Consider the following 57,671-nt stretch of genomic DNA (forward strand, 5'->3'; position numbering starts at 1 on the left):
CGCCCCCGCGGGGTTCCCCTGTGGGCACCGCCGGTCCGCCCGCCGGGGGGTGTTTTGCGGGGGGGGGGGGCCGCGGGGGGGGGGTGCCCGCCCGGGACGGGCACCCACCCACGAGCTGTGGAACTCAGGCGGTCTCGGAGGGAGAGTCGTCCGGCGCTTCGGCGCGCGGGGTCGCTGGCGTGGTGCCCTCGGTCCGGTCGGCCGCCCGCCGGCGCCGGGTCGGCGGCCAGTCGGGGGACTGGCGCAGACGGCTCGCCCGGCGGTTTCGCTGACGGTTGTTCATAGGGCCTGTGGTTCCTTCCTGATGGGTCGATGGATGACTACGCTGCCGTCTCGCTTTTCTGTGAGCGGCTGGTGCCATCGTGCCCGGGGACGGGAGGAGGCCGCGGAGCGGAAACTGAGGGAAAACTGAGGCATGGGGGCGTGAAGGAGTACGTGCGTGTGAAGCGGCACATCGCAACGTACAGATGAAGGGGGTGCCGTCGCGGGGCCCGGACCACTGCTTCCGGTGCGGAGAGGGGAAGGGCGATGGAGGGGTATGTGCTGGGCCCGGTAAGAGCCGAAGGGGACGGCGGCGGAAGGGTCTGCGCAGGTTCGAAGGCAGCCGGGCTGTTTGCGCTTCTGGCGACATCAACGGGCTGCCGATGCACCAGGAAGGAGATCGCCGAAGTCCTCTGGGAGGGCAAGGAGAACACCCGCGGCCTGGTGGACCGTGCTGTCTCCGACCTGCGGAAGCGACTGGGCCCGGAGGCTGTGCCCCATGGTGGCAAGTCGGGTTACTGCACGCTCCGCGCGCCGGAGGGCGGCGTCGACCTGCTCCGCTTCCGCGACCGGGTGGCGAGGGCCGAAGGGCTGAACCATCCGGAGGGGTTCGAGTTGCTCGGCGCGGCCCTGGAGGAGTGGGACGGCGGTGATCCGCTGCGCGGGCTGACCGAGAGCGGCTTCCAACTGCGCCGGGAGGCGCTGCGGGCCGAGTTGATGGCCGCGGTGCACGCCCGGATGGACGCCGCCTACAAATCGAGGGAGGAGAAGTGGCTCCGTGAGGAGACGGAGAAGTGGTTCGAGCGCGCACCGGAACTGCCCCAGGTCTTCCGGTTCTACCTGCTCGCCCACGACGACCTGGCGGAGCGCCGACGTGAACGGCTCATCGAGGAGTGGACGAGGCGCAACGGAAAGCCGGACACCGACTTGCGGAGCGCCTTCGACCAGGTCCGGGGAGTTGCCCACCGGTCCGGCGGGACGCTCCTGCCGCCCGTCCCAGACCAGTTGTCCGGCAGCAGTCGTAGGCCGGTCGGGCAGGACGAACTGATCCGCGGCCTCGTGGCGGCCGTGTGCGACGAACAGGACGCCGGCAACCTGGCCTTGGTCCTCATCAGCGGCATGGCGGGTGTCGGGAAGAGCACGGTGGCCAACCACCTCGCCCGTCAGCTTCGGGAGCGGTTCCCCGACGGAGTGCTCCGCGCCGAACTGAACGGGTTCGCCGACGGGGACGCGCGGCCCGCCGAACCAGACGAGGTTTTGGACGGGTTCCTGGCCGCGCTGCCGCCGTACACCACGGTGACCGGACCGGAGAGCAAGAGCAACGCGCTGCGGTCGGCACTGGCCCACCGCTCGGTACTCGTCGTCCTGGACGACGCGCTCAACGCTCAGCAGGTGCTGCCACTGCTCCCCGGAGACGGCACCTGCGCCGTGATCATCACCAGCCGCAACGACCTGTTGCGCCTGCAGTCCGAGAGAAAGGTGCTGTTTCGCAAGATGGAGCCGCTGCAAGAGGCGGATGCCCTGGAGGTGCTCCAGGAGAAGGTGTCGGTCGAGGACCGGGCGAAGCACGCCCAGGCTTTCAGTGAGCTGGTCAGCCTCTGCGGACGGCTGCCGTTGGCGCTCACCGTGGTGGCTCGACTCCTGGACGGCGGTGCGCGTCCGCTGCGTACCCTCCCCGCCCTGGTGCGGGACATGAAGGAGGAGCGGGAGCGGGCGAGGCTGGACACCCTGCACCTGCCGGAGCACGAACTGTCGGTCCACGCAGCACTGAACTGCTCCGTACGCGTGCTCGGTGCGGAGACCCGGCTGCTGCTGTGGCAGCTCGCCGTCCACCCCGGGCCGACCGCCTCCTGGGAGGCGGTGATGGACCTGGGAAGGGCGGCGGGCGAAGGGGCGCGCACCGACCGGGCCTTGATGGAGCTCGTGGCGGCGAACCTGGTGGAGCGCCAGGGCGACCGGTACGGGCTGCACGACCTCGTGCGGGCCTTCGCCCGCCGGCACGCGCGGCCGGCGGGCGACGGAGAGACGACGGACATCGAGCGGGCGACCGTACGGCAGGTGCTGGAACACCAGCTGCACAACGTCCGCGCCTGCGACCGGGTGCTCGACCGCGAGCGCGCCCTGCCCATCGGCGAGCCCGACGGGGTCACGGTCAAGGATCCCGCGGAACCGGGGCAGGCGATGGCGTACCTGGACGAGGAGTACGCCGCTGTTCAGCGAGGCGTCCGATTAGCCATCGGCCAGGGCATCGAACGGTACACATGGCTGCTTTCGATGGCCCTGGTCACCTATCAGTGGCGCCGGCACCTCCTCGGCGACGCGCGGAGGAACCTCCTGCACGCCGTCGACGCCGCCGAATCCGCCGCCGCCCCGGTCGATTGCGCCATGGTCCACCGGATGCTGGCAGGGACACAGTGGCGGTTCGGCGAGTACGACACGGCCGTGGGCCACCTGCACCGTGCCGTCCGGCTCAGCAAGGAGGACCACAGTGAGGCGGGCCGGCTCAGTCTTGCCCGTTCGCTGCACCGGCTCGGGATCACCCTGCGCAAGCAGGGCGACCGGACGGGGGCGGAGGAAGCGCTGTGCCAGGCACTGGAATTGTGCCGGGAGGTGTCCGACCCGGTCGGGGAGGCCGCCGCTCTCAACGCCCTCGGCGCGCTTCACCACGACCGGGGCGAGCACGTGCAGGCGCTCCGTCGGTGCGCCGACGCCCTGGGCGTGGTCGAGCGCACGGAGGAGCGCAGCGGCCTGGCCGACGTGTTGTTCACTCTGGCCAAGGTGCACCTGGCCCGCGCCGAGCGGGACGAGGCTATCTTCCTGTACCGGCGGGCCTGCGACATCTACCGCGAACAGGGGAACTGGCCCAACGAGGACAAGACGCGGATGCTCTTCGCGGACGTCCTGGTGTCCGCCGGTGAAACCGACACAGCGGTACGGGAGTTGGAGAGGGTCATCGTGCTGCGCGAACTGATGGGCGGCGAAGGCGTACGCGAGGTCCGGGAGTTGCTGGAAGGGTTGAGGTGAGCCGCCGGGCTGGCGACCTCCGGATCACCGTCACAGCCGAGGCGGATGCGTGCGGTAGTGCTCGGTCGGGTCGGGACGCAGCCGCCTCGACGGACGCCGCGAGCCCAGCCGGGGCAGGTATGGGCGGAGTCGGTCGAACACCTCACGGACATCCGCCGGGCGCTCCTCAGCCTCCCATCGGACCATCCACAGCGCGAGGGAGGCGAACTCCGGGGGGAGCTCGACGAGTTTGTCGGGCGGCAACACCGGACCGCCCGGTTCCGCCCGCTCCTCCAGTCCGCCGTAGGGCAGCCGCATGACGACCATCTCCAGCAGGATGCAGCCGAGCCCGAAGATGTCCGCCCGCCGCGTCAGACCTCCTGCGGGGCACGCGTCGGACTGCTCGGGGGAGGCCCAGCCGCGCGTGCCGCGCTCGAAGGATGTCTCCTCGCCCGCCGTGATCGCGTGGCCCATGTCGATGAGACGGAGTCGGCCGTCCGGTTGCACGATGACGTTCTCGGGTTTGAGGTCGCAGTGCACCAGATTCCGGTCGTGCACTTCCCGCAGAATTTCGCACAGCTGGCCGATGACGGACGCGACGATCTCGGGATGCCTGACGGGCCGCTTCTCCAAGAGAACGTTCTGCAGTTGGCGTCCTTCGACGAATTCCATGACCAGGCATCGGCGCCCTCGGTGCGTCCCGGAGGCGATGATTTCGGGAATCGCCTGAATTCCCGTCAGCATCATCATGCGGGAGCCCTCTTCGAGAAGCCTCCTGCCTGCCCAGGAGAAGTCGCTCTCGGGGCCGAGGTCCCGGGCTTTCTGGAGCTTCAGCGCCACTCTCTCCCCGCTCCTGCGGTCACGGCCGAGGAAGAGGTCGCCCTGGCCGCCGTCACCGACCATGTCCAGCACTTCGTAGCGCTTCTCCACATCGCCGATCTCCTCGATCTCCCTCATGGCCACCCTTCTTTCCTCTCTTTCCTCCGTGTAGAAATGGAGCAGAAAATGTCACAGCCGTGGCTACCCCCCGACGGGGTGACCCGCACCTCCGAAGTCATCACGGTATCCGCCGGAATGTTTAAAGGAGGCGAATTCCGGTGCCCTGCCGCTGACGCTCTCAAGACCCGCGGCTACCACACCGCCGACCCCGTACCGCGCCGCCGCGAGCGGTTGGAGAACTTCACTCTCGGCCCCTTCATGGCCGCCTGCGACGCCCGCTTCCGGCCCCCCGGCAGCCTGTCCCGGACGCGTACCGCGCCCTTGCACGACGGCCTGAGGACATGGTCGGACCATGGTGTGAAGGCGTACGAGGCGGCCTTCCCCGCCGACCCGGAACGCCCCCTGAACGAGGTCCCCGAGCCGTGGACGTACCGCTACCGGCCGTCCGGCCCCGACTCGCGGAACGCCCAGGAGTACCGCTTCACCGTGTGGGGCCGCTGCCTGGCCTCCACCGACGGTGCCTACCGTGAACTCCGTCTGCCCGTGCACCGCCTGAACCGGGAGCTGCCGCCCGACGGGTTCGTCGCCGCTGTCGCCCTGGTGCTGGCCGAGGGCACCCCCGGGTCGCGGCCGGAGCATGTACGGATCGTGGAGTTCGCGCTGGTCGACGGCCGTACCCGGGAGCTTTTCGCCGGCAGCCGGGAGCAGGCGCTCGCCCGGTACCGCGAGCACGGCCCCGACGCCCTGGCCGGCGTACTGGACGGACGGGAATACCGCCCTGGCTCCGCGTGCGGCGGATGTCCCTACCTGTCGGTCTGCCCGGCGCTGCGCGCGGCGCCCGGACTGCTGGGCATCGAGTCGCCGAACCGGCCCCGACGTACTTGGTCGGTGACCAACGGGCGCAACTACCGGGCCTGCCCGGCCCGCGACCACATGCGTCGGCTGCACCTGCCCACGGCGGACTCCGTCGAGCGCGAGGTGACGGCCGAGCGCGGTCGGGCGCTGCACGCCTACCTCGCCGACCGGCACGGCCACGGATCGCCTCGACCGTGCACGGTCGAGGTTCCCGAGGAGTGGGTGCCGGACGGATTCGACCTGCCCGATCGCGAACGCACCCTCGGCGCAATCCTGTTGCGGCGGCACGCCGCGGTCTGCCCGCTGCGGTGCGTCGGGGATGGGACGGACGTGCGGACCGAACCCAGGGTGGTGCGGCACGACACCGTCGCCGACGTGGTGGTGATCGCCGCACCCGATCTGCTCTACCGGGACGCCGGCTCATGGGTGTGGCGCGAGACCAAGACCTCCGCCACCGACCGGCGATCCAACCGTCCCCTGCTGGAGCTCTACCCTCAACTGGCCCTGGCGGTCGTGCTGATCGGCCGCGGTGACCTGGGCGGTGCTCCGTCCCGTGCCCGGGTCGAGCTTGAGGTGCTCCGCCCCGGCGGCGCCGACCTGGAGATCATCGACCCCTTCGCCTCCGCCAACCGGACCGAGGCTGAGGGAGTCTTGCGGACGATGGTGGCCGACTGGCACGGGGACGACCGCTACACGGCCGTGCCCGGACGCTCCTGCCAGCGGTGCGAAGTGGCCCGCTGGTGCTCGGTGTCGGCCGCCACCGAGGCCACGGCATGAGGGCGGGGGCGGCCCTCCGGGCCGACCGGCCGGACACTGGGGAGGAATCTGAGGGCGCGGGCAGCGAACTCTTCCGCGAGCTTGCCCGCATGGTGGCTGACCTCGCCGAGGTTCAGGGCCTGCGCTCGTTCGCCCTGCCCTATCCCGGCCTCGCCCAGCATGCGCTGGACCGCACGGTGATGCACTGCCTCGACGTCGGGGAGACACCGCCGAGGAGCCTTCCGGAGCTGTGGGAGTGGTGCCGGACCAAGCCGGCGGGCGATCCGCTCTTCGCGGTTCCCGCCTCCCTCGTCACCCCGGGCGCGACGCTGGTACACCCGGTCGGCCGGATGCCGACGCGGTCGTGCCTCGAAATCGCCTCGCACGGGCCGGACGGGGGCGTGGCGGCGCATGCTCGCGCGCTCCTGGGCGACCTGGAAGCGCGGTGCGGAACGGGCGAGCGCTACCGGCAGTGCCGGAGCTTCCTGGCCCGCCACTCGGTGGTTCACCGGCAGGACCGCTTCAGGCCCGGCTGGAGCATGGCCGTCTGGAGCCGCGTCAAGAACCTCTACGGGCCGCTGCCCGAATCCCTGCTTGTCGACGGCGACTTCCTGCGCTGTCCCTCGTGCGGGCTCCCCGCGCTGCCCAGGGACCGGGCCGTACCCGTACCCGTGTCGTCCGCCCCCGACGCGGACATCTGGTGCGAGGGGGAGGAATGCCCGCGTGACGACTCTCCGGAACTGATCCGTGAGCCGGACCAGACGTGGATCCTGCGGCGTTCACTGCGGACGTTCCTCGCGCTGCCGCACCGGGCCGAAGAGGCCGCCCTGGACGCGCTGGATCGCGCCGGGATCGACCATGAGCCCCTGTCGGGGCCGCTGTCCGCCTACCGGTTGAGGGACTCCGGTCCCGGAATCGTCGACATCCACGTGTACGACCGACTGCAGCCGGCCCTCCTCGCCGCACATCTCACCGACAGCGCGCCCCTCGCGGACCGCACCCTCGTCGTGATCCCGGACGCCCTCGCCGGACGGGACGGCTACCGGGGGGCCTTCACTGACGCCCTTCCCGCGCTTCTGCGGGACCGGCTGGTGCTCACCACACCCGTGGACCTCGTGCCCGACCTGGGTCGGGCTCGGAGAGAGGAGAAGAACGATGCGTAGCATCACCCCGCCGCTGACCGACGTACTCCGCGCCCTCCAAGTGTTCCTTGGGCCGGCCGTCCGCAAGCCCGCACTAGAAGACCTCTGCCAGGTGGAACTCGGCCTGCACCTCCAGCAGAAGCTGATGCCGGGCAGCCCCGCGGGCAGTGCCTGGGTACTCTTCAGCGGATACGGGTTCGCCGAGGCGCACGGAGCGCAGTTGCCGCCGGACACCGCGCGGACGCTACGTGTCGCCCGGTACTCGCTGTGGACCCTGCGCAGGGGCCGTACCTGGCGCGAGGCGCTGGAGACCTACCAGCTGTTCGACCCCAGAGTGCGCGGCTACGACGTACCGGACACCGAGTCGCCCGCCACCCGCCGCGAACTCTCCGTCGCTGGGGACCGCTTCCCCGTCTACGAGCAACTGCTGCGTGCCGCACCGCCGCTGGCGGGCAAACGCATGCCGGTCGCGGGCCAGGGCCCACACGCCTTCCCCGTCAGCCGCACCCTGGCCGTCGTCGACCTGCCGTCCGTCCCCCACACCCCCCTCGTAGCCCACGATATGAACCTGGAACCGGCTGGTGCGGGAGAGCCCCTGGTCTTCACCAGGAAGAGCCTGGAGCGCACTGCGGCGGAGATGGACGCTACGCACGCCCGTGTCGGCGAGGGAAGGCCGCCGCGCTGGCTGAAGCGGCTGCGGGACTTTGACCTGTCTACCAAGGAGAACGGCACATTCCACAAGGTCGGCAATGACGAGGACTTCACGTTCACGGTCGACGGGATCCAGCACCTGCTCGGCATCGTCGGCGCGGGCAAGAGCACGCTGCGCGACATCATCGCCGTCCATCTCGCCAAGCTCGGCAGGCGCACCACCATCGTGGTCACCGACGTCGCGGAGGTGCTGAAGCTCGTCCGGCTCTACGGTCTCTACACCGACGGCGCCGCCGCACCCGTGCTCGGGTCCTCCGGCCGGGAGCGGCACGCCCAGCGGCTGCACCGTCGGCTGGCGGGCCGGGGCGAGCACCGTTTGCTCGCCCACGACGACCCTGCCTTCGCCTACCTCGGGACCTCCTGCGTGCTCAACGTCAGGCGGCAGGGTGCCACTTCGTCCACCGAGCCGCTCGCCTTCGGTGAGGCACCCTGCTCCCGGCTCCGGCCACCGTCGGACCCCAGGCGCGACAAAGGTGGCGGCCGGGCCTCCGAATGGCAGAAGAACGCGACGAGTTGCCCGTACTGGTCCGTCTGCCCCCGGCACCACGGAGCCCGCACCTTGGTCGGCGCCCTGATCTGGGTGGCCACGCCGGCCGGACTGATCGACGCCGAGCCGCCCAGCCCCCAGAACGGCGAGCGCATCCGCTACCTCGAACTCGCCTGCCGCCGCAGCGACCTCGTCATCATCGACGAGGCCGACCGTGTGCAGATGCAGCTCGACCAGACCTTCGCACCCGCCGTCGTCCTCGCCAGCGACGAGGACAAGGGGCTCATCGACCAACTGAGCCGGCACAAGATCCGAGAGCTCGCGGCCAGCGGGCGCACCCAGCTCTCCGAACGGGACGTGGAGACCTTCGCCGCCGCCCTCAACACCGCCGGATCGGCCACCGACCGGCTGTACGCGATGCTCGTCGCCAGGTACGACCTGCGCAGGTGGGTGCGGACGGGCTACTTCAGCGCCTGGACGCTGCAGCTCGGACTGCTCGACGAGCGCTACGAACTCCCCGACGGCAGCGGGCCGGAACACCGGAACCAGGTCCCCAGACAGGCTCTCGGCAAGCTTCTCGACGCCTTTCGCGACAACCCCTTCGGCGACCGCCGCCGCAGGACGGAGGAGGACTTCAGCGAGCTGACCGCCCTCCTCAACGAACTGCTCCACACCGGCAACCCGGAGAACACCCGGCGCCACCTGGCCGAGGTCATGGACGAGGTCTTCCACATCGACCCGCGGTACATGGCCGCCCGGCAGCAGAAGTACAAGGAGAAGTACGACGAGTGGCAGCGCGAGGAGGAGGAACGGCAGAAGGGGCGAGGCCGCCGCCGGAAGCCCAAGCCACCGCCCCAGACCCCCGAGCAGTGGCACCAGGAGCTCGCCGAACGCTTCGAGTTCACGCTGCTGCTCAGCGCCCTGGAGCCCCGGCTCGCCATGATCAACGCCATGTGGCCCCGCGTCGAGGCCGCCCTCAGCCTGGGCTACAACACGATGTACCGTCGGCCGCTCGACTACGGCCCGATGGTGCCCGAGGCCCCGATGGGCAACGTACTCGGCTTCCAGTTCCGGGTCCCGGGCGAGGACAAGGGAGGAGTGCGCAGCGGCGAGCTGACCTTCTTCCGCTGCAGCGGCGTCGGACGTGAGCTGCTGCGTGCCATGCCCCACCTGGCCTCCGTCGACGGCAGGCCCGGCGCCCAGCTGCTGCTCATGTCCGGCAGCAGCTGGGCGGGCGCGTCCAGCCGCTACCACGTCTGCGTCCCGGTCGGTGTGATCATCGAGCCGCCGACCGAGGTGACCGAACGCATCGCGAACGAGAGCCTGATGCGCTTCGAGTTTATCGACGACGGTGACGAGAAGCTGCGCCTGTCCGGAACGCACCCGGACGACCGCCCCGAGAAGCTGCGCCGCATCGCCACCCACCTTGGCGCGTCGGGGGAGTACGACGCCCCCGAAGGAGGTCCGCTGGAGCGCGAGTTGCTCTCCCTTCGTCCAGGCAAGCGCGACCAGATCCTCCTGCTGGTCGGCAGCTATGCCGAGGCTCGCATCGTGGCCGACACCCTGCACAACCTCAACTCCCGCTGGCACGACAGCGTGCTGTGCCTGGTCTCGGACGACGAGGAGATCGCCCCGGAGGACGAGGCGCCGTCCGCCTACCGCGCCCGGTCACTGCGCCGGGGCGACGTCGAGCACCTGAAGGACCTCGATGCGAACATCCTCGTGGCGCCCCTGCTGGCCGTGGAGCGAGGCCACAACATTCTCAACGACGACGACGAGGCGGCCATCGGCACGGTCTACTTCCTGGCACGGCCCAATCCGCACCCCGAGGACCTGTCCCTGGCCGTCCACGCCGTCAACGACTGGATCGTCCGCGCCGTCACCGGCGGTGACTTCGACACCTGGGTACAGGGACAGGCCACCGTCGAGGAAGGTGCCGACGAGGTCCGCCGCCTCGCTCGTTCGCGCTGGTACAAGGTGCTCGCCCGCTCGATGGCGTGGAGCCACCTCGGCGAAGAGACGCGGGAGCAGGTCACTTGGGACATGTTGGTCCTGATGTGGCAGGTGATCGGGCGGCTGGTGCGCGGCGGCGTACCGGCCAGGGTGGTCTTCGTCGACGCCGCCTTCGCCCCGAACCGCGGGGCCGTACCGCCGCAGGCCGACACCCCCAAGTCCAGCCTGCTGCACAGCGTCCTCGACGTGCTGGACCCGTACTTCGAGGGCGACACGAAGAGCGCGGAGGAGCAGTTCATCGCCCACGCCCTGTACGAACCTCTCCGGCGCATGCTCACCCACCTGCTCGCCCCTGCTCCCGCCCCGGCCCACCCGTAAGCGCCGAACCCCGGCTTCCAGGAGGAAATTTCGTGTATCACACCATTCGCAACGCGGCCTACGAACCCGACCCGCTCCATGGACCGTGGCGGGAGGAGATGAGTGTGCTGCGGCTCGGCGAGGAGTTGCACGCCGAGCTCACCAGAATGCACGCCGAGGCCGGCAAGGGCTCCGTCCGCCCCGATCGGCTCCCCGTACGCAGGCTCAACTCGCTGCTCCAAGCGATGGCCCCCGGCGTCATCGCGACCGGCCGCAACGCCGGAACGGACGGCAGCCTGCCGTGGCTCTACGCGCGGGAGGCCGTCCCGCCGGAGGTGCTGGCCCCGGTGATCGGCACCTGGGCGGCGGGCATGTACCCGGAAGAGGACGACACTGAAGACGCCGACCTGGAGGAGCGGCTCCGCTCCGACGACCCGGCCGAGGCCGTCCAACTGTCAGGTTGGGAGGCCGAATCGGTCGATCTCACCGAGACCGTGACCTCGGCGGGCGGAACCGCCGAACCCGCCGCACGGCTTTACGGCCTGCTGCCCGAGTGGGTCGCCTTCCGGCTGGCGGCCCGGACATTCCGCACCGGGGGCACCACACTCCACTTCCGCGTCGAGAGCTTGGGCAACGGCGCGCGACTCGTCTCCTGGCCGCCACAGCGATACGAGCGCCGCGGGCAGACCTGGTATTACTCGGCCTGCCTCAACATCACCGTCCACACCGTGCCGTTCGCCCCACGGTTCCGTGTCCACGTGTCCACGCAGGTACGCCGCTGGGCCACCCAGCTGGACGTGCGCCCCCACCAGCTCGGCGGCGCGACCGTTCTGCTCGACGCTCCGTTGCCATGGCCGGGAGGGCCGGACCGGGGCCACCGGCTGATGGTGAACACCCTCGGCTACGACCGGCGGCTGAAGGAACTGGCCTGGCGCCACCACAGCCCCGCACCGCTCCTGCCCGAGCTGGACATCGTACGCAACTACCCGCAGCCGGAAGCGCTTTTCTCCCACCCGGAACGCTGGATCAACGGGTCCGGGGACGTGGCCGCCGGCATCGTCTACCACCCGTCGACCGGTCCGCATGAGGTGGGACCGGGGCTGATGGCACGGGAGCGGGCGGATCTGGACGCCTGGGTCGAGGAAGGGCTGCGCCCCATGCTGACGCGGGTCCCCGACCTCACACGGGTCACCCGGAGCAACACCCCCTCATTGCTGCCTAGTTCGGGAGCCGGACGTGGTCCGGGCGTCCGGGACACGCAACTGGCCCTGCAGCGGCGGGCGGCGCTGGCACGCGCACTCAACGGCCGTCCCCTGGAGATCGACGTCTTCTGGCAATCCCCGGAAACCCGCGCCGCTCTGCTCGCGGAACTGCCCAAGCTCATCGGCTTCCCTCCCGGGGAGAGCGAGGGGTCGGCCGACGACGACACCTGGCGGTGGCGGGGCGAGGGGGTCGACATTCGCGTACACGCCCAGCCCGCGGGGGCCCTGGCCGACGCCCTGCCGGTCTCCCGGGAGCGCGGGCGCCCCAGGGCCGTCCGGCTGGCCGAAGCCGTCGAAGGGCGCTGCCGACTTGTGGCGGACCGAGTGGTTCCGCGTCCCGACGCGGCCGGAGTCGTGATCATGGAGATCGCCGGCAAGGAGCGCTTCGCCGCCGTCCCCGACTCCGATCCCAAGCATGCGCTGCGCATCGCCTGGGCGCGGCAGGACCGGCTGAGCCAGTTCGTCAACCTGCCCGACGACACCGACAGCGGCCTGGAGCACCGGGCCAAGTGGACCTGGCTGGACGCCTTTCGGCAGCTCGGCGCGATCAGTCCGCCCGCCCATCGAGTGGGGGCCGGAGTTCCCGGCGACCTCCAGTACGTGGCGCTCTGGCTCGTACGCCACACCAGGAAGGGGTCCACGCGGCGCCCCGTCCATCGGCTTGTCGCGGTGCGGGTCCGCCCCGGGGACGAAGGACCGGGCGTCATCGAGGGGTGGGACGCCGAGCGCGCCGAATGGGTGCCGTACCCGAAGCTGTTGCTGCTGCTCTCCCAGGCAACGGAGCCGGTGGCGGAGGCCGGGAAGGAGAGGCAGGCTGATACGGGTGGCGATGGCGTGGCCGCCCGGGGAGGGGTCCGGCCCGGTGCCCGCCCGGGTGTGGAGCAGCACAGGCAGTGGGAGACCGAACGGCAGATCCGCGCACTGCTTTTCCAGCTCCGCGGTCGCCCGACCCTCGTGCTGGCGGATGCAGGCAATTTGCGCCAGTGCTGGCCTCGCCTGCGCAACGGCGAGCTGCACCGCGACATGCTCGGCTTCGGCACCGAACCCGCCCAGCGCCACACGCTCTACGGCGACGACCTGCGGGTGGTGCTCGTACGGGACGCCAACGCGCGGGAGGAAGTGGCGGAGTGGTATGCCCACGACGCCAAGGGCAGCGTCGGCTTCACCGAGGGCGTGTGGGGGACGACGGAGACGGAGAGCCGTGTCTTCGCGAGTACGGCCGCGAAGCCGCACACAGCGGCGAAACTACCGAAGGGCCTCATGAAACTGGCGCCCACGGCACAGGGCCGGACAGCACCCGGGAAGACTGCCTGGAACCCCGGGCAGCTGGAGATCACCGTGCTCGGTTGCCTGTCGGAGAAGGCGCTGGCGGACTCGGGGCGTGAAGGGGACCTGCCTGACCGGCCGGCGGAGTGGGCGACGCTCACGCACCAGCTGCGCTACCAAGACGACTACCCGCCGCTCGCCCGGCCCCTCCCGTTGCACTTGGCGCGTCTCGCTGGTGAGTACGTGCTTCCGGTGGCCGGAACGAAGGAGGAGGGGAGCATGTCATCCGCTCCATGAGCGAGGCGCCGCCTGCATGGGGCGTCCCAACGATCGACGCTGATAGGAATCATTGTTCCCTCGTGTGAGTCGGACATGGGGGCATACCGGTGTCGGGCGGGCGCGAACGCCTTCGCGAGACTGTGTCGAATCTGGTCCGGGAAAGTGCAACGGCCTGTTTCTCCGTGTCCCTTTTGGCTGTCCCGCTTGGTAAACATGCAGGTCAAAGTTGCCTCCCGAGGGTGACGGATCCACCATGCGGCTTTCTGGCCCACGCATGTCCCGCAGGAATTAATTTCGCGGGATCGGACAATCGGGATTTCGTCCGCTCGGCCGTGGAAAACCCCTGATCAGGGCAATGAGGGGTCGAGTGGTCACGGCCAAGTAGGCCGTGTGCGTTTTGGCATGCATAAGAAAGGCGCTGAACTGCGTTTCCGCTGTTCAGCGCCTTGATCCGGAGTGCCCCCGGCAGGATTCGAACCTGCGCACACGGCTCCGGAGGCCGTTGCTCTATCCCCTGAGCTACGGGGGCGTGTCGGTTGCTGAGCGCTTGCTCGTGGCGACGGGTAGAACACTACCAGCTCCGTCTGGGTGTTCATGAACGGGTTTTGTGGCGTTGGGCGAGGCTGTGTCGTCGCTTGTGAGGCGGTTGCCGGGGCTCGACGTGGAGGAGGGGGAACCGTGCGGGGTGGAAGTGGGGTTGACGTGGAGGAGGGTTGCCCGCACGGGTGGAAGTGGGGAAAACCCGGACGCGGTGGCCGGTCCCGACCTACTCTCGAGTTGTGCCAGGCGTGTCCGGCCGGGTGCTTGTTGTGGACGACAACAAGGTCATCCGGCAGCTGATCAGGGTCAATCTCGAACTGGAGGGTTTCGAGGTGGTGACCGCGGCCGATGGTGCCGAGTGTCTGGATGTCGTTCATCAGGTGCGGCCCGATGTGATCACCCTCGATGTCGTCATGCCTCGCCTCGACGGACTACGGACCGCCGCCAGGCTTCGTTCCGATCCGCGCACCCGTCATCTGCCCCTCGCCATCGTCAGCGCGTGCACGCAGTACGAGGTCGAGACCGGGCTCGACACCGGTGTCGACGCCTTCCTCGCCAAGCCCTTCGAGCCGGCCGAACTCGTGCGTCTCGTAGGGCAGTTGATCGAGAGGAAGAGGGAGGGGAGCGGGGGCGCCGGGGAAGGGTGTACGGAGGGGAGTGCGGAGGAGCCCGCGTTCGGCGGCATCCTTGGGACCGCCGGAGAGGCCGAGCGGGCCGGGCACGCCGGAGGCTGACCCCGCTTCCGGAGGCTGATCGCTTCCGTCCCCATCGCCGTCGGCAGCTGATGCCCGGCGACTGATCGCCCGTCCAGTCCAGCAGCGTCCTCGTCCCCACCCGTCCACATCCCGGACCCCCGCCCAAACCGGCTCGCCTACCCACCCCCTTCCTCCCCTACGCTGGTCCCGTGACCCCCGTCGAGCTCTCCCGTACCGTGCTGCGCGCGGTGCGGTGCGCTGTGGACGTGGGGGAGCTGAGCGTGACCGTTCCGGAGCGGGCCGTAGTGACGGTTCCGGGGCCCGGGGGCTGCGGGGACTACGCCACCAACATCGCCCTTCAGCTCGCACGGTCGGCCGAGCGGACGCCCCGGGACGTCGCCGAGATCCTCCGAAACCATCTCCTCGGTGACGAACATGCCGACGCCGCCGACACGTCGGACGATGCCGCCGCTACCGACACCGCCGACGCCGACGTCACAAGCCGCAACCACAACCCCCGCCCCATCGACGACGTCGTCATCACCGGCCCCGGCTTCCTGAACATCCGCCTCCGCGGCACCGCCTCCGCCGCCCTCGTCGGCGAGATCCTGCGGAGGGGACAGAAGTACGGGCACGGCGACGCGCCCACCGGGCAGCTCCATCGACTGCACGCCGCCCACGAGGTGCGGGCCCTCGTCGTCGCCGACGCCACCGCACGCCTCCTCCGCGCGCAGGGCGCCCTCGTCCGCATCACCACTCCGGTTCGACCCGAGCCCGAGTGGGAGAGCGTCCTCGGCGTCCATGTCGACGCGTACGGCACCCCCCAGCTCCCAGGCACCCCCCAGCTCCCAGGCACCTCCCAGCTCCCGATCGACGTGCGCCCCGTCCCCGCCCCCGCCGATCCGACCCCCCTCGGCCGTGACGCCGCCCGCTGGGCCCTCCTCCACCCCGCGGCCCACGACCGGCCCCGGATCAGCGACGAGCACCTGGCCCAGCGCGAGAGCAACCCGCTCTTCCGTGTCCGCTACGCCCACGCCCGCACCCGGGCCGTCAGCCGCAACGCCGCCGACCTCGGGTTCCACGCCGAACCCGGCGACGTACCGGACGACTGGACCGGCACCCTCGCCGACCATCCCCGGATCCTCGCCGCGGCCGCCGCCCAGCGCGCCCCCGACCGCCTCGCCCGGCACCTCGTCACCGTCGCCGATGCCGTCCTTCCCTTTCTCCCCACCGTCCTTCCTCGTGGCGGGGAGAAACCCTCGGCCGCCCACCATGCCCGGCTCGCTCTTGCCGAAGCCGCCGGGACGGTGCTGGCCGGTGGCCTGACCCTGCTCGGCATCGACGCACCTGATCACCTGTGAGACAGCGCACACAGACGCACAGAGAGCCCAAGAAGAGCCATGAGTCGTTCCGCACACCCCGCCGGGCCCCGTCACGCCGATGTGTATCCCGAGGGGCACTACTCCGCCCCGCCCGCCGACCTCAACATCCTCGACCCGAAGGTGTGGGCCCAGACCGTCGGCCGTGACCAGAGGGGCGTCGTCACCGTCGGCGGCGTCGATGTGAAGACCCTCGCCGAACAGCACGGCACCCCGGCCTACATCGTCGACGAGGCCGACTTCCGCGCCCGGGCACGGGCGTGGCGCAGCGCCTTCGGGGCCGACGCGGACGTCTTCTACGCCGGCAAGGCGTTTCTGTCCCGGGCCGTGGTCCGCTGGCTGCACGAGGAAGGGCTCAACCTCGACGTCTGTTCCGGCGGCGAACTCGCCACCGCCCTCTCGGCCGGCATGCCCGCCGACCGCATCGCCTTCCACGGCAACAACAAGTCGACCCAGGAGATCCAGCGGGCCGTCGAGACCGGTGTCGGGCGGATCGTTCTCGACTCCTTCCAGGAGATCGTCCGCGTCGCCCACATCGCCCAGTCGCTCGGCAGGCGGCAGCGCGTGCAGATCCGTATCACCGTCGGGGTGGAAGCGCATACGCACGAGTTCATCGCCACCGCCCACGAGGACCAGAAGTTCGGCATTCCGCTCGCGGGCGGGCAGGCCGCCGAGGCCGTACGGCGTGCGCTGCGGCTGGACGGGATCGAGCTGATCGGGATCCACAGCCACATCGGGTCCCAGATCTTCGACATGTCCGGCTTCGAGGTCGCCGCCCACCGGGTCGTCGGGCTGCTGAAGGACATCCGTGACGAGCACGGGGTCGAACTGCCGGAGATCGACCTCGGTGGCGGTCTCGGTATCGCGTACACGAGCGGCGACGACCCCAGCGAGCCCCACGAGATCGCCAAGGCGCTCACCGAGATCGTCACCCGTGAGTGCGAGGCCGCCAGGCTGCGCACGCCCCGTATCTCCGTCGAGCCCGGGCGGGCCATCGTCGGTCCCACCGCCTTCACGCTGTACGAGGTCGGCACCATCAAGCCCCTCGACGGGCTGCGGACGTACGTCTCCGTCGACGGGGGCATGTCCGACAACATCCGTACAGCGCTGTACGACGCCGAGTACAGCGTCGCCCTGGTCTCCCGTACCTCCGACGCGGAGCCGATGCTCGCCCGTGTCGTCGGCAAGCACTGCGAGAGCGGCGACATCCTGGTGAAGGACGCGTTCCTGCCGGCCGACCTGGCACCGGGTGACCTGATCGCCGTACCGGCGACGGGTGCGTACTGCCGGTCGATGGCCAGCAACTACAACCATGTGCTGCGGCCGCCCGTCGTGGCGGTCAACGACGGCGGGTCCCGCGTCATCGTCCGCCGGGAGACGGAGGAGGACCTGCTGCGCCTCGACGTCGGGTGAATCAGAACGAAAGTCGGGTGAATCAGAACGGAATCAGAACGGAAAACGCCCGGAGGACAGGGGCGGAAGATCTCCTGTCTTGCGCCCCCGTGCAAATGAAATAGATGTCTCACGATCCGGACATGGGATAGAAAGTCCCGTCCGGTGAGTGAGACTGGACCAACCGTAGACGGTATGAGGAAACGAGGTCGGATGATGCGTACGCGTCCGCTGAAGGTGGCGCTGCTGGGCTGTGGAGTGGTCGGCTCAGAGGTGGCGCGCATCATGACGACGCACGCCGCCGACCTCGCCGCCCGGATCGGCGCCCCCGTGGAACTCGCCGGCGTGGCCGTACGGCGGCCCGACAAGGTGCGTGCGGGCATCGACCCGAGCCTCGTCACCACCGATGCGACCGCCCTCGTCAAACGCGGCGACATCGACGTCGTGGTGGAGGTCATCGGGGGGATCGAGCCCGCCCGTACGCTCATCACCACCGCCTTCGAGTACGGCGCCTCCGTCGTCTCCGCCAACAAGGCGCTGCTCGCCCAGGACGGCGCCGCCCTGCACGCCGCCGCCGAGGACCATGACGCGGACCTCTACTACGAGGCCGCCGTCGCCGGTGCCATCCCGCTGATCCGGCCGCTGCGCGAGTCCCTCGCCGGCGACAAGGTCAACCGGGTGCTCGGCATCGTCAACGGCACCACCAACTTCATCCTCGACAAGATGGACACCACGGGGGCGGGATATCAGGAGGCTCTCGACGAGGCCACCGCGCTCGGGTACGCGGAGGCCGATCCCACCGCCGACGTCGAGGGCTTCGACGCCGCCGCCAAGGCCGCCATCCTCGCCGGGATCGCCTTCCACACGCGCGTACGCCTCGACGACGTCTACCGCGAGGGCATGTCCGAGGTCACCTCCGCCGACTTCGCCTCGGCGAGGGAGATGGGCTGCACCATCAAGCTGCTCGCCATCTGCGAGCGGGCCGCTGACGGCGCGTCCGTGACCGCGCGCGTGCACCCCGCGATGATCCCGCTGACCCACCCGCTGTCCTCCGTGCGCGGCGCGTACAACGCCGTGTTCGTCGAGTCCGACGCCTCCGGTCAGCTGATGTTCTACGGCCCCGGCGCCGGCGGCGCCCCCACCGCCTCGGCCGTGCTGGGCGACCTCGTCGCCGTCTGCCGCAACCGGCTCGACGGCGCCACCGGGCCCGGCGAGTCCGCGTACGCCGCACTGCCCGTGTCGGGCATGGGTGAGGTCGTCACGCGTTACCACATCAGCCTCGACGTCGCGGACAAACCGGGAGTTCTCGCTCAGGTGGCCACCGTGTTCGCCGAGCACGGCGTGTCGATCGATACGGTTCGCCAGCAGGGGAAGGACGGCGAGGCCTCCCTCGTCGTCGTCACGCACCGCGCGTCCGACGCCGCCCTGAGCGGGACCGTCGAGACGTTGCGCAAGCTCGACACCGTGCGTGGTGTCGCCAGCATCATGCGGGTTGAAGGAGAGTAACCAGCAATGACCCACCAGTGGCGCGGAATCATCGAGGAGTACCGGGAGCGGCTGCCGGTGTCCGACACCACGCCGGTCGTGTCGCTCCGCGAGGGCGGCACGCCCCTCGTACCCGCGCAGGTGCTCTCCGAGCGCACCGGCTGCGAGGTCCACCTCAAGGTGGAGGGTGCCAACCCCACCGGTTCCTTCAAGGACCGCGGTATGACCATGGCGATCACGCGGGCCAAGGAGGAGGGCGCGAAGGCGGTCATCTGCGCCTCCACCGGCAACACGTCCGCCTCCGCCGCCGCGTACGCGGTGCGCGCGGGCATGGTCTGCGCCGTACTCGTCCCGCAGGGCAAGATCGCGCTCGGCAAGATGGGCCAGGCCCTCGTGCACGGCGCGAAGATCCTCCAGGTCGACGGCAACTTCGACGACTGCCTCACCCTGGCCCGCGCGCTGAGCGACAACTACCCCGTGGCGCTGGTCAATTCGGTCAACCCGGTGCGTATCGAGGGCCAGAAGACGGCCGCCTTCGAGATCGTGGACATGCTCGGCGACGCGCCGGACATCCACGTCCTGCCGGTGGGCAACGCGGGCAACATCACCGCGTACTGGAAGGGGTACAAGGAGTACGCCGCCGACGGCATCGCCGCGAAGACCCCCCGTATGTGGGGTTTCCAGGCTGCCGGCAGTGCCCCGATCGTGCGCGGCGAGGTCGTCAAGGACCCGTCGACGATCGCGACCGCCATCCGGATCGGCAACCCCGCGTCCTGGCAGTACGCCCTGGCGGCGCGGGACGAGTCCGGCGGCTTCATCGACGAGGTGACGGACCGTGAAATCCTGCGCGCCTACCGGCTGTTGGCCGCTCAGGAGGGTGTCTTCGTCGAGCCGGCGTCCGCCGCGTCCGTGGCCGGTCTGCTGAAGGCCGCCGAGCAGGGCAGGGTCGACCCGGGGCAGAGGATCGTGTGCACCGTCACCGGCAACGGCCTCAAGGACCCCGACTGGGCCGTCGCGGGCGCCCCGCAGCCGGTCACCGTCCCGGTCGACGCGGCGACGGCCGCCCAGCGCCTGGGCCTTGTCTGATCTGGGGATGACCTGCGCGATGACCTCTGAGAACGGGTGACCTCCCAAGGGGGTGCACAGGGGGCTTACGACACGCATCGTGCGCCTCCTGTGCGCCCTATGTCGCCACAGAACCTTCCTTCGATAGGCTGTACCTAACCCGCCCGCCGCATATGCCTCGCATACGGCCGGGTGCCGCGCCGTCTCCGCGGCCCGGAAGCGGTCCCACGGTTTCCCAGAGGTCCCCAGGACCTCATGTACGTATCGAACGTCTTCGACAGTTCCGCAGCTCAAGGAGAGTCATCGAGCGATGGCCGGTCCAGCCTTCCGCGCCGCCGCCGTCCGGGTGCGCGTCCCTGCCACCAGCGCCAACCTCGGTCCGGGCTTCGACGCCCTCGGCCTGTCGCTGGGCCTCTACGACGATGTGGTCGTCCGGGTGGCCGACTCCGGGCTGCACGTCGACATCGCGGGTGAGGGCAGCGAGACGCTCCCCCGTGACGAAAACCACCTTCTCGTACGGTCCATGCGCACCGCCTTCGATCTGCTGGGCGGACAGCCCCGCGGCCTGGAGATCGTCTGCGCGAACCGTATTCCGCACGGCCGTGGCCTGGGCTCCTCCTCGGCCGCCATCTGCGCCGGCATCGTCGCCGCGCGCGCCGTGACCATAGGCGCCGACTCCCGGCTCGACGACGCGGCGCTCCTGGAGCTCGCCACCGAGATCGAGGGCCACCCCGACAATGTGGCGGCCTGTCTGCTCGGCGGTTTCACGCTCTCCTGGATGGAGGCCGGAGCCGCCCGGGCGATCAGGATGGAGCCCGCCGATTCCATCGTTCCGGTGGTTTTCGTGCCCGGTAGGGCGGTCCTGACGGAGACCGCGCGCGGACTGCTCCCGCGCACCGTGCCGCACGTCGACGCCGCCACCAACGCGGGCCGGGCGGCCCTGCTGGTCGAGGCCCTCACCCGGCGCCCCGAGCTGCTGCTGCCCGCCACCGAGGACCGGCTCCACCAGGAGTACCGCGCACCGGCCATGCCGGAGAGCACGACGCTGGTGGAGCGGCTGCGGGCCGACGGAATCCCGGCAGTGATCTCCGGTGCGGGACCGACGGTGCTGGCCCTCGTCGACGAGGACAGCGCCGACAAGGTCGCCCATCTGGCGGGCGAGGGGTGGGCCGCGAACCGGCTGGAGTTCGACGCGCGGGGCGCGAGCGTATTGCCGCTCGCGACCGCCAGTGACATGTGATGTTGACATTGAAATCCGGCGGCGCTCGCCGGATTTCGAGAGGGGGAATGTTTGTTGGATCCGGTAGTGTTAACCTCAGGTCTGCACCCGACCCCACCATGGCGAGGTGCTTCGTGTCCCCGTCCGGGACAGACACCCTTCCGGGAGCCTCCCAAGCCGCACTGTGTTCAGTACGCCGTACGCGGGCCGTACGTGGTACGTGAGCACTGAGCGACCTGCCGGGCACGCTCCGGAACCGGTGCGACCAAGCAATGTGACACAGACACTCAGTGCCACGGCTTTGGGAAGCGCCGTCACCACATTCCTCCGCCGTTCAGGCGGACCACCGCCCCGGCACGGTCCACACAGCAAGGACCACTGTCGGACAGCACAACCGGTCGCCGAGCCAGACAGGCCGACGTCCGCTCCAGGGAAGGACCCTTCGTGAGCGACACCACCGATCTGATGGGCGCACGTGTCGAGGAGACCGCTGCCGCGCCCGCCACGGACGCCTCCGCGCCTGCCACCGGTGCCGGCTCCCGGCGGCGCCGCGGTACCGGCCTCGACGGCATGGTGCTGGCCGAACTGCAGCAGGTCGCATCCGGCCTCGGCATCAGGGGCACCGCGCGTATGCGCAAGAGCCAGCTGATCGAGGTCATCAAGGAGGCACAGGCAGGTGGGGGCGCCCCGGCCGCGAAGGCCGACGCCACCGAGACCAAGCCGAAGCGCCGGGCCACATCCAAGGCCCGTACCGGCGACGACACGGCTCCCGCCGCCGAGAAGAAGGCAACCGCCAAGGCCGAGGCGTCCGCCGAGAAGGCCGTGTCCCAGCAGCAGATCGAGATTCCCGGCCAGCCGGCCGGGGGTCCCTCCCGCGCGAGCGCAGCCGAGCGTGGGGGAGAAGCCGAGCGTGGGGGAGACGACGCTCCCACGGAGCGCCGCCGTCGCCGTGCCACCGCCGAGGCCGGCAGCCCCGAGACGATCGTCGCCGAGGCCAAGAGCGAGCCGAAGGCCGAGACGTCCGCACAGACGCAGCCGCAGGGCGACACCAAGGGCGGCGACGCCGATGGTGCCGAGGGCCGCCGTCGCGACCGCCGTGAGCGCGGCCGGGACCGCGACCGCGACCGCCGTGGCGGCAAGGGCGACGAGCAGCAGGGTGGCCAGGGCGGCGGTCAGGGTGGCGGCCAGCAGCGCCCGGACCGTCAGGACCGCCAGGACCGCCAGGACCGTCAGCAGGGCGGCGGCCGTCAGGACCGCCAGGAGCGCCAGGACCGTCAGCGCGACAACGGCCCGCAGGACGACGACGACTTCGAGGGCGGGCGCCGCGGTCGCCGCGGCCGTTACCGGGACCGTCGTGGCCGTCGTGGCCGCGACGACGTGGCCCCCGAGCCGCAGCTCGCCGACGACGACGTCCTGATCCCCGTCGCGGGCATCCTGGACATCCTCGACAACTACGCCTTCATCCGTACGTCGGGCTACCTTCCGGGCCCCAACGACGTGTACGTCTCCCTCGCCCAGGTCCGCAAGAACGGCCTGCGCAAGGGTGACCACGTCACCGGTGCCGTGCGTCAGCCCAAGGAGGGCGAGCGCCGCGAGAAGTTCAACGCGTTGGTCCGCCTGGACTCGCAGAACGGCATGGCGCCCGAATCCGGGCGCGGGCGGCCGGAGTTCAACAAGCTGACGCCGCTGTACCCGCAGGACCGCCTCCGTCTGGAGACGGACCCGGGCGTGCTGACCACGCGCATCATCGACCTCGTCGCGCCGATCGGTAAGGGCCAGCGTGGTCTGATCGTGGCCCCGCCGAAGACCGGCAAGACCATGATCATGCAGGCGATCGCCAACGCGATCACGCACAACAACCCCGAGTGCCACCTGATGGTCGTCCTGGTCGACGAGCGTCCGGAAGAGGTCACCGACATGCAGCGGTCGGTCAAGGGCGAGGTCATCTCCTCGACCTTCGATCGCCCGGCCGAGGACCACACCACGGTCGCCGAGCTCGCCATCGAGCGCGCCAAGCGTCTGGTGGAGCTGGGCCACGACGTCGTCGTGCTGCTCGACTCGATCACGCGTCTGGGCCGTGCGTACAACCTCGCCGCGCCCGCCTCCGGCCGCATCCTGTCCGGTGGTGTCGACTCGACCGCCCTGTACCCGCCGAAGCGCTTCTTCGGTGCGGCCCGCAACATCGAGGACGGCGGCTCGCTGACCATCCTCGCCACCGCGCTGGTGGACACCGGGTCCCGCATGGACGAGGTCATCTTCGAGGAGTTCAAGGGCACCGGCAACGCCGAGCTCAAGCTCGACCGGAAGCTCGCCGACAAGCGCGTCTTCCCGGCGGTGGACGTCGACGCGTCCGGTACCCGCAAGGAAGAGCTGCTGCTCGGCAGCGACGAGCTCGCCATCACCTGGAAGCTGCGTCGCGTGCTGCACGCGCTCGACCAGCAGCAGGCGATCGAGCTGCTGCTCGACAAGATGAGGCAGACGAAGTCGAACGCCGAGTTCCTGCTGCAGATCCAGAAGACGACGCCGACGCCGGGTAACGGTGACTAGTCGCCCTCGGGTGTGACGAAGGGCCGTTCCCTGACATGGGGGCGGCCCTTCGTGCTGCCTGGGATCACACTCGCCGGAACGGCCCGGAGCAGCCCCGAACAGGGTCGCCAACTGTCCGGAACGCGGTCGTAGCCGAGATATCTGCCACAAGGATCTTGGATGGTGGTGATGTCCCGCCGTACCGCATCTTTGGCTGAAACCGCAGGTGAGCCGTGTTTTGCCGGAAGAATCCGTTACGTGCTGTGGCTGCCGGTGCACAGGGCGGTCACAGTGCGTTGTGCAACCCTTTCCCGAGTTTCGCCGTCTGACCAGGCGGAGCGACGATGGTGCGGTACTGGTCCTCCGTGACCGCGCCTGACCCTGAAAGCAGGGGGTAACCGACCGGACCGAGATTCGAGGAGCACATGTCCGCCGAGAGCACGCCGGAGCCCGGCATACCGGGAGAGTCCGGCACCGCAGGCCGCCACCGAGCCAAGGGCAGCCGCCGCAAACCCCGCAGAAAGCGCAAGGGTGTCCTGATCATGGCCTGGACCGCGGCGAGCATCGTCGTGCTGGGCGGCACCGGAGCCGGCTATCTGTACTTCACGCTCAACGGCAACATCAAGAGCGTCGACATCGACTCCGTCCTCGGCACCGACCGGCCCACCAAGGTCGACAACGGCTCCGAGAACATCCTCGTCCTCGGCTCGGACACCCGTTCCGGCAGCAACAAGAAGCTCGGCGGCGGCACCGACGACGGCAGCGCCCGCTCCGACACCGCGATGGTCGTGCACGTCTACGAGGGCCACAAGAAGGCCAGCGTGGTCTCCATACCGCGCGACACCGTCATCAAGCGCCCCGAGTGCACCGACACCAAGGGCGTCGAGCACGACGCCGCGTCCGGCGTGATGTTCAACTCCGCGTACTCCACCGGCGGTGCGGCCTGCGCGGTGAAGACCGTCGAGTCCCTCAGCGGCATCCGCATGGACCACTACCTGGAGGTCGACTTCAGCGGCTTCCAGAAGCTCGTCGACGAGCTCGGCGGGGTCGAGGTCACCACCAGCAAGGCCATCAACGACCCCGACAGCCACCTCGACCTGAAGGCCGGCACGCACCAGCTCGACGGCGAGCAGGCCCTCGGTCTGGTCCGCACCCGGCACGGTGTCGGTGACGGCTCCGACCTCGGCCGTATCCAGCTTCAGCAGGCCTTCATCAAGGCACTGATCAACCAGGTCAAGCACGTCGACCTGTTCGGCAACCCCAAGAACCTGTACAACCTCGCCGACACCGCGACGAACACCGTGACGACCGACTCCGACCTCGGCTCCGTCAAGTCGCTCATGTCGTTCGCCAGCGGCCTCAAGGGCATCAGCTCCTCGAACATGAACATGGTCACGATGCCGGTCCAGTACGACCCGGCGAACCCGAACCGCGTGATCGTCCAGAAGAGCAAGGCCAAGCAGGTGTGGACGGCTCTGGAGAACGACCGGACGATCCCCAAGTCGGCCACGGAGGGCAGCGCCAAGGGCGACGCCGCCGGCGTCGTGACCTCGTCCTAGCCGGAATCAGCCGGCACCAGTTGAAGTAACCAGTATCAACCGGCAGTAGCCAACCGTAGCCGGTTGGTAGCCGCCCGTAGTCAGTCGTACGCCCCCGCAGGGCCCCGGGAATAGAACGCCACGTCCCCCGGTTTTGGGGGATGCGCCCAGTCCTGGCAGACTGGTACGTCGGCCCCGGTTCACGCTTCCGCATCGTGCGGTTGCGACCCGGCGCCCTCCCGAAACTAGGAGACACCTTGAAGCGCGACATCCACCCCGAGTACGTCGAGACGCAGGTCAGCTGCACCTGTGGCGCGTCGTTCACCACCCGTAGCACGATCTCCAGCGGCAACATCCGCGCCGACGTCTGCTCCGAGTGCCACCCGTTCTACACGGGCAAGCAGAAGATCCTCGACACCGGTGGCCGTGTGGCCCGCTTCGAGGCCCGCTTCGGCAAGGCCGCCGGCTCCAAGAAGTAGCGAGCCCCCATTCGCCGGTCCACGGTCGCGCCCCTTTCCCGGGCGCACCGGGACCGGCGTTTTTGGTCGCCCGCCTTCCCCCTCATCGCAGTATCAGGAGCCCAAGATGTTCGAGGCCGTCGAGGAACTCGTCACCGAGCACGCCGACCTGGAGACGAAGCTCGCCGACCCGTCGGTCCACTCCGACCAGGCCAACGCGCGCAAGCTGAACAAGCGTTACGCCGAGCTCACCCCGATCGTCGCCACGTACCGCTCCTGGAAGCAGACCGGCGACGACACCGAGACCGCGCGCGAGTTCGCCGTCGACGACCCGGACTTCGCGGCCGAGGTCAAGGAGCTGGAGAAGCAGCGCGAGGAGCTGACCGAGAAGCTGCGTCTGCTGCTCGTGCCGCGTGACCCCAACGACGACAAGGACGTCATCCTCGAGGTCAAGGCGGGCGCGGGCGGCGACGAGTCCGCCCTGTTCGCCGGCGACCTGCTGCGGATGTACCTGCGCTACGCCGAGCGGGTCGGCTGGAAGACCGAGATCATCGACGCCACCGAGTCCGAGCTGGGCGGCTACAAGGACGTCCAGGTCGCCGTGAAGACCAAGGGCGGTCAGGGTGCCACCGAGCCCGGCCAGGGCGTCTGGGCCCGTCTGAAGTACGAGGGCGGGGTGCACCGCGTGCAGCGCGTGCCCGCGACCGAGTCGCAGGGCCGTATCCACACCTCCGCGGCCGGTGTCCTCGTCACGCCCGAGGCGGAGGAGGTCGACGTCGAGATCAACGCGAACGACCTCCGTATCGACGTCTACCGCTCCTCCGGACCCGGCGGCCAGTCGGTCAACACGACCGACTCCGCGGTGCGCATCACGCACATTCCCACCGGAGTCGTCGCCTCCTGCCAGAACGAGAAGAGCCAACTGCAGAACAAGGAGCAGGCGATGCGTATCCTGCGCTCCAGGCTGCTTGCCGCGGCGCAGGAGGAGGCGGAGAGGGAGGCCTCCGACGCCCGCCGCAGCCAGGTCCGCACCGTCGACCGCTCCGAGAAGATCCGCACGTACAACTTCCCGGAGAACCGCATCTCGGACCACCGCGTCGGCTTCAAGTCGTACAACCTGGACCAGGTCCTGGACGGCGAGCTCGACGCGGTGATCCAGGCCTGCGTCGACGCGGACTCGGCGGCGAAGCTGGCAGCCGCGTAAGCGCGTAAGGACGTATAAACGCGTAAGGACGTACCCACGCACGAGTACGACACGGAGGACCTGCGTGCAGCAATCATTTGGGGGGCGACCCCCAAACCCCCGAGGCGTGCTGCTCGCTGAGGTAGCTCAGGCCACCCAGCGGCTCGCCGACGCCGGCGTGCCCTCGCCGCGCAACGACGCGGAGGAGCTCGCCGCGTTCGTGCACGGCGTGAAGCGGGGCGGGCTGCACTCCGTGAAGGACTCGGACTTCGACGCCCGCTACTGGGAGGTCATCGCCCGGCGTGAACAGCGCGAGCCGCTGCAGCACATCACCGGGCGGGCCTTCTTCCGGTACCTGGAACTCCAGGTCGGGCCAGGTGTGTTCGTCCCGCGTCCCGAGACCGAGTCGGTCGTCGGGTGGGCCATAGACGCCGTCCGCGCGATGGACGTGGTCGAGCCGCTGATCGTCGACCTGTGCACCGGCTCCGGCGCCATCGCGCTGGCCCTCGCCCAGGAGGTGCCGCGCTCCCGGGTGCACGCCGTGGAGCTGTCCGAGGACGCCCTGCGGTGGACGCGCAAGAACATGGAGGGGTCCAGGGTCGACCTGCGTCAGGGCAACGCCCTGGACGCCTTCCCGGACCTCGACGGCCAGGTCGACCTGGTCATCTCCAACCCGCCGTACATCCCGCTCACCGAATGGGAGTACGTCGCTCCCGAGGCGCGGGACTACGACCCCGAACTCGCCCTGTTCTCGGGGGAGGACGGCCTCGAACTGATCCGCGGCATCGAGCGCACCGCACACCGCCTGCTGCGTCCCGGCGGGGTCGTCGTCATCGAGCACGCCGACACCCAGGGCGGCCAGGTGCCGTGGATCTTCACCGAGGAACGGGGCTGGGCCGACGCGGCCGACCATCCCGACCTCAACAACCGCCCGCGCTTCGCGACCGCCCGCCGGGCGACGCCGTGAGACCCCCGCAGACTCTCGACCCGCAGCTGAACGTGTACTTCGTGTACGAGGAGGCCCGCTAGACATGGCTCGGCGATACGACACCAACGACGCGACCGACCGCACGACCGGTCTGCGCGAAGCCGCGTCCGCCGTCCGCCGTGGCGAGCTCGTGGTGCTGCCGACCGACACGGTGTACGGCATCGGCGCCGACGCGTTCTCCTCGGAAGCGGTGCACGACCTGCTGGAGGCCAAGGGGCGCGGCCGCAGCATGCCCACCCCTGTCCTCATCGGCTCCCCGAACACGCTGCACGGCCTGGTCACGGACTTCTCCGAGCTGGCCTGGGAACTGGTCGACGCGTTCTGGCCGGGCGCGCTCACGCTGGTCGCCAAGCACCAGCCGTCCCTGCAGTGGGACCTCGGGGACACCCGTGGCACGGTCGCCGTACGCATGCCGCTGCACCCGGTCGCCATCGAGCTGCTGACCGAGTTCGGCCCCATGGCGGTCTCCTCCGCGAACCTGACGGGCCACCCCGCGCCGGAGGACTGCGACGCGGCCCAGGAGATGCTCGGCGACTCGGTCTCCGTGTACCTGGACGGCGGCCCGACCCCGGGCAACGTGCCGTCCTCGATCGTCGACGTCACCCGCGAGGTGCCCCTGCTGCTGCGTGCGGGCGCGATCTCCGCGGACGAGCTCAGGAAGGTCGTACCCGACCTCGAGGTGGCGAATTGACGGCCCCTGACGCGGGGCGTGGCATATGGAACGGGGAAGAGACGGGAACCTTCGGGCTTCCGGCTGACAGCTTCCGCATCCTCCACGTCAGCACCGGCAACGTGTGCCGCTCGCCGATCACCGAGCGGCTGACCCGTCATGCCCTGGCGGACCGGCTCGGCGACCCCCTGTGGGGCGGGCTGATCGTGGAGAGCGCGGGCACCTGGGGGCACGAGGGCGCGCCCATGGAGGCCAACGCGGAGGCGGTCCTCGCCGACTTCGGCGCCGACGCCTCCGGCTTCACGGGCCGGGAACTGCTCGACGAACACGTCATCATGGCCGACCTGGTCCTGACCGCCACCCGCGACCACCGCGCCCAGGTCATCTCCATGGGCCACTCTGCGGGCCTGCGCACCTTCACCCTGAAGGAGTTCACCCGCCTGGTGAAGGCCATAGACCCGGCGACCCTGCCGCCCCTGGAGGACGGCATGGTGGCCCGCGCCCGCGCCCTGGTCCGCGCGGCGGCGGCGCTACGCGGGTGGCTACTTGCCCCGACGGCGGAGGCGGACGAGGTCTACGACCCGTACGGAGCCCCGCTGCCGTTCTTCCGCTCGATCGGCGACGAGATAAACCAGGCGCTGGATCCGGTGGTCACGGCGCTGACAGGTGTGCCCGCGCGCGCGTGACGTGGCGGGAGGTCGGCCGCCGGACGGAGTCCGGCGCAGCGGCCCGCTGCCGGGGCGCGTTGGGGGTGGGGCTGAACCAGGCGCTGTGGTCACCGTGCTCACCGGTGTGCCCGCGAAGGCGTAACCACCGAGCACCCCACTCGTCCCGGGCCTACATTGGTCGTACGTCATCGTCGACGCCCGGAGTCCACCATGTCGGTCACCCATGCCCCAGAGACCGTCGATGTGCTGCGGCGGCAGGATCCCGAGTTGGCCGAGATCCTGCTCGGGGAGGCGGACCGGCAGGCGACGACGTTGCAGCTCGTCGCCGCCGAGAACTTCACCTCGCCGGCCGTGCTGGCCGCCCTCGGCTCACCCCTGGCGAACAAGTACGCGGAGGGATATCCGGGGGCCCGGCACCACGGCGGCTGCGAGATCGTGGACGTCGCCGAGCGGATCGCCGTGGAGCGGGCCAAGGCGCTGTTCGGGGCCGAGCACGCCAACGTGCAGGCGCACTCGGGGTCGTCGGCCGTGCTGGCCGCGTACGCCGCGCTGCTGCGGCCCGGGGACACCGTCCTCGCCCTCGGGCTGCCCTACGGCGGCCATCTCACCCACGGTTCGCCCGCCAACTTCTCCGGCCGCTGGTTCGACTTCGTCGGGTACGGGGTGGACGCGGAGACCGGGCTCATCGACCAGGAGCAGGTACGCACGCTCGCCCGTACCCATCGGCCCAAGGCGATCGTGTACGGGTCCATCGCCTATCCCCGGCACCTCGACCACGCCTTCTTCCGCGAGGTCGCCGACGAGGTGGGCGCCTATCTGATCGCAGACGCCGCCCATCCCATCGGGCTCGTCGCCGGGGGAGCGGCGCCCAATCCGGTGCCGTACGCCGATGTGGTGTGCGCCACCACACACAAGGTGCTGCGCGGTCCGCGCGGCGGCATGATCCTGTGCGGCGCCGACCTGGCCGAGCGGGTCGACCGGGCCGTGTTCCCTTTCACACAGGGTGGCGCCCAGATGCACACCATCGCCGCCAAGGCCGTGGCGTTCGGCGAGGCGGCGACACCGGCCTTCACGGCGTACGTCCATCAGGTGGTCGCCAACGCGCGGGTGCTGGCGGCCGGGCTGGCCGCCGAGGGGCTCGTGGTCACCACCGGCGGGACCGACACCCACCTGGTGACGGCCGACCCGGAGCCGCTGGGCGTCGACGGACGTGCCGCCCGCGGCCGTCTCGCCGCCGCCGGCATCGTGCTCGACTGCTGTGCGCTGCCGCACGCCGACGCCCGTGGACTGCGCCTGGGCACGGCCGCGGTGACCACACAGGGCATGGGGGAGGTGGAGATGGCACGGATCGCGGTGCTGGTCGCGGAGGTGCTCAGAGGCGAGACCGAGAGCCTGCGCGCTCGTGAAGAAGTGCGGGAGTTGGTCGGCGGATTTCCGCCCTATCCCGGCTGAGCGGGGGTAGGCGCACATCGGTACACAGCCACACGTGCAACCATCGTCGCTACCCGAAAGTCCCCAACGGTATGCGCGCATCGATAGTGTGTGGGGCTGAGATGGCCAGCGAGATCTGTGGGGAAGCCCGTGCGTGAATACCTGCTGACGCTCTGCATCACGGCCGCGGTGACGTATCTGCTGACAGGGCCGGTACGGAAGTTCGCGATCGTGGCCGGAGCGATGCCGGAGATCCGGGCACGTGACGTGCACCGGGAGCCCACTCCGCGGCTCGGCGGGATCGCCATGTTCTTCGGCCTGTGCGCGGGGTTGCTTGCCGCCGACCACCTCGCCAACCTCAACGAGGTCTTCTCCAAGTCCAACGAGCCACGGGCCCTGCTCTCCGGGGCGGCCCTGATCTGGCTGATCGGTGTCCTCGACGACAAGTTCGAGATCGACGCCCTGATCAAGCTGGGCGGCCAGATGATCGCCGCCGGCGTGATGGTCATGCAGGGCCTCACCATCCTGTGGCTGCCCGTCCCGGGCGTCGGTTCGGTGGCGCTGACCCAGTGGCAGGGCACCCTGCTGACGGTCGCGCTCGTCGTCATCACCATCAACGCGGTGAACTTCGTGGACGGCCTCGACGGCCTCGCCGCCGGCATGGTGTGCATCGCGTCGGCGGCGTTCTTCCTGTACGCCTACCGCGTCTGGGTGTCGTACGGCATCGAGGCCGCCGCCCCGGCCACGCTGTTCTCGGCGATCCTGATGGGCATGTGCCTGGGCTTCCTGCCGCACAACATGCACCCCGCGCGGATCTTCATGGGCGACTCCGGTTCGATGCTCATCGGCCTGGTGCTGGCCGCCGGTGCCATCTCCATCACCGGGCAGGTCGACCCGGACGCGCTGAAGCTGTTCGCGGGTTCCGAGCAGGCGGCGGTGCACCAGACGGTTCCCGTGTACATCCCGCTGCTGCTGCCGCTCACGATCATCGCGATCCCCGCCGCCGACCTGGTGCTGGCCATCGTGCGCCGCACCTGGCGCGGGCAGTCGCCGTTCGCGGCGGACCGGGGGCATCTGCACCACCGCCTGCTGGAGGTCGGCCACTCACACAGCCGCGCGGTGCTGATCATGTACTTCTGGTCCGCGCTGATCGCCTTCGGCGCGCTCGCCTACTCGGTCAACTCGGCGTCCATGTGGATCGTGCTCGGTGTCGTCTTCCTCAGCGCGATCGGGCTCCTTCTTCTGCTGCTGCCCCGCTTCACGCCGCGCGCCCCGCGGTGGGCCGAGCACCTCGTACCGCCGCGCTACCGCCGTCGGCGGCGGGCCGTCGAGGACGTGGTGCCGGCCGCCCTGCTGGAGGAAGAGGAGAGCCGTACCCCGGTGGCCGCGGGAGTGGCGGGCGTCAACGGGGCGACCGCTCTCGGTGCTCGTTCGCCGTCCTGGACGGGCGAAGGGCCGGGTCGTCGGGCTGACGTCACAAGGTAAGAATCTGACTAGAGCATTGCCAATCCGTGGGGAAGCAAAGCACCCCAATACCAGACAAGCCACCCCGGTTCCTGCACAGACGCGCACTGTCACTCTCATGTGTGACAGCGAGCACACCCACTTGGTAAAGACCGCATCAAATAGTTTGTGATACGGTTCACGAGAACCCGGATAGACCAAAGGACCGCAGTGCGACGGTCCATTGGTGCGAGGTCTCGACACTCGGCCCGGGGACTACGCTCGTCCATGACGACACCCCTGCCCCCCTGCGAAAGCGGAGCTGCCGCCATGCCGTCCAACGACGTCCGGATCCTCCTCCAGGCCGCTGTACCCACAGCTGCCGTCGGCGCGCTTGCCGCCGTCGTCAGCGGCGTGGTCGCCGGTGGCAAGGGAGCGATCGGAGCTGTCGTGGCGACGCTGGTCGTGATCCTCTTCATGGGGCTGGGGCTTTACATTCTGCAGCGCACAGCCAAATCGCTTCCGCATCTTTTTCAGGCGATGGGTCTGTTGCTGTACGCGACACAGATCCTGCTGCTGTTCGTCTTCGTGGCCGCGTTCAAAAACACCACGCTCTTCCACCCCAAGGCCTTCGCGCTCACGCTGGTCGCCGGCACCCTCGCCTGGATCGCCGCGCAGACCCGTGCGCACATGAAGTCCAAGATCCTCTACGTCGAACCCGAAAAATCGGGGCACTCGTCGTGAGGGGTAGGGCCGGGATAAAGGCGTCAGAGATCTCCTGCTATCGTCCGGTGCCAACTGCGGCATCGCGGGCGCGGGCATCCGAGCTGACGCCTGTTCAATCGCGAGGCGAGATGCCCAAGAGCCGCCCCCACATCCGAAACTCCAGTCCCGTGCCGAACCGCGGCTGCATGCCGCGCCGACACAACGAGGTTGCCGTACCCATGCGTTTCGCTGAAGGAGCCCGCGGTGAGTGCTGACCCGACGCAGGTGCTCGCCTTCGAGACTGATTGCCACATCTTCGACGGTTGTGGCTTCCCCTCTCCCGGCCTGCACTCGTTCCTGTTCGAGCCCTTGGTGGGCGACGCGGACAGTAGCGTGTACTTCAACAAGACGATGCTGCTGGCGCTCCTCGGGTCGATCATCATCGTCGGCTTCTTCTGGGCCGCCTTCCGCAAGCCGCAGGTCGTCCCCGGCAAGCTCCAGATGGTGGCCGAGGCGGGCTACGACTTCATCCGCCGCGGTGTCGTCTACGAGACCATCGGCAAGAAGGAAGGCGAGAAGTACGTACCGCTCATCGTCTCGCTCTTCTTCTTCGTCTGGATGATGAACCTCTGGGCGGTCATCCCGCTCGCCCAGTTCCCGGTCACGTCGATCATCGCCTACCCGGCGGCGCTCGCGGCCATCGTGTATGTCCTGTGGGTCTCGCTGACTTTCAAGCGGCACGGATTCGTCGGTTTCTTCAAGAACGTCACCGGCTACGACAAGTCGCTCGGCCCGGTGCTTCCGCTGGCGATGGGCATCGAGTTCTTCTCGAACATCCTGATCCGGCCGTTCACCCACGCCGTGCGACTTTTCGCGAACATGTTCGCCGGTCACACCCTGCTGCTGCTCTTCACGATCGCCAGCTGGTACCTGCTGAACGGCATCGGTATCGCCTACGCGGGTGTCTCGTTCATCATGACCGTCGTGATGACCGCCTTCGAGCTGTTCATCCAGGCCCTGCAGGCGTACGTGTTCGTGCTGCTGACCTGCACCTACATCCAGGGTGCGCTGGCCGAGCACCACTGAGCCGCCACCCCTGAAGACCCCTACAAGTCGTCCGGTGGCCAACCCCACCGGGTCCGTAAAGAAAAGGAAGAACTGGCATGTCTAACCTTGCCGCTGTCACCGGCTCGCTCGGCTCGATCGGTTACGGCCTTGCTGCCATCGGCCCCGGCGTCGGCGTCGGCATCATCTTCGGTAACGGCACCCAGGCCCTGGCCCGTCAGCCCGAGGCCGCCGGCCTGATCCGTGCCAACCAGATCCTCGGCTTCGCCTTCTGTGAGGCGCTGGCCCTGATCGGTCTGGTCATGCCCTTCGTCTACGGCTACAACTAAACCGCCCCCGGACCAGCCGACTAGACGAAAGGCATACACATGAGCCAGCTGCTCATCGTGGCGGCCGAGGAGATGGAGAATCCCCTCGTTCCGCCGATCCCCGAGCTCGTCATCGGCCTCATCGCCTTCGTCATCGTCTTCGGCTTCCTCGCCAAGAAGCTCCTCCCGAACATCAACAAGGTTCTGGAAGAGCGTCGCGAGGCCATCGAGGGCGGTATCGAGAAGGCCGAGGCCGCGCAGACCGAGGCCCAGAGCGTCCTTGAGCAGTACAAGGCCCAGCTCGCCGAGGCCCGTCACGAGGCCGCGCGTCTGCGCCAGGAGGCGCAGGAGCAGGGCGCCACGCTCATCGCCGAGATGCGCGCGGAAGGCCAGCGGCAGCGCGAGGAGATCGTCGCCGCCGGTCACTCCCAGATCGAGGCCGACCGCAAGGCCGCCTCTTCGGCGCTGCGCCAGGACGTGGGCAAGCTCGCCACCGATCTGGCCGGCAAGCTGGTCGGCGAGTCCCTCGACGACCACGCCCGGCAGAGCCGCGTCATCGACCGCTTCCTCGGCGAGCTCGAGGAGAAGGCCGAGGCGGCCCGATGAACGGAGCGAGCCGCGATGCCCTGGCAGCCGCACGCGAGCGTCTCGACGCGCTGACGGACTCCACGTCCGTGGACGCCGGCTCGCTCGCCGACGAGCTGGCCGCCGTCACCGCGCTGCTCCACCGCGAGGTGTCGCTGCGTCGGGTCCTGACCGACCCGTCGCAGTCCGGTGAGGCCAAGGCAGAACTGGCCCAGCGCCTGCTCGGCTCCCAGGTCGGCGGCCCGACCGTCGACCTGGTGTCCGGCCTGGTGCGTTCCCGTTGGTCGCAGTCGCGCGACCTGGTGGACGCCCTGGAGGAGCTGGCGAACCTCGCCGACCTCACCGCGGCCCAGAGGGCGGGCAAGCTCGACAGCGTCGAGGACGAGCTGTTCCGGTTCGGCCGGATCGTCTCCTCGAACACCGAGCTGCGTGCCGCGCTGACCAACCGCAAGGCCACCGTCTCGGCCAAGGGCGAGCTGCTGCGCAGCCTCCTCGGCGGCCGGGCCGCCCCGGCCACCGAACGTCTGGTGACGCGCCTTGTCGCCGCGCCGCGGGGTCGTAGCCTGGAGGCGGGACTGGAGTCCCTGTCCAAGCTGGCCGCTGACCGCCGGGACCGCATGGTGGCCGTCGTCACCTCGGCGGTTCCGCTGAGCGACCCGCAGAAGCAGCGCCTGGGCGCCGCCCTCGCGAAGCTCTACGGCCGCACGATGCACCTCAACCTGGACGTGGACCCCGAGGTCCTCGGCGGAATCAGGGTGCAGGTCGGCGACGAGGTCATCAACGGCTCCATCGCGGACCGCATCGAGGACGCCGGCCGCCGACTGGCGAGCTGACCGCAACTTAATACCAGTACGCACTTGATTACGGCCCATGTTGGGCCGTGCAGAAGAATCCTGGGGGTCGCCCCCAGACCCCAAAGTGAAACTTCGGGCCCAACAAGGAGAGCAGGGAACCCAGATGGCGGAGCTCACGATCCGGCCGGAGGAGATCCGGGACGCGCTGGAGACCTTCGTCCAGTCGTACAAGCCGGACGCGGCCTCGCGCGAGGAGGTCGGTACGGTCACCCTTGCCGGCGACGGCATCGCGAAGGTCGAGGGTCTGCCCTCGGCCATGGCCAACGAACTGCTGAAGTTCGAGGACGGCACCCTCGGCCTCGCGCTCAACCTGGAAGAGCGCGAGATCGGCGCCGTCGTCCTCGGTGAGTTCAGCGGCGTCGAGGAGGGCCAGCCGGTCACCCGTACCGGCGAGGTGCTGTCGGTCGCGGTGGGCGAGGGCTACCTCGGCCGCGTCGTCGACCCGCTCGGCACCCCGATCGACGGCCTCGGCGAGATCGAGACCAGCGGCCGGCGCGCCCTTGAGCTGCAGGCCCCGGGCGTCATGGCCCGTAAGTCGGTGCACGAGCCGATGGAGACCGGCTACAAGGCCGTCGACGCGATGACCCCGATCGGCCGTGGCCAGCGTCAGCTGATCATCGGTGACCGCCAGACCGGCAAGACCGCCCTGGCCGTCGACACGATCATCAACCAGCGCGACAACTGGCGCTCGGGTGACCCGAAGAAGCAGGTCCGCTGCGTCTACGTCGCCATCGGTCAGAAGGGCTCGACCATCGCCTCCGTGCGTGGCGCCCTCGAAGAGGCCGGCGCGCTGGAGTACACGACCATCGTCGCCGCCCCGGCGTCCGACCCGGCCGGCTTCAAGTACCTGGCGCCGTACACCGGTTCGGCCATCGGCCAGCAGTGGATGTACGAGGGCAAGCACGTCCTGATCATCTTCGACGACCTGTCGAAGCAGGCCGACGCCTACCGCGCCGTGTCGCTGCTGCTGCGCCGCCCGCCGGGCCGTGAGGCCTACCCGGGTGACGTCTTCTACCTGCACTCCCGTCTGCTGGAGCGCTGCGCGAAGCTCTCCGACGAGATGGGCGCCGGCTCGATGACCGGTCTGCCGATCGTGGAGACCAAGGCCAACGACGTCTCGGCGTTCATCCCGACCAACGTCATCTCCATCACCGACGGCCAGTGCTTCCTGGAGTCCGACCTGTTCAACGCCGGTCAGCGCCCGGCCCTGAACGTCGGTATCTCGGTCTCCCGCGTCGGTGGCTCCGCCCAGCACAAGGCCATGCGCCAGGTCTCGGGCCGGCTCCGCCTCGACCTCGCCCAGTACCGTGAGCTGGAGGCGTTCGCCGCCTTCGGTTCCGACCTGGACGCCGCGTCGAAGTCGCAGCTGGAGCGCGGTCAGCGCCTGGTCGAGCTGCTCAAGCAGCCTCAGTACCAGCCGATGCCGACCGAGGACCAGGTCGTCTCCGTGTGGGCCGGTACCACCGGCAAGATGGACGAGGTACCGGTCTCCGACGTCCGCCGCTTCGAGAAGGAGCTCCTCGAGTACCTGCACCGCAAGGAGCAGGGCCTCATGACCTCCATCAAGGAGGGCGCGAAGATGTCGGACGACACCCTCACCGCCATCGCGGACGCCATCGCCGAGTTCAAGAAGCAGTTCGAGACCTCGGACGGCAAGCTCCTCGGCGAGGACGCCCCGGCCGCGGCCAAGTGACGTAGGGAAGGGACCTGACTCATGGGAGCCCAGCTCCGGGTCTACAAGCGTCGCATCCGATCCGTCACCGCGACCAAGAAGATCACCAAGGCGATGGAGATGATCGCCGCCTCGCGCGTCGTCAAGGCGCAGCGCAAGGTGACGGCCTCCACGCCGTACGCGACCGAGCTCACCCGCGCGGTCACGGCGGTCGGTACCGGTTCGAACACCAAGCATCCGCTGACCACGGAGGCGGAGACGGCGACCCGTGCCGCGGTGCTGCTCCTCACGAGCGACCGCGGCCTGGCCGGCGCCTTCAACTCCAACGCGATCAAGGCGGCCGAGCAGCTGACGGCGCGCCTTGAGGCGGAGGGCAAGGAGGTCGACACGTACATCGTCGGCCGCCGTGGTCTGGCTCACTACAACTTCCGCGAGCGCAAGGTCGCGGAGTCGTGGTCGGGCTTCACCGATGAACCCACCTACGCGGACGCGAAGAAGGTCGCGGGTCCGCTGATCGAGGCCATCGAGACCGAGACGGCCGAGGGTGGCGTGGACGAACTCCACATCGTCTTCACCGAGTTCGTCTCGATGATGACGCAGACGGCGCTCGACGACCGCCTGCTGCCGCTCAGCCTCGAAGAGGTGGCCAAGGAGTCGGAGACGAAGGGCGAGATCCTTCCGCTGTACGACTTCGAGCCGTCGGCGGAGGACGTCCTCGACGCCCTGCTGCCGCGGTATGTGGAGAGCCGCGTCTACAACGCTCTCCTCCAGTCGGCCGCCTCGAAGCACGCCGCCACGCGGCGCGCGATGAAGTCGGCCACCGACAACGCGGGAGACCTCATCGAGACGCTCTCCCGCCTTGCCAACGCGGCCCGCCAGGCCGAAATCACCCAGGAAATCAGCGAGATCGTCGGTGGCTCCGCAGCCCTGGCCGACGCGACCGCGGGGAGTGACAGGTAATGACGACGACAGTTGAGACGGCCGTTGCCACGGGCCGCGTCGCCCGGGTAATCGGCCCGGTCGTCGACGTGGAATTCCCCGTCGACGCCATGCCGGAGATCTACAACGCCCTTCACGTCGAGGTCGCCGACCCGGCGAAGGACGGCGAGAAGAAGACGCTGACCCTGGAGGTCGCCCAGCACCTGGGTGACGGCCTGGTCCGCACGATCTCGATGCAGCCCACCGACGGTCTGGTCCGCCAGGCCGCGGTCACCGACACCGGCACGGGCATCACCGTTCCGGTCGGCGACTTCACCAAGGGCAAGGTGTTCAACACCCTCGGTGAGGTGCTGAACGCCGACGAGACCTACGACGGTGAGCGCTGGACCATCCACCGCAAGGCGCCGAACTTCGACGAGCTCGAGTCGAAGACCGAGATGTTCGAGACCGGCGTCAAGGTCATCGACCTTCTCACCCCGTACGTCAAGGGTGGAAAGATCGGCCTGTTCGGCGGTGCCGGCGTCGGCAAGACGGTGCTCATCCAGGAGATGATCTACCGCGTCGCCAACAACCACGACGGTGTCTCCGTGTTCGCCGGTGTCGGCGAGCGCACCCGTGAGGGCAACGACCTCATCGAGGAAATGACCGAGTCGGGCGTGATCGACAAGACCGCCCTGGTCTTCGGCCAGATGGACGAGCCCCCGGGCACCCGTCTGCGCGTGGCCCTGGCCGGTCTGACCATGGCGGAGTACTTCCGCGATGTGCAGAAGCAGGACGTGCTGTTCTTCATCGACAACATCTTCCGCTTCACGCAGGCCGGCTCCGAGGTCTCGACCCTGCTCGGCCGTATGCCCTCCGCGGTGGGTTACCAGCCGAACCTGGCCGACGAGATGGGTCTCCTCCAGGAGCGCATCACCTCGACCCGTGGTCACTCGATCACCTCGATGCAGGCGATCTACGTCCCCGCGGACGACCTGACCGACCCGGCCCCGGCCACCACCTTCGCCCACCTCGACGCGACGACGGTTCTCTCCCGTCCGATCTCCGAGAAGGGCATCTACCCGGCCGTGGACCCGCTGGACTCCACGTCCCGGATCCTGGACCCGCGCTACATCGCGGCGGATCACTACAACACCGCGATGCGCGTCAAGACGGTCCTGCAGAAGTACAAGGACCTCCAGGACATCATCGCGATCCTCGGTATCGACGAGCTCGGCGAGGAGGACAAGCTCACCGTCCACCGCGCCCGTCGCGTGGAGCGCTTCCTGTCGCAGAACACCCACGTCGCCAAGCAGTTCACCGGCGTCGACGGGTCGGACGTCCCGCTGGAGGAGTCGATCACCGCGTTCAACGCGATCATCGACGGTGAGTACGACCACTTCCCGGAGCAGGCGTTCTTCCTGTGCGGTGGCATCGAGGACCTGAAGGCCAACGCCAAGGAGCTGGGCGTCTCCTGAACTCCCTGAGTTCGAAGTGAGCCCTTCGGCTCACGTCTGAGGGGGCGGGCGCGTCCCGCCCCCTCATGCACGCCCACTAGACTTGTAACCAACACCCGGCAGACCCGCCGGGTGGTGACCCGAGGAGCCACCTTGGCTGCTGAGCTGCACGTCGCGCTGGTCGCGGCCGACCGAGAGGTCTGGTCCGGCGAGGCCACCCTGGTCGTCGCGCGCACCACGTCCGGCGACATCGGCGTCATGCCCGGTCACCAGCCGCTGCTCGGTGTGCTGGAGTCGGGCCCGGTGACCATCCGTACGAGTGATGGTGGAACGGTCGTCGCCGCGGTGCACGGCGGTTTCATCTCGTTCGCCGACGACAAGCTTTCGCTGCTGGCCGAGATCGCCGAGCTGTCGGACGAGATCGACGTCCAGCGCGCGGAGCGTGAGCTGGAGCGTGCGAAGGCGGAGGGCGACGCCTCCGCCGAGCGTCGCGCCGACGTACGACTGCGCGCGGCGGCAGGACGCTGACCCGCCACGTCACGCGATGACGTCACTCAGCCGCGGCTGGAACCGGAGCGATCCGGTACCGGTCGCGGCTGAGGTGAATGTGGGTGTTTTTTCCATTCCGTTACCGAGAAATCCGTAACCGAGGAGACGAGGAGGGTCGGTGTCGATGGTCCTCGCTCTGACTGTGTGCGGATTGGTCGTGGCCCTGGTGGTCCTGGGGCTGTTCGTCTTCGGCCTGCGCCGCAGGCTCATCCAGCGATCCGGCGGCACCTTCGACTGCAGTCTGCGCTGGGACGTGCCGGAGAAATCCGACACCAGCGGCAAGGGCTGGAGCTACGGCGTCGCCCGCTACAACGGCGACCGCGTCGAGTGGTACCGCGTCTTCTCCTACGCCTACCGTCCGCGCCGTGTCCTGGAGCGCGCCGCCATCGAGGTCGCCGGCCGCCGTCTCCCCGAGGGCGAGGAGGAGCTGGCGCTGCTCTCCGAGGCCATCATCCTCACCTGTCTGCACCGGGGCACGCGTCTCGAACTCGCGATGAGCGAAGACGCGCTGACCGGTTTCCTCGCGTGGCTGGAGGCGGCCCCGCCCGGACAGCGAGTGAACGTGGCGTAGCCACATCCGCCGCCGTCCGGGGGAGTGCCGACTCAAGAGCCTTACGACAGCCCGTTGTTGATGGCGCTCACCAGCTCACCGTTGCCGGTGTCCCCGCTGAACTCCCAGAAGAACGCGCCGCCCAAGCCCTGGTTCTTGGCCCAGGTCATCTTCCCGGCGATGGTCGCGGGAGTGTCGTAGGACCACCAGTTGTTTCCGCAGTACGCGTACGCCGTGCCCGCGATGGTGCCGGTGGCCGGGCAGGACGTCTTGAGCACCTTGTAGTCCTCGATGCCCGCCTCGTACGTGCCGGGTGCCGCGCCGGTCGCTGTGCCGCCCGGGGCGGACTGGGTGACGCCGGTCCAGCCGCGGCCGTAGAACCCGATGCCGAGCAGCAGCTTGGCGGACGGGACGCCCTTCGACTTCAGCTTGGCGATCGCGTCGGCGGAGTTGAAGCCGGCGGTCGGGATGCCGGAGTACGAGGTCAGCGGCGAGTGCGGGGCGGTCGGGCCGTCCGCGTCGAAGGCGCCGAAGTAGTCGTACGTCATCACGTTGTACCAGTCGAGGTAGTTCGAGGCGCCGCCGTAGTCGGCCGCGTCGAGCTTGCCGCCCGAGGAACCGTCGGCCGTGATCGCCGCGGTGACCAGGTAGCTGGAGCCGAACTCCGAACGCAGCGCCTGCGTCAGGTTCTTGAAGGCCGCGGCCCCGCTGGTGTCGCAGGTCAGACCGCAGGCGTTCGGGTACTCCCAGTCGATGTCGATGCCGTCGAAGACGTCGGCCCAACGCGGGTCCTCCACGACGGACTTGCAGGAGGCGGCGAAGGCGGCCGGGTTGGCCGCGGCCTGGGTGAAGCCGCCGGAGTAGGTCCAGCCGCCGAAGGAGTACAGCACCTTGATGTGCGGGTACTTGGCCTTCAGCTGGCGCAGCTGGTTGAAGTTGCCGCGCAGCGGCTGGTCCCAGGTGTCGGCGGTGCCGCTGACGGACTGGTCGGCGGTGTACGCCTTGTCGTAGGCGGCGTAGGTGTCGTCGACGACGCACTTGCCGTCCTTGACGTTGCCGAAGGCGTAGTTGATGTGCGTGATCTTGGATGCCGAGCCCGAGGTCACCAGGTTCTTGACGTGGTAGTTGCGGCCGTAGACGCCCCACTCGGTGAAGTAGCCGAGCTTGACCTTGTCGCCGGTCGGCGGCGGGTCCGTGGTGCCGCCGGTGGTGCGCACGGCGACCGCTTCGCCGGCCGGGCCGGTCTGGTCGGCGGTGTCGCGGGCCTGGACCGCGTAGGAGTAGTCGGTGCCGGCGGTCAGACCGGTGTCGGTGTACGAGGTGGTCGTCACGGTGGCGATCTTCGCACCGTCGCGCAGCACGTCGTAGTTCTTGACGCCCTTGTCGTCGGTGGCCGCGCTCCAGGCCAGCTTCACCGAGGTGTTGGTGATGTCGGACGTGGTGGGCTTGCCGGGGGCGGAGGGGGCCGCGTCGCCGGGGACCGAGCCGCCGTCGCAACTGCCGCCGTTGAGCTTGCAGTTGGCCGGGGAGCCGGAGCCGGCGCCGTTGAAGCCGAAGGAGACGGACGCGCCGGGGGCGAGGGAGCCGTTCCAGGACTTGTTCTTGGCGGTCCAGTGGGTGCCGGCGGAGGTGACGTCGGCGTCCCAGGCGGAGGTGACGGAGGTGCCGGAGGGGAAGTCCCACTCGACGGTCCAGGAGCTGAGGGCGGTGGTACCGGTGTTCTTCACCGTCCACTTGCCCTCGAAGCCGGAGCCCCAGTCCTGGGTCTTGGCGTAGGTGGCCGTCGAGCTGGTCGCGGCCTGGGCGGGGCTCGCGAGCCCGACCAGACCGGCGAGGGGGAGCAGTAGGGTCGCGAAACCTGCCGCGGCTCTGTGTCTGAAGCGCATGCGGCGCCTCCTCGGGGATTGGGGGCGTGACTGAGCCTTCACACCCACGGTGCCGCGAGGATAGAAAGGTCTGGACCACGGGTCAATAGGTCTGGACCACTCCGCGTTGAAACGTGTTAGATCCCCAACTCCTGTGCCAGTACCGCCGCTTGGACCCGGCTGCGCAGCTCCAGCTTCCCCAGGAGACGGCTGACGTGCGTCTTCACGGTCGCCTCGGCCATCCCGAGACGGGTGGCGATGTCCGCGTTGGACAGCCCCTCGCCCAGGCGGGACAGCACCTCGCGTTCGCGACGGGTGAGGCTGTCCAGGACGGCGGGGTCGGCGCCCGGCTGCCGTACGGGCTTCGCCGCGAACTCGGCGATCAGACGCCGGGTGACTGCCGGAGCGATCAGACCCTCCCCGCGGCCCACCGCGCGGACCGCCTCCAGCAGGTCCTTCGCCTCCGTGTTCTTGAGCAGGAACCCCGCCGCACCGGCCCGCAGCGCTCCGAAGACGTACTCGTCGAGATCGAAGGTGGTCAGGACGAGCACGTCGGCCAGTTGTTCGGCGACGACCTGCCGGGTCGCCGACACCCCGTCCAGGCGCGGCATCTGAATGTCCATCAGCACCAGATCGGGCCGCAGCTCCCGGGCCAGCGCCACCGCCTGCTCGCCGTCTCCCGCCTCGCCGACCACCTCGATGTCGGGGGCGCTGCGCAGGATGAGGACGAGTCCGGCGCGGACGGCGGACTGGTCCTCGGCGACGAGGACACGGATCATGCGGGTTCACCTTTCACGCGGGGTCTCCTTCGGTGACGGTTTTACGCGGGGTCTTTTTCCGTGACGGGCAGGGTGACGTGTACGGCCCAGATCTTGCCGTCCGCCGAGTCCTCCGGGCCGGCCTCGAAGGTGCCGTGCAGCAGGGCCGTCCGCTCCCGCATGCCGACGAGTCCGGCGCCCGAGCCGGGAGCGCTCGGCCCGTCCCGGTCACCGTACGGGCTGGTCACCTCGACCGTGATCGAGCCGTCCCGCTGGGCCAGGCTCACCGTGACGCGGCCGGGGGAGGCGTGCTTGAGGGCGTTGGTGAGGGACTCCTGCACGATGCGGTACGCGGCGAGCTCGACCGGGGCGGGGACCTGGCCGTGCGTGCTGTCGGGGAGGGTGTCGAGGGTGACGTCGAGGCCGTTGCCGCGGGCGCCGGCGACGAGTGCGGCCAGTCCGTCGAGCGTCGGGGTCGCGGCCGGTTCGCTGTCGCCGTCGCGCAGGATCCCGATCAGCCGACGCATCTCGGCGAGGCCCTCGACGCTGTTCTCCCGGATGACCGAGAGTGCCTCCCGGGAGGTCTTCGCATCGTCCAGGGAGAGCGCGGCGGTGGAGTGGATGGCGATCGCGGAGAGGTGGTTGGCGACCATGTCGTGCAACTCCCGGGCCATCCGGGCCCGTTCGGCGACCACCGCCTGGGTGCGGTCCACCTCGGCGAGCAGGGCCGTCTGCTCGGCACGCAGTTGGGCGGCCTCGGCGGCGTCGCGGTGGTTGCGGACGATCAGCCCGGTGGACGCGGGCGCGAACGACACGATGCCGACCGCCACCCCGATCAGCAGGGCCTCGGGCTCCCGCCACACCGCGAACGGCACCAGCGCCCCGGCCACCGTGAGCAGCCCGGTGACCCAGGGGATGCGGCGGGCCGACGCGGGCGTGCCGTACAGGACGGCCGCGTACATCAGGTCGGTGTACATCAGGACCGTGAACAGGTTCCCCTGGGTGACGAGGTCCAGGCCCACCGCGGCCGTGCCGACGAGCAGGGCCGTACGGGGGGTGACCCGGCGCAGCACCTCGCAGCCGGCTGTGACGGCGAGCGGCAGCAGGATCACCCAGCTCCCGTGGAGGAGCACGATCGCGTCGTCGGCCGGCCGGGTGGCCAGGCCGATGCCCCACAGGAGCAGCCCGCCGAGCAGCCCGGACACCGCGACGTACACGTCGAAGCGGTGCGGGCGGGGTGGACGGTGTGGTCGCAGGGCCATGCCTCCATCCAACACGGCCCGCGCGGCGGACGCCTGATTCCCCGGAACGGTCCCGCACTGCATCCTTCGATGTACCGGAGGTTCGTCACCGGCGACGACGATCCGGGCCGCCCGCGGCGGGAGCCTGAACAGGAGACCGAGAGGAGCGAACCGTGATCGTCGCCTTGATCGTCGCCTGTGAGATCGGCTTCTGGGTGCTGCTGGCCGCCGGCCTGGCCTTCCGGTACCTGCTGCGGATGCCGCGCATCGGCATGGCTCTACTGCTGTGCGAACCCCTGCTGGAGGTCGTGCTGCTGGTCGTCACCGCGGTCGACCTGAAGAACGGGGCGGATCCGAGCTGGAAGCACGGTCTGGCCGCCCTGTACATCGGCTACACGGTCGGTCACGGCCACCGCACGGTGAAGTGGCTCGACGGTCACGCAGCCCACCGGCTGGCCGGAGCGCCGAAGCCGGTCGGACCGCCGCGCTACGGGATGGCCCGGGCCCGGCACGAGGGCAAGGTGTGGCTGGGCACGGTGATCGCCGCCGCCGTCGCCACGGGCCTGCTCCAGATCGCCGTCTGGTACGTCGACGACTCCTCCCGCACCGGCTCCCTGGAGAGCTGGCGCTACACCGCCTGGCGGGCCGCCGGCATCCACGGCCTGATCGCGCTGACCTACCTGATCTGGCCGAAGAAGGCCCCGGACGCACCCGAACCGGAACACCGGACGACGCTCACGAAGGAGACCACACGACGATGACCAGGGCGACCCGAAACCTGCTGGAAGGCGCCGGCACCTTTGTGGTCGGCCTGGTGCTGTGGCTGTTCACCGGGGACGTGGAGATCCCCGTGGTGACCTTGACGAAGGTCGGTGTGGTGATGATGTGCGTCGGCGGATCACTCGTCCTGACGGGCGGCTACCAGGCGCTGCGCCCGTCGGCGCCGGGCCGCTAGCGTCAGCGTTCGCCGCCCGGCCCCACAGCACGTCCCCGACCTCCTTGTTCGCCGTCCTGGCCAGGATGCTGCGTCCTCCGGGGGCAACCCCCGGACCCCCGGCCGGGTCGGGTTGGCTCAGCGTTCGCCGCCGGGGACCCACAGGACATCGCCCGCGGCCTTGTTCGCTGTCCTGGCCAGGATGAACAGGAGGTCGGACAGCCGGTTGAGGTAGGTCGCGGTGAGCGGGTTCATCGTCTCGCCGTGAGCTTCCAGCGCGGCCCAGGTGGAGCGCTCGGCCCGGCGTACGACCGTGCAGGCCTGGTGCAGCAGGGCCGCGCCGGGGGTGCCGCCGGGGAGGATGAAGGAGCGGAGCTTCTCCAGCTGCTCCAGGAAGCGGTCGCAGTCCGCCTCCAGCTTGTCCACGTAGAACTGCTCGACCCGCAGAGGCGGGAACTTCGGGTCCTCCACGACCGGCGTCGACAGGTCCGCGCCCACGTCGAACAGGTCGTTCTGGACCCGGGTGAGGACCTTGACGATCTCCTCGTCCAGGTCGCCCAGCGCGATCGCCGTGCCGAGGACCGCGTTCGCCTCGTTGGCGTCCGCGTACGCGGAGATCCGCAGATCGGTCTTGGCGACCCGGCTCATGTCCCCGAGGGCGGTGCTGCCCTGGTCGCCGGTCCTGGTGTAGATGCGCGTCAGATTGACCATGGGTTCAGCGTAGTTATGCCCCGGACGTCCGGCAGGTCCGTGTGCCCACCGTCACGGACGGCGCGGCGAAGCCGACGGCCCCCGGGGACGCCGTACGGCATGGATGGCGGCGGAGGCCGCGCAACGTCCGAAGACCCCCTGAAGAGGCTGATCTCCGGTCAGATCGCGTGGGTTCACCGGACCGTGGTCGTCACCCTCCGGTCATGAGACCGGCGCCGGGCGCAATCCGGATGAAGGGGCACGAGTGGCACCCGTGCTTCTCGGTGACATCGAGGAGCTGTTGGGCCGGAAGGTGCCCAACTGTGCCGTCCGTGGCGTCGAATGACCCGTGCCGGTGTGATGTCCGTCAGATGAGACGTGACGCGCATTACTTACCGGTCACACCGCCCCTCACGAGCGCTAGGGTCCGCCGAAGAGGCAAACATGAACAGCGTGTGAGCGCTCGTGTGCAGTCATTCGAAGGGGAGTCGCACAGTGGCACGGAAGCTTGCCGTCATCGGCGCCGGCCTGATGGGTTCCGGAATCGCCCAGGTCTCCGCGCAGGCGGGCTGGGACGTCGTACTGCGCGACGTCACCGACGAGGCGCTGAAGCGGGGCACCGACGGCATCAAGGCCTCGTACGACAAGTTCGTCGGCAAGGGCAGGCTGGAGGCGCACGACGCCGACGCGGCCCTCGCCCGGATCACCGCGACCACCGACCTGGACGCCGTCGCCGACGCGGACATCGTCGTCGAGGCCGTCTTCGAGAAGCTCGAAGTCAAGCACGAGATCTTCCGCGCGCTCGACAAGATCGTCCGCGACGACACCGTCCTCGCCTCCAACACCTCCGCGATCCCGATCACCAAGATCGCGGCTGTGACGGAGCGCCCGGAGCGTGTCGTCGGCGCGCACTTCTTCTCGCCGGTCCCGATGATGCAGTTGTGCGAGCTGGTGCGCGGCTACAAGACGAGCGACGAAACCCTCGCCACCACACGGGAGTTCGCCGAATCCGTCGGTAAGACCTGCATCGTCGTCAACCGGGACGTGGCCGGCTTCGTGACGACCCGTCTCATCTCGGCGCTCGTCGTCGAGGCGGCCAAGCTCTACGAATCGGGTGTGGCCACCGCCGAGGACATCGACCTCGCCTGCAAGCTGGGCTTCGGCCACGCGATGGGCCCGCTGGCCACGGCGGACCTCACCGGCGTCGACATCCTGCTGCACGCCACCAGCAACATCTACACCGAGTCCCAGGACGAGAAATTCGCCCCGCCGGAGCTGATGCGCCGGATGGTGGATGCCGGTGACATCGGACGCAAGAGCGGGCAGGGCTTCTACAAGCACTGAGGGCCCTGATAACCGCACAGGCCCCTGGCGCATCACACGCCCGGGTGAATTCGGTATCGGTTCGCTTACAGACGGCAACCTCTGGCCGCTCACCGCCGTCAGAAGTTGCATCACCTGGCACACGGCAAGGCAACTCATTCGCGGAGCACGGAACGTACGTACAGGGGAGCGAATATGTACATCAGGGGCGACCACGCCGAGCTGGTCGTCGGGGGCCGCCTCGACGTCCGGAGCGCGGCGGACGCCCGTACGGTCCTGCACTCGGCCGTCGACGACGGAGTCGGCGATCTGGTGCTGGACCTGTCCGAGCTGGACTCCTGGGACGCCACCGGGCTCGGGGTGATCATGGGGGCACACCGGCGGGCCGGCCGCTGCGGCCGACGGCTGGTCCTGCGCGACGTACCGCCGCAGATGCAGCGCCTGCTCGTCGCCACCAGGCTGCACCGCATCCTGGCGATCGAGGGCGGCATCGGGGTGGAGTCCCTGCCCCGGGTGTGACCCCCGGCGCGAGTGTGGCCCGGTGGGAGGGGAACCCTGACCGGCACGTCACGAAACGTACGACACACGCAATCCTCACGAGACTGTGACGTCTCGGACGGCGCGGGACCCCGGTCTGTCGGAGATACTGTGCGAAGGTTTAGGGTTCGGTCGCCCGCAGCGTGACAACCCTCGAGCGGGCCCGGACCAGAAGCGACAGCGCGGTGTGCAACAGGTCGGGAGGGACCGGAGCTGGGCACACGACGCTTTTGGGGGGCTTGAACCTGATGGACCCGAACAACCGGGAACTTGAGGAGTACGGCCAGGACGATGGGCGCGCCTCCCGGTCGAGCGCATTCGAGGCCGGGGGAGGCGATACGCCGCGCCCACGCCCGCCCAGGGACTCCCTCACCTCCGACTTCACACCGCAGGCGCCCGCAATCGCCCGCACGGTGCGGCTCGTCGCGGGCGACTACCTGCTCACCGTCAATCCCGTCGACGGCAGCGAGATCGAGGTCTGCCCGCCGGGCGAACGCCCGGGACCGCCGGAGAAGCTCACCGCGGCCCAGCGCGCCGAGTTCGCCCGCGCGGCCAGGCCGCCGGCCCCGCCCGGCCCGCCCCGGCCCGAGCTGCCGCTGCCGGCCCGCCAGGACGAGCGCGAACGCCTGGTGCGACTGCTCGCCCGCGGCCGCTCCGTCCGCCTGACCGGCTCCGCCGGCTCCGGCCGCACCAGCCTCCTCGACATCGTCGCCGAGGACTGCGCGGACCTCGCCCCCGACGGTGTCATCCGCCTCAGCGGCTTCCACCGCACCGCGAGCGAGCTGCTGTACGACCTCTTCCACGCCGTCCACAACGCGCCCCTGCACCGCCCGGACCAGGACGAGCTGCTCGGCCACGTCCGGGAGATCGGCGCGGTCGTCGTCCTCGACGACATCGAGTTCGGCGGCGCCGCCCTCGACGAGCTGCTGGACGCCACACCCGAGTGCGCCTTCCTGATCTCGGCCACGCCCGACGTGCCCGCCCCGTCCGCCGACTCCGCGCTCGAAGAGGTCTTCCTCAGCGGACTGGAGCGCGCCGACGGACTGGACCTCCTGGAGCGTTCCGTCGGCCGTGTCCTCACCGAGGAGGAGTCCAACTGGGCCGGCGACCTCTGGTTCGAGTCCGAGGGCCTGCCGTTGCGCTTCGTCCAGGCCGGGGCCCTGCTGCGGCAGCGCGACCGGCAGCGGGCCGGGGTCGTCGACGAGTTCGGCGTCCTCACGGACCTGACGCCAGTCGACGCACCGTTCGACGCATCCTTCGACGCGCCGTTCGACCGGCCCTTCGACCCGGACGACGTCGAGAACGTCCCCCTGCCCTCGCTCGGCGAGGCCGCCGCGCCCGCCCCGCTGCTCGCCGCCCGGCTCAGCGACTCGGCGCGCGCCACCCTGCGGTTCGCCGTCGCACTCGGCGGCGAGGTGCCCCACCAGGCGCACCTGCCCGCCCTGGTCGGCGACACCCACGCGGACGCCGCGCTGGGCGAGCTGGCCGCCTGCGGACTGGTCTCCCCGGCCGGCCCCCGCTACCGCCTCGCCGCCGGCGTCCAGACCCAGCTGGAGGCCGCCGGATACGGCGACGACACGGAGTCCCGAGCGCTCACCGCCGCCCAGCACTACGCCTGGTGGGCCGGACACCCCTCGGTCGCCCCGGAGCGGGTGTGCGCCGAGGCGGACGCCCTGCTCGCCGCCCTCAGCGTCCTCGTACCGGCCACCACCGCGCCCGCCGAGGGCGAGGAGAGTGCCACCGTGGAGCTGGCCCGCACCGCGGCGCCCGCCTTCGCGGCCGGGCTGCACTGGGGCGCCTGGGAGCGGGTGCTGCGCTCCGGCGTGGAGGCCTCCCGGCTCGCCGGAGAGGTCGGCGAACAGGCCTACTTCCACCACGAACTCGGCGTCCTCGCGCTTTGCGGCGGACAGCTCGACCGGGCCCGGGCCGAGCTGGAGGCCTCCATCGGCCTGCGCGGTGCCCTCGCCGACAAGCGCGGCACCGTCGCGGGCCGCCGCGCCCTCGCCCTGGTCGCCGACCGCTCCGGTACGGTGCCCGGCCTCCCCGCCATGATGGGGGAGGAGGTGCCCGACGCGCGGTACGAGGAGTCGCAGTCGCCCCCCGGCGGTGTTCCGGCGGCCTTTCCGTCGCTCCAGCCGCCCACCGACAGCGGCACGCTGGTCACCTACAGCTCGTCGTCCGCGGCGTCCAGGGTCTCCGGCCTGTCCCCGTCGACGCACAAGGCGCGGGGCGGCCTGCGGGGCATGGCCCGGCGCAACCTCGTGGCGGCGGGCGCGGGCGCCCTGCTGGTGGCCGTGCTGGGCACGGTGGTGACGCTCGGCGCCACCTCCAACAACGACGCCAACCCACCGGCCGACCAGGTCGGCGTCAACCCGTCCGTCAGCCAGGGCACGGACGACGGCAGCCTGGGCGCGGACGTCCCGAAGAACGACGACGGCGACGGCGACACCGGCACGGCGACCGGCCGGCCGGCCGACCCCGGCCCCGACGGCACCTTCGGCACCGCCGACGACCCGACGCCGACGGACCCGGCGACGCCCTCCGACGACCCGAGCGGGACGAAGGGGCCGAGCAACGGTCCGTCGACCTCGTCGAAGCCCTCGTCGTCGCCCAGGCCGACCACCTCGACCTCGAGGCCGCCGACGGACACCCCGACGGACACTCCGACGGATACGCCCACGGACACGCCCACGGACACTCCGACGGATACGCCTACGGACACGCCCACGGACACTCCGACGACACCCCCGGAGACCTCCGACTCGGCCAGCGGCCCCGCGACCTCCAGCGCGCCTGTGGAGACCAGCAGTTCCGCCAGGGCCCCGGAGCCCGGCGAGGCGGGTTCACCGAGCAGTTCGGACCCGGTGATCTGACACCGCGTACGACGTGAAGGGCCCGGTCCACCAGCGGACCGGGCCCTTCACGTCGTACCGGAGTGAGTGGTGTTGTCAGAACAGCCGCAGCTTGTCGTCCTCGATGCCGCGCAGGGCGTTGTAGTCGAGGACCGCGCAGCCGATGCCGCGGTCCGTGGCCAGCACGCGGGCCTGCGGCTTGATCTCCTGCGCGGCGAACACACCGCGGACCGGGGCGAGATGGGGATCGCGGTTCAACAGCTCCAGATAGCGCGTGAGTTGCTCGACACCGTCGATCTCACCGCGCCGCTTGATCTCCACCGCGACGGTCTGGCCGTCCCCGTCCCGGCACAGGATGTCGACGGGCCCGATCGCCGTCATGTACTCGCGGCGGATGAGCGTGTAGCCCTCGCCGAGGGTCTCGATGCGGTCGGCGAGGAGCTCCTGAAGGTGTGCTTCCACGCCGTCCTTGATCAGGCCGGGGTCCACGCCCAGTTCGTGCGAGGAGTCGTGGAGAACTTCCTCCATCGTGATGATGAGCTTCTCGCCCGCCTTGTTGATGACGGTCCAGACGCCGTCGTCGTCGCCGGAACCCTCCTTCAGCGTGCAGGGCGGCGACATCCAGTTCAGAGGCTTGTAGGCCCGGTCGTCCGCGTGGATCGAGACGCTGCCGTCCGCTTTCACCAGGATCAGCCGGGGGGCCGAGGGGAGGTGGGCGGTGAGCCGGCCCGCGTAGTCGACTGAGCATCGGGCAATGACGAGACGCATGGTCGGCAACGCTACTCGACGGGCACAGGTGCACGCGATTCGGCCCGGTAAACCCCTGTTCGGTTGTGGCCGATTGTGGGCCCAATGAGGCCTCTGCATGTACGCATTCTGCTGGTGCCGTCACCGTCCGTTGCTTACCGTAGTAAACGGGAGGTCGCGAGTTGTGTACGCAGCGTGTTCGATATCGCGAACTCCCTTTATCTGTCCGGCAACCCCTGGTGAACGGGGGTGCGAGAGGAGAACCCATGTCGCTCGACGTCTCACCGGCCCTACTCGAACAGGCCGAGCGAGGCGAGGTCGACGAAGCTGCCTTCGTCGACTGCGTCCGGACCTCCCTGCCCTACGCATGGGAGATGGTCAGCTCCCTGGTGGCCCAGCTGAAGGTCGACGGCGGTCAGTTCGCCGACAACCAGACGCCCCCGCCGGACGAGCAGGCACGCGGTCAGCTGCTGCGTGCGCTCGCGAGCGACGCGATACGCGGCGCGCTGCAACGGCACTTCGGGGTGCGGCTGGCCTTCCAGAACTGCCACCGACTGGCGGTCTTCCCGTTGGACTCCTCTGTCGACGAGACACTGGCCCGCTTCACCTCCGTGCGTAACCAACTGTTGAACCAGTCCCCGGAGTTGAGGGACTGCTGACGCAGTGAGCTGTCGGCTTGCCGCTCCGTACGCGGGAGGTGCTTCAGTACCGGAGCGGCAAGCTCCCTGCCGGACAGGACAGTTGACTGGGGTCGTCAGCCGAGGTGCGGGATGACCTCGGCGCCCAGCCGCCGTACGTTCTCCTCGGTGGCCGCGAGGTCTCCCGAGCCCTCGACGAGCAGGGCGAAGCGGGAGATGCCGGTCCGCTCGCTGGTCGCCGCGAGACGGTCGGCGCACAGCCGGGCGGTGCCCACCGGGTGCAGTCCGCAGAGCAGTTCGGTGTACGCCAGCGGGTCGCGCATCCGGCGTTCGCGATCGTCCACCGTGATGTGGGCGCCGAGCCCGTACTTCAGCCAGCCCGGCATCGCCTTCAGCAGCGTCTCCACCGCGTCCTGGCGCCGGTCCGCGATCTGGCAGACGCCGGCCGAGACATGGGCCGCCGAGAGGACCTCCGCCGGCGGATGCGCGCACGCGCGGGCGTGCCTGCGCCACAGGGCGACCATCTCGGCCTTTTCCTCGTCCCCCACGTGCATACCGAGCAGCATCGGCAACCCGCGCTCGGCGGCCAGCCGCACACTCGCCGGTGAGGTGCAGGCGACGACCACCTCGGGGCCCGCGGTGTCGGTCAGCGCCTCCGAGGGCCGGGGCACGACCGGCACCTCGCGGAACGTGAACCGCTCGCCCGTGGCGGCGACCGCCGGTTCGCGCAGCCAGCGCACCAGCAGATCGAGTGATTCCGGGAACCCCGACTCGTACGCCTCCAGGCCCGCGCCGAACACCTCCAGGTCGACCCACGGGCCGCCGCGCCCCACGCCCAGCGAGAAGCGGCCGCCGCTCGTCAGGTGCAGCAGCGCGGCCTGTTCGCCGAGGGCCACGGGGTGGACGGTGGGCAGCACGCTGACGGCCGTTCCGACCTGGATCCGGCGGGTGCGGCCGAGCAGCAACGCGGCCAGGGTGATCGCCGACGGGCAGGTGCCGTACGGCACGAAGTGGTGCTCGGCCAGCCAGACCGCGTCCAGCCCCGCTTCCTCGGCCACCTCGGCGGAGCGGACCGCGCGGTGCAGCGCCTCCCCCTGGCCCTGCCCCGGGAACTGGGCCGCCAACACGAAACTACCTACGTGCATCGCTCTTCCTGCTTCCTTGGCTCCGACTCGGAGCTCCCCCACCCGGCATAACCGTCTGACACGTGCCGAGGACACGGCCTGGCGAAGGGATTTGCGGATTGTCTGCAGAATAAGTCGCCACGGAGCAGCACTTGTGGGGGTCGGTTCCCTACCTCTACCCCGGCCCGTGCCGCGTAGGCTGGATACGAGTCCCGCATCCTGTATAGCCCCGTGAGGTGTCCTGTGTCCCCGCGTCGCAACCGACCCAAGGGATCCGACTCGTCGAGCCACAGCGCCGAGGACGACCGGCCCGGTCGTTACGGTGGCTGGCAGAGCGCGGAGGACTGGCAGGGCGAGCAGTGGAGCGTGCGGCATGTGGCCGGGGCGAGCGCGCAGGGCAAGACGTACCGCTGCCCGGGCTGCGAGCAGTTGATCCCGGACGGTGTTCCGCACGTGGTGGCCTGGCCGGAGCACTCGGGCGTCGACGAGCGTCGTCACTGGCACAAGGCGTGCTGGAACGCGAAGGACCGCCGCACCACGCGGGTGCAGCGGTCCCGTAACGCGCCGAGATTCTGAGGTCCCGGCCTTCCCGACGTGGGTTACACGTCCCGCTTCTCCAGCAGGGCGTAGGCACCGGCGAACGCGGCGACCGTCACACCGAGGGCGATCCACAGCGGGTCCCAGCCGGACGGGCCGGACTCGGTGAGGGAGTTGGAGTAGAAGACGCTGAGCTGGTTCGGGATGGAGTACTCGAACAGCGCCGTGCGCAGACTCTCCAGCGACTCCGAGAACATGAACAGCGCGATGACCAGCGGGGCCAGCACCAGGCCGATCATGATGGTGATCGCGCCCGCCGAGTGCCGGATGATCGAGCCGATGACCAGCGAGATCAGCCCGAGCAGCGCGATGTACAGCGAGATGCCGACCGTGCCCTTCAGCCACTCCTGGCCGCTCGGCTCCTTGGCGTCGTCCAGCATGGCGACGTCCGCGAGCGCGACGACGAGGGCCGACGCCAGGGTGACCACGAACGCGACCACGAAGAACACGATCGACTTCGCCGCGAGGACCCGGCCGCGGGACGGGCACGCCACCATCGTGGTGCGGATCATGCCGGTGCCGTACTCGGAGGCCGTGGTCAGCACGCCGAGCGTGATGACGCACATGCTGCCGAGCAGCAGCCCGAAGAACCCGAACGACAGCGGGTTCTCGTTCTGCAGGCCCCCCGGCTCGGTGTTGGCGGCGACCAGCGCACCCGTCCCCAGGCCGATGCCGATGACGAGCAGCACGAACACACCGAGCGTCCACATCGTGGAGCGCACCGACCTGATCTTCGTCCACTCGGAGGCGAGCGCGTGTCCGAGGTGCGTGCGCACGACCGGGATCGGCGAGGTGTAGCCGGGGTACGACGGTCCGGGCGCCGCCTGCCAGGCGGGGGCGGCCTGCGGCATCGGGGGCTGCGGGGTGCTCATCGGGCGTCCTCGGGCTTGGTCAGGTCGGAGGCGGGGTCGGAGGCGGGGGCGGAGGCGGGGGCGGACGGCGGTGCGGCCGGTGCCTGCGGCGCCGGCTGCGGCTGTGAGTACGGGTTGGGCGAGCCGCCCGCGGCGGGAGCGGCACCGGACGCGCCGGGAGCCCCGTACGGGCCCACGGCCGGCTGCGCCGGAGCCACCGGCTGCCCCGGCGCCTCCGCGGACGGCCGGCCGCCCTGCTGCGGCGCCGGCGGGGCGTACCAGCCCGGCTGGCCCTGTCCCGGCACCGGCATCGGCGGCTGCGCACCCGGCGGCAACGGCTGCTGGAGCCCGGCCTTCTGGTCGATGGTCGAGCGGTAGTCGACAGCGCCCTGGGTCATCCGCATGTACGCCTCCTCCAGCGAGGCCTGATGCGGTGACAGCTCCCACAGGCGTACGTCCGTGCCGTGCGCGATGTCACTGATGCGCGGCAGCGGCAGCCCCGTCACGCGCAGCCCGCCGTCCTGCTCCGGCATCACGTGCCCGCCCGCCTCGGTGAGCGCGGACGACAGCTTCTCGCGCAGCTGCGGCTCGGTGTCGGGTGTACGCACCCGTGCGAAGTCGGCCGAGTTCGCCGAGATGAATTCCTTGATGTTCATGTCGGCGAGCAGCTGCCCGCGTCCGATGACGATCAGATGGTCGGCGGTCAGCGCCATCTCGCTCATGAGGTGCGAGGAGACGAAGACCGTACGGCCCTCCGCCGCGAGCGCCTTCATCAGGTTGCGCACCCAGAGGATGCCCTCGGGGTCGAGGCCGTTGACCGGCTCGTCGAACAGCAGCACCTGCGGGTCGCCGAGCAGGGCGGCGGCGATGCCGAGCCGCTGTCCCATGCCGAGGGAGAAGCCCTTCGAACGCTTCTTCGCCACGTCCTGGAGGCCGACCACGCCCAGCACCTCGTCGACCCGGCGGGCCGGGATGCCGGACAGCTGGGCCAGGCACAGCAGATGGTTGCGGGCGGCCCGGCCGCCGTGCACGGCCTTGGCGTCCAGCAGCGCACCGACCTGGCGAGGGGCGTTCGGCAGCCTGCGGTAGGGGTAGCCGCCGATCGTCACCTGTCCCGACGTGGGGTTGTCCAGGCCGAGGACCATCCGCATCGTCGTCGACTTGCCCGAGCCGTTGGGCCCGAGGAAGCCGGTGACGGTACCGGGCCGTACCTGGAAGGAAAGGTTGTACACAGCGGTCTTGTCGCCGTAGCGCTTGGTCAGGCCGACTGCCTCGATCATGCTCCGCACCCATCGCAAGGTTCAGGACAGCGGGGCACACGCCCCCCGTAAGGGTTAGGAGCTTATCGGGGCGCTGACGGTTCCGCTCAAATGAAAGTAAAGCCCTGAGCTTCCCGCGTCCCGCCGGGGTCTCAGGCGTCCCTCTTCTTGAGCAGTACATATCCGCCGACGAGCGCGGCGAGCACCCACAGCGCCATGATGCCGAGCCCGCCCCAGGGGCCGTACGGAGTGTCGTCGCCGATCGGGGTGACCACCTGCATGATCTTGCTGCCGGCCTGGTCGGGCAGGAACCGGCCGATCTTCTTCGTGGCGGAGACGTTCCCCAGGATGTTGGAGATCAGGAAGAAGAACGGCATCAGGATGCCCAGCGACAGCATCGGTGAGCGCAGCATCGCGGCGACGCCCATCGAGAACATCGCGATCAGGGTCATGTAGAGCCCGCCGCCGATGACCGCGCGCAGCACCCCGGTGTCGCCGAGCGACGCCTTGTGCTCGCCGAGCATCGCCTGCCCGAGGAAGAAGGTGACGAAGCTGGTGACGAGGCCCACCCCGAGCACCAGCCCGGTGGCCACCGCGATCTTGCTGACCAGGAACGTGGCGCGCTGCGGTACGGCGGCCAGCGAGGTGCGGATCATGCCGGTGCTGTACTCGTTCGACACCACGAGCACCCCGAACACGATCATCGCGAGCTGACCGAGGCTCATGCCCGCGAAGCTGATGTAGGTCGGGTCGAAGGACAGCTTGTCCTGCGTGTTCATCTTGTCGAACTCGTTCTTCGACAACGCCGAGATCAGCATGCCGAGTGCGATGGTGACGACCACGGCCAGGGAGAGCGTCCACACCGTGGAGGCCACCGACCGGATCTTGGTCCATTCGGACCGGACAACCTGGATCGCCGCCATGCTCAGTTCCCCTTCCAGCCGTCGCCCCACGGCTGCTGATCGGCAGGCGCGTCGGAGTGTGCGTGGTACTCGACCGACCCCGCGGTCAGTTGCATGAACGCCTCCTCCAGGGATGCCTGTTGGGGGCTCAGCTCGTGCAGCGCGATCTGGTGCTGGGCGGCCAGCTCGCCGATGTACTCGGACTTGCTGCCGTCGATCTCCAGCGAGCCGTTGCCGGTCTCCACGACGGTGACCCCGGCGCCGTGCAGCACATCGAGCAGCCGTTCGCGCTGCGGGCTGCGGACACGGACGTACGATCGCGAGTTCTGCGCGATGAAGTCGGCCATGGAGGTGTCGGCGAGCAGCCGGCCCTGTCCGATGACGACGAGGTGGTCGGCGGTCAGCGCCATCTCGCTCATGAGGTGCGAGGAGACGAAGACCGTACGGCCCTGCGCGGCCAGCGTCTTCATCAGGTTGCGGATCCAGTGGATGCCCTCGGGGTCCAGCCCGTTGACCGGCTCGTCGAACATCAGGATCCGCGGGTCGCCGAGCAGCGCGCCCGCGATGCCGAGGCGCTGGCCCATGCCGAGCGAGAACCCCTTGGCCTTCTTCTTCGCGACCGCGGTGAGACCCACCGTGTCCAGCACCTCGTGCACCCGCTTCTTCGCGATGCCGTTGCTCTGTGCGAGGCACAGCAGGTGGTTGTGGGCGCTGCGGCCGCCGTGCATGGCCTTGGCGT

General features: G+C 69.7%; 49 protein-coding genes and 1 tRNA gene (1 of these 50 only partly in view). 37 read left to right on the forward strand and 13 right to left on the reverse strand.

Annotation, left to right across the window (positions count from 1 at the left end):
- Positions 1–124 precede the first annotated feature (124 nt).
- Positions 125–283 (reverse strand): hypothetical protein, encoded by a 159-nt coding sequence (locus AB0H86_RS31520; protein WP_362446361.1) that lies wholly within the window; start codon positions 281–283, stop codon positions 125–127.
- Between the two features lie 422 nt (positions 284–705).
- Here AB0H86_RS31520 and AB0H86_RS31525 point away from each other — a divergent pair, with 422 nt between their 5' ends.
- On the forward strand, positions 706–3,285 hold the full coding sequence (locus AB0H86_RS31525; protein WP_362446364.1) for a tetratricopeptide repeat protein: 2,580 nt from the start codon (positions 706–708) through the stop codon (positions 3,283–3,285).
- Between the two features lie 30 nt (positions 3,286–3,315).
- Here the strand turns inward: AB0H86_RS31525 and AB0H86_RS31530 are convergent, their stop codons facing one another.
- The gene (locus AB0H86_RS31530; RefSeq protein ID WP_362446367.1) at positions 3,316–4,221 is read right to left on the reverse strand and encodes a serine/threonine-protein kinase; all 906 of its coding nucleotides are present in this window, start codon (positions 4,219–4,221) and stop codon (positions 3,316–3,318) included.
- A 117-nt stretch (positions 4,222–4,338) separates the two neighbouring features.
- Here AB0H86_RS31530 and AB0H86_RS31535 point away from each other — a divergent pair, with 117 nt between their 5' ends.
- Genes AB0H86_RS31535 through AB0H86_RS31550 form a run of 4 tightly spaced genes read left to right on the forward strand, consistent with a single transcriptional unit; the run spans position 4,339 to position 13,289 of the window.
- Positions 4,339–5,835, forward strand: a complete 1,497-nt coding sequence (locus AB0H86_RS31535) for a PD-(D/E)XK nuclease family protein (RefSeq protein ID WP_362446370.1) — start codon at positions 4,339–4,341, stop codon at positions 5,833–5,835.
- Complete coding sequence (locus AB0H86_RS31540) at positions 5,832–6,977, forward strand: hypothetical protein (RefSeq protein ID WP_362446373.1); 1,146 nt, start codon at positions 5,832–5,834, stop codon at positions 6,975–6,977. The genes AB0H86_RS31535 and AB0H86_RS31540 overlap by 4 nt, the downstream gene beginning before the upstream one ends.
- Complete coding sequence (locus tag AB0H86_RS31545) at positions 6,970–10,485, forward strand: hypothetical protein (protein ID WP_362446376.1); 3,516 nt, start codon at positions 6,970–6,972, stop codon at positions 10,483–10,485. The genes AB0H86_RS31540 and AB0H86_RS31545 overlap by 8 nt, the downstream gene beginning before the upstream one ends.
- A gap of 32 nt (positions 10,486–10,517) precedes the next feature.
- Complete coding sequence (locus tag AB0H86_RS31550) at positions 10,518–13,289, forward strand: DUF3962 domain-containing protein (protein ID WP_362446379.1); 2,772 nt, start codon at positions 10,518–10,520, stop codon at positions 13,287–13,289.
- Between the two features lie 439 nt (positions 13,290–13,728).
- On the opposite strand, the gene AB0H86_RS31555 is transcribed toward AB0H86_RS31550, so the two are convergent.
- Positions 13,729–13,800 (reverse strand) — tRNA-Arg (locus tag AB0H86_RS31555).
- A 250-nt stretch (positions 13,801–14,050) separates the two neighbouring features.
- On the opposite strand from AB0H86_RS31555, the gene AB0H86_RS31560 reads away from it, so the two are divergent.
- The 25 genes from AB0H86_RS31560 to AB0H86_RS31680 all read left to right on the forward strand — a co-directional run bounded on the left by AB0H86_RS31560 (position 14,051) and on the right by AB0H86_RS31680 (position 40,635).
- A complete protein-coding gene (locus AB0H86_RS31560; protein ID WP_362446382.1) occupies positions 14,051–14,545 on the forward strand; it encodes a response regulator in 495 nt (164 codons plus the stop codon).
- A 170-nt stretch (positions 14,546–14,715) separates the two neighbouring features.
- Positions 14,716–15,867 (forward strand): ArgS-related anticodon-binding protein NrtL, encoded by a 1,152-nt coding sequence (gene nrtL / locus AB0H86_RS31565; protein WP_362446385.1) that lies wholly within the window; start codon positions 14,716–14,718, stop codon positions 15,865–15,867.
- A 39-nt stretch (positions 15,868–15,906) separates the two neighbouring features.
- Positions 15,907–17,298, forward strand: a complete 1,392-nt coding sequence (lysA, locus tag AB0H86_RS31570) for a diaminopimelate decarboxylase (protein WP_362446388.1) — start codon at positions 15,907–15,909, stop codon at positions 17,296–17,298.
- A 192-nt stretch (positions 17,299–17,490) separates the two neighbouring features.
- Positions 17,491–18,783, forward strand: a complete 1,293-nt coding sequence (locus AB0H86_RS31575; protein ID WP_362446391.1) for a homoserine dehydrogenase — start codon at positions 17,491–17,493, stop codon at positions 18,781–18,783.
- A gap of 6 nt (positions 18,784–18,789) precedes the next feature.
- Positions 18,790–19,848 (forward strand): threonine synthase, encoded by a 1,059-nt coding sequence (gene thrC / locus AB0H86_RS31580; RefSeq protein ID WP_362446394.1) that lies wholly within the window; start codon positions 18,790–18,792, stop codon positions 19,846–19,848.
- Between the two features lie 289 nt (positions 19,849–20,137).
- Entirely contained in the window at positions 20,138–21,067 is a 930-nt protein-coding gene (gene thrB / locus AB0H86_RS31585) for a homoserine kinase (protein ID WP_362446397.1), read from the forward strand.
- A gap of 423 nt (positions 21,068–21,490) precedes the next feature.
- Entirely contained in the window at positions 21,491–23,593 is a 2,103-nt protein-coding gene (gene rho / locus AB0H86_RS31590) for a transcription termination factor Rho (RefSeq protein WP_362446400.1), read from the forward strand.
- A gap of 404 nt (positions 23,594–23,997) precedes the next feature.
- Complete coding sequence (locus AB0H86_RS31595) at positions 23,998–25,131, forward strand: LCP family protein (protein ID WP_362446403.1); 1,134 nt, start codon at positions 23,998–24,000, stop codon at positions 25,129–25,131.
- A 236-nt stretch (positions 25,132–25,367) separates the two neighbouring features.
- Complete coding sequence (gene rpmE, locus AB0H86_RS31600) at positions 25,368–25,589, forward strand: 50S ribosomal protein L31 (protein ID WP_362446406.1); 222 nt, start codon at positions 25,368–25,370, stop codon at positions 25,587–25,589.
- A 106-nt stretch (positions 25,590–25,695) separates the two neighbouring features.
- Positions 25,696–26,772, forward strand: coding sequence for a peptide chain release factor 1 (gene prfA, locus AB0H86_RS31605; protein ID WP_362446409.1), 1,077 nt, complete (start codon positions 25,696–25,698; stop codon positions 26,770–26,772).
- Positions 26,773–26,878: 106 nt separating this feature from the next.
- On the forward strand, positions 26,879–27,718 hold the full coding sequence (prmC, locus tag AB0H86_RS31610) for a peptide chain release factor N(5)-glutamine methyltransferase (RefSeq protein ID WP_362446412.1): 840 nt from the start codon (positions 26,879–26,881) through the stop codon (positions 27,716–27,718).
- Between the two features lie 64 nt (positions 27,719–27,782).
- Entirely contained in the window at positions 27,783–28,430 is a 648-nt protein-coding gene (locus tag AB0H86_RS31615; RefSeq protein ID WP_362446415.1) for an L-threonylcarbamoyladenylate synthase, read from the forward strand.
- Complete coding sequence (locus AB0H86_RS31620; protein WP_362446418.1) at positions 28,427–29,095, forward strand: protein-tyrosine-phosphatase; 669 nt, start codon at positions 28,427–28,429, stop codon at positions 29,093–29,095. Before AB0H86_RS31615 ends, AB0H86_RS31620 begins: the two co-directional genes overlap by 4 nt.
- A gap of 192 nt (positions 29,096–29,287) precedes the next feature.
- Positions 29,288–30,529 (forward strand): serine hydroxymethyltransferase, encoded by a 1,242-nt coding sequence (gene glyA / locus AB0H86_RS31625; RefSeq protein ID WP_362446421.1) that lies wholly within the window; start codon positions 29,288–29,290, stop codon positions 30,527–30,529.
- Between the two features lie 129 nt (positions 30,530–30,658).
- Positions 30,659–31,993, forward strand: a complete 1,335-nt coding sequence (locus AB0H86_RS31630; RefSeq protein WP_362446424.1) for an MraY family glycosyltransferase — start codon at positions 30,659–30,661, stop codon at positions 31,991–31,993.
- Positions 31,994–32,281: 288 nt separating this feature from the next.
- Complete coding sequence (locus AB0H86_RS31635) at positions 32,282–32,695, forward strand: hypothetical protein (protein ID WP_362446427.1); 414 nt, start codon at positions 32,282–32,284, stop codon at positions 32,693–32,695.
- A gap of 225 nt (positions 32,696–32,920) precedes the next feature.
- Positions 32,921–33,742, forward strand: a complete 822-nt coding sequence (gene atpB, locus AB0H86_RS31640) for a F0F1 ATP synthase subunit A (RefSeq protein ID WP_362446431.1) — start codon at positions 32,921–32,923, stop codon at positions 33,740–33,742.
- Positions 33,743–33,819: 77 nt separating this feature from the next.
- On the forward strand, positions 33,820–34,050 hold the full coding sequence (gene atpE / locus AB0H86_RS31645; protein ID WP_362446434.1) for an ATP synthase F0 subunit C: 231 nt from the start codon (positions 33,820–33,822) through the stop codon (positions 34,048–34,050).
- A gap of 39 nt (positions 34,051–34,089) precedes the next feature.
- Entirely contained in the window at positions 34,090–34,635 is a 546-nt protein-coding gene (locus tag AB0H86_RS31650; protein WP_362446437.1) for a F0F1 ATP synthase subunit B, read from the forward strand.
- The gene (locus AB0H86_RS31655; RefSeq protein ID WP_362446440.1) at positions 34,632–35,447 is read left to right on the forward strand and encodes a F0F1 ATP synthase subunit delta; all 816 of its coding nucleotides are present in this window, start codon (positions 34,632–34,634) and stop codon (positions 35,445–35,447) included. The genes AB0H86_RS31650 and AB0H86_RS31655 overlap by 4 nt, the downstream gene beginning before the upstream one ends.
- Before the next feature lie 124 nt (positions 35,448–35,571).
- Positions 35,572–37,161 carry a F0F1 ATP synthase subunit alpha gene (atpA, locus tag AB0H86_RS31660; protein WP_362446443.1) on the forward strand — a complete coding sequence of 530 codons (1,590 nt, stop codon included), beginning with the start codon at positions 35,572–35,574 and terminating at the stop codon, positions 37,159–37,161.
- 21 nt (positions 37,162–37,182) lie between these two features.
- Entirely contained in the window at positions 37,183–38,100 is a 918-nt protein-coding gene (locus AB0H86_RS31665; protein ID WP_362446447.1) for a F0F1 ATP synthase subunit gamma, read from the forward strand.
- Positions 38,100–39,536 (forward strand): F0F1 ATP synthase subunit beta, encoded by a 1,437-nt coding sequence (gene atpD / locus AB0H86_RS31670; protein ID WP_362446450.1) that lies wholly within the window; start codon positions 38,100–38,102, stop codon positions 39,534–39,536. Before AB0H86_RS31665 ends, atpD begins: the two co-directional genes overlap by 1 nt.
- A 132-nt stretch (positions 39,537–39,668) precedes the next feature.
- On the forward strand, positions 39,669–40,043 hold the full coding sequence (locus AB0H86_RS31675) for a F0F1 ATP synthase subunit epsilon (RefSeq protein WP_362446453.1): 375 nt from the start codon (positions 39,669–39,671) through the stop codon (positions 40,041–40,043).
- A 145-nt stretch (positions 40,044–40,188) separates the two neighbouring features.
- Entirely contained in the window at positions 40,189–40,635 is a 447-nt protein-coding gene (locus tag AB0H86_RS31680; protein WP_362446455.1) for a DUF2550 domain-containing protein, read from the forward strand.
- Between the two features lie 41 nt (positions 40,636–40,676).
- Here AB0H86_RS31680 and AB0H86_RS31685 read toward each other — a convergent pair whose 3' ends face one another.
- The 3 genes from AB0H86_RS31685 to AB0H86_RS31695 all read right to left on the reverse strand — a co-directional run bounded on the left by AB0H86_RS31685 (position 40,677) and on the right by AB0H86_RS31695 (position 44,499).
- Complete coding sequence (locus AB0H86_RS31685) at positions 40,677–42,500, reverse strand: glycoside hydrolase family 18 chitinase (protein WP_362446457.1); 1,824 nt, start codon at positions 42,498–42,500, stop codon at positions 40,677–40,679.
- Positions 42,501–42,616: 116 nt separating this feature from the next.
- Positions 42,617–43,258 (reverse strand): response regulator transcription factor, encoded by a 642-nt coding sequence (locus AB0H86_RS31690; RefSeq protein WP_362446460.1) that lies wholly within the window; start codon positions 43,256–43,258, stop codon positions 42,617–42,619.
- A gap of 41 nt (positions 43,259–43,299) precedes the next feature.
- Positions 43,300–44,499, reverse strand: coding sequence for a histidine kinase (locus tag AB0H86_RS31695; protein ID WP_362446463.1), 1,200 nt, complete (start codon positions 44,497–44,499; stop codon positions 43,300–43,302).
- A gap of 152 nt (positions 44,500–44,651) precedes the next feature.
- On the opposite strand from AB0H86_RS31695, the gene AB0H86_RS31700 reads away from it, so the two are divergent.
- Both AB0H86_RS31700 and AB0H86_RS31705 read left to right on the forward strand, forming a co-directional pair.
- Positions 44,652–45,239: a hypothetical protein gene (locus tag AB0H86_RS31700; RefSeq protein WP_362446466.1), complete on the forward strand. Its 588-nt coding sequence runs from the start codon at positions 44,652–44,654 to the stop codon at positions 45,237–45,239.
- Positions 45,236–45,433 carry a DUF5708 family protein gene (locus AB0H86_RS31705; protein ID WP_362446469.1) on the forward strand — a complete coding sequence of 66 codons (198 nt, stop codon included), beginning with the start codon at positions 45,236–45,238 and terminating at the stop codon, positions 45,431–45,433. Before AB0H86_RS31700 ends, AB0H86_RS31705 begins: the two co-directional genes overlap by 4 nt.
- Before the next feature lie 117 nt (positions 45,434–45,550).
- Here the strand turns inward: AB0H86_RS31705 and AB0H86_RS31710 are convergent, their stop codons facing one another.
- The gene (locus tag AB0H86_RS31710; RefSeq protein WP_362446472.1) at positions 45,551–46,123 is read right to left on the reverse strand and encodes a cob(I)yrinic acid a,c-diamide adenosyltransferase; all 573 of its coding nucleotides are present in this window, start codon (positions 46,121–46,123) and stop codon (positions 45,551–45,553) included.
- Positions 46,124–46,597: 474 nt separating this feature from the next.
- On the opposite strand from AB0H86_RS31710, the gene AB0H86_RS31715 reads away from it, so the two are divergent.
- The 3 genes from AB0H86_RS31715 to AB0H86_RS31725 all read left to right on the forward strand — a co-directional run bounded on the left by AB0H86_RS31715 (position 46,598) and on the right by AB0H86_RS31725 (position 50,835).
- Positions 46,598–47,446: a 3-hydroxyacyl-CoA dehydrogenase family protein gene (locus AB0H86_RS31715; RefSeq protein ID WP_362446475.1), complete on the forward strand. Its 849-nt coding sequence runs from the start codon at positions 46,598–46,600 to the stop codon at positions 47,444–47,446.
- Between the two features lie 174 nt (positions 47,447–47,620).
- Positions 47,621–47,944: an STAS domain-containing protein gene (locus tag AB0H86_RS31720; protein ID WP_031040714.1), complete on the forward strand. Its 324-nt coding sequence runs from the start codon at positions 47,621–47,623 to the stop codon at positions 47,942–47,944.
- A gap of 266 nt (positions 47,945–48,210) precedes the next feature.
- Positions 48,211–50,835, forward strand: coding sequence for an ATP-binding protein (locus tag AB0H86_RS31725; protein ID WP_362446478.1), 2,625 nt, complete (start codon positions 48,211–48,213; stop codon positions 50,833–50,835).
- Positions 50,836–50,910: 75 nt separating this feature from the next.
- Here the strand turns inward: AB0H86_RS31725 and nucS are convergent, their stop codons facing one another.
- A complete protein-coding gene (nucS, locus tag AB0H86_RS31730) occupies positions 50,911–51,582 on the reverse strand; it encodes an endonuclease NucS (RefSeq protein WP_362446481.1) in 672 nt (223 codons plus the stop codon).
- Between the two features lie 245 nt (positions 51,583–51,827).
- Between nucS and AB0H86_RS31735 the strand changes: the two genes are divergently transcribed.
- Positions 51,828–52,220 (forward strand): SCO5389 family protein, encoded by a 393-nt coding sequence (locus tag AB0H86_RS31735; protein ID WP_362446484.1) that lies wholly within the window; start codon positions 51,828–51,830, stop codon positions 52,218–52,220.
- 95 nt (positions 52,221–52,315) lie between these two features.
- Here AB0H86_RS31735 and AB0H86_RS31740 read toward each other — a convergent pair whose 3' ends face one another.
- Positions 52,316–53,344, reverse strand: a complete 1,029-nt coding sequence (locus AB0H86_RS31740; protein WP_362446487.1) for an LLM class flavin-dependent oxidoreductase — start codon at positions 53,342–53,344, stop codon at positions 52,316–52,318.
- A 222-nt stretch (positions 53,345–53,566) separates the two neighbouring features.
- Here AB0H86_RS31740 and AB0H86_RS31745 point away from each other — a divergent pair, with 222 nt between their 5' ends.
- Positions 53,567–53,899 (forward strand): ATP/GTP-binding protein, encoded by a 333-nt coding sequence (locus AB0H86_RS31745; protein WP_362446490.1) that lies wholly within the window; start codon positions 53,567–53,569, stop codon positions 53,897–53,899.
- A gap of 23 nt (positions 53,900–53,922) precedes the next feature.
- Here AB0H86_RS31745 and AB0H86_RS31750 read toward each other — a convergent pair whose 3' ends face one another.
- The 4 genes from AB0H86_RS31750 to AB0H86_RS31765 all read right to left on the reverse strand — a co-directional run.
- Entirely contained in the window at positions 53,923–54,792 is an 870-nt protein-coding gene (locus AB0H86_RS31750; protein ID WP_362446493.1) for an ABC transporter permease subunit, read from the reverse strand.
- Positions 54,789–56,051, reverse strand: coding sequence for an ATP-binding cassette domain-containing protein (locus AB0H86_RS31755; protein ID WP_362446496.1), 1,263 nt, complete (start codon positions 56,049–56,051; stop codon positions 54,789–54,791). The genes AB0H86_RS31750 and AB0H86_RS31755 overlap by 4 nt, the downstream gene beginning before the upstream one ends.
- A 131-nt stretch (positions 56,052–56,182) precedes the next feature.
- On the reverse strand, positions 56,183–56,953 hold the full coding sequence (locus tag AB0H86_RS31760) for an ABC transporter permease (protein ID WP_362446499.1): 771 nt from the start codon (positions 56,951–56,953) through the stop codon (positions 56,183–56,185).
- 2 nt (positions 56,954–56,955) lie between these two features.
- Positions 56,956–57,671: the 3' portion of an ABC transporter ATP-binding protein gene (locus tag AB0H86_RS31765; protein ID WP_362446502.1), read on the reverse strand. It continues 238 nt past the right edge of the window; only the last 716 of its 954 coding nucleotides appear in the window; its start codon lies beyond the right edge, outside the window; the stop codon is at positions 56,956–56,958.

The organism is Streptomyces sp. NPDC050997 (assembly GCF_040660135.1).
Lineage (GTDB): Bacteria > Actinomycetota > Actinomycetes > Streptomycetales > Streptomycetaceae > Streptomyces.

Excerpts from the sequence above, each read along its gene's own strand:
- AB0H86_RS31520 (WP_362446361.1), bottom strand. The coding sequence starts at position 283 with ATGAACAACCGTCAGCGAAACCGCCGGGCGAGCCGTCTGCGCCAGTCC.
- AB0H86_RS31530 (WP_362446367.1), bottom strand. The coding sequence starts at position 4,221 with ATGAGGGAGATCGAGGAGATCGGCGATGTGGAGAAGCGCTACGAAGTG.
- AB0H86_RS31535 (WP_362446370.1), top strand. The coding sequence starts at position 4,339 with ATGTTTAAAGGAGGCGAATTCCGGTGCCCTGCCGCTGACGCTCTCAAG.
- AB0H86_RS31540 (WP_362446373.1), top strand. The coding sequence starts at position 5,832 with ATGAGGGCGGGGGCGGCCCTCCGGGCCGACCGGCCGGACACTGGGGAG.
- AB0H86_RS31545 (WP_362446376.1), top strand. The coding sequence starts at position 6,970 with ATGCGTAGCATCACCCCGCCGCTGACCGACGTACTCCGCGCCCTCCAA.
- lysA (WP_362446388.1), top strand. The coding sequence starts at position 15,907 with ATGAGTCGTTCCGCACACCCCGCCGGGCCCCGTCACGCCGATGTGTAT.
- AB0H86_RS31575 (WP_362446391.1), top strand. The coding sequence starts at position 17,491 with ATGATGCGTACGCGTCCGCTGAAGGTGGCGCTGCTGGGCTGTGGAGTG.
- thrC (WP_362446394.1), top strand. The coding sequence starts at position 18,790 with ATGACCCACCAGTGGCGCGGAATCATCGAGGAGTACCGGGAGCGGCTG.
- thrB (WP_362446397.1), top strand. The coding sequence starts at position 20,138 with ATGGCCGGTCCAGCCTTCCGCGCCGCCGCCGTCCGGGTGCGCGTCCCT.
- AB0H86_RS31595 (WP_362446403.1), top strand. The coding sequence starts at position 23,998 with ATGTCCGCCGAGAGCACGCCGGAGCCCGGCATACCGGGAGAGTCCGGC.
- prfA (WP_362446409.1), top strand. The coding sequence starts at position 25,696 with ATGTTCGAGGCCGTCGAGGAACTCGTCACCGAGCACGCCGACCTGGAG.
- AB0H86_RS31615 (WP_362446415.1), top strand. The coding sequence starts at position 27,783 with ATGGCTCGGCGATACGACACCAACGACGCGACCGACCGCACGACCGGT.
- glyA (WP_362446421.1), top strand. The coding sequence starts at position 29,288 with ATGTCGGTCACCCATGCCCCAGAGACCGTCGATGTGCTGCGGCGGCAG.
- AB0H86_RS31635 (WP_362446427.1), top strand. The coding sequence starts at position 32,282 with ATGCCGTCCAACGACGTCCGGATCCTCCTCCAGGCCGCTGTACCCACA.
- atpE (WP_362446434.1), top strand. The coding sequence starts at position 33,820 with ATGTCTAACCTTGCCGCTGTCACCGGCTCGCTCGGCTCGATCGGTTAC.
- AB0H86_RS31650 (WP_362446437.1), top strand. The coding sequence starts at position 34,090 with ATGAGCCAGCTGCTCATCGTGGCGGCCGAGGAGATGGAGAATCCCCTC.
- AB0H86_RS31655 (WP_362446440.1), top strand. The coding sequence starts at position 34,632 with ATGAACGGAGCGAGCCGCGATGCCCTGGCAGCCGCACGCGAGCGTCTC.
- atpA (WP_362446443.1), top strand. The coding sequence starts at position 35,572 with ATGGCGGAGCTCACGATCCGGCCGGAGGAGATCCGGGACGCGCTGGAG.
- AB0H86_RS31665 (WP_362446447.1), top strand. The coding sequence starts at position 37,183 with ATGGGAGCCCAGCTCCGGGTCTACAAGCGTCGCATCCGATCCGTCACC.
- atpD (WP_362446450.1), top strand. The coding sequence starts at position 38,100 with ATGACGACGACAGTTGAGACGGCCGTTGCCACGGGCCGCGTCGCCCGG.
- AB0H86_RS31680 (WP_362446455.1), top strand. The coding sequence starts at position 40,189 with ATGGTCCTCGCTCTGACTGTGTGCGGATTGGTCGTGGCCCTGGTGGTC.
- AB0H86_RS31685 (WP_362446457.1), bottom strand. The coding sequence starts at position 42,500 with ATGCGCTTCAGACACAGAGCCGCGGCAGGTTTCGCGACCCTACTGCTC.
- AB0H86_RS31690 (WP_362446460.1), bottom strand. The coding sequence starts at position 43,258 with ATGATCCGTGTCCTCGTCGCCGAGGACCAGTCCGCCGTCCGCGCCGGA.
- AB0H86_RS31695 (WP_362446463.1), bottom strand. The coding sequence starts at position 44,499 with ATGGCCCTGCGACCACACCGTCCACCCCGCCCGCACCGCTTCGACGTG.
- AB0H86_RS31705 (WP_362446469.1), top strand. The coding sequence starts at position 45,236 with ATGACCAGGGCGACCCGAAACCTGCTGGAAGGCGCCGGCACCTTTGTG.
- AB0H86_RS31710 (WP_362446472.1), bottom strand. The coding sequence starts at position 46,123 with ATGGTCAATCTGACGCGCATCTACACCAGGACCGGCGACCAGGGCAGC.
- AB0H86_RS31720 (WP_031040714.1), top strand. The coding sequence starts at position 47,621 with ATGTACATCAGGGGCGACCACGCCGAGCTGGTCGTCGGGGGCCGCCTC.
- AB0H86_RS31725 (WP_362446478.1), top strand. The coding sequence starts at position 48,211 with ATGGACCCGAACAACCGGGAACTTGAGGAGTACGGCCAGGACGATGGG.
- nucS (WP_362446481.1), bottom strand. The coding sequence starts at position 51,582 with ATGCGTCTCGTCATTGCCCGATGCTCAGTCGACTACGCGGGCCGGCTC.
- AB0H86_RS31735 (WP_362446484.1), top strand. The coding sequence starts at position 51,828 with ATGTCGCTCGACGTCTCACCGGCCCTACTCGAACAGGCCGAGCGAGGC.
- AB0H86_RS31740 (WP_362446487.1), bottom strand. The coding sequence starts at position 53,344 with ATGCACGTAGGTAGTTTCGTGTTGGCGGCCCAGTTCCCGGGGCAGGGC.
- AB0H86_RS31750 (WP_362446493.1), bottom strand. The coding sequence starts at position 54,792 with ATGAGCACCCCGCAGCCCCCGATGCCGCAGGCCGCCCCCGCCTGGCAG.
- AB0H86_RS31755 (WP_362446496.1), bottom strand. The coding sequence starts at position 56,051 with ATGATCGAGGCAGTCGGCCTGACCAAGCGCTACGGCGACAAGACCGCT.
- AB0H86_RS31760 (WP_362446499.1), bottom strand. The coding sequence starts at position 56,953 with ATGGCGGCGATCCAGGTTGTCCGGTCCGAATGGACCAAGATCCGGTCG.